The organism is Pseudomonas sp. BN417 (assembly GCF_029871205.1).
In the GTDB taxonomy this organism is placed as follows: Bacteria; Pseudomonadota; Gammaproteobacteria; order Pseudomonadales; family Pseudomonadaceae; genus Metapseudomonas.
This window is the reverse complement of record NZ_SSOJ01000069.1, coordinates 1-57,671: the sequence shown is the minus strand read 5'-3', so window position 1 is coordinate 57,671 and position 57,671 is coordinate 1. Positions and strand designations below refer to the sequence as shown.

41 protein-coding genes (1 of these 41 running past the window's edge) are annotated in these 57,671 nt (G+C 65.2%); 23 read left to right on the top strand and 18 right to left on the bottom strand.

Going from position 1 to position 57,671, the window contains the following annotated elements:
• The 4 genes from aceE to msrA form a co-directional block, all read left to right on the top strand.
• Nucleotides 1-1,757, top strand: partial view of a pyruvate dehydrogenase (acetyl-transferring), homodimeric type gene (gene aceE, locus E8F11_RS07635; RefSeq protein ID WP_280288233.1) — the 3' portion only. Its footprint begins 889 nt before the window's first position; the window shows 1,757 of its 2,646 coding nt (coding positions 890-2,646); its start codon lies beyond the left edge, outside the window; the stop codon is at nt 1,755-1,757.
• An 11-nt stretch (nt 1,758-1,768) separates the two neighbouring features.
• Nucleotides 1,769-3,421: a dihydrolipoyllysine-residue acetyltransferase gene (aceF, locus tag E8F11_RS07630; RefSeq protein ID WP_280288232.1), complete on the top strand. Its 1,653-nt coding sequence runs from the start codon at nt 1,769-1,771 to the stop codon at nt 3,419-3,421.
• A 298-nt stretch (nt 3,422-3,719) separates the two neighbouring features.
• Entirely contained in the window at nt 3,720-6,416 is a 2,697-nt protein-coding gene (locus E8F11_RS07625) for an EAL domain-containing protein (RefSeq protein ID WP_280288231.1), read from the top strand.
• A gap of 95 nt (nt 6,417-6,511) precedes the next feature.
• Nucleotides 6,512-7,159, top strand: coding sequence for a peptide-methionine (S)-S-oxide reductase MsrA (msrA, locus tag E8F11_RS07620; protein ID WP_280288230.1), 648 nt, complete (start codon nt 6,512-6,514; stop codon nt 7,157-7,159).
• A gap of 128 nt (nt 7,160-7,287) precedes the next feature.
• On the opposite strand, the gene E8F11_RS07615 is transcribed toward msrA, so the two are convergent.
• The gene (locus E8F11_RS07615; RefSeq protein ID WP_280288229.1) at nt 7,288-8,130 is read right to left on the bottom strand and encodes a 23S rRNA (adenine(2030)-N(6))-methyltransferase RlmJ; all 843 of its coding nucleotides are present in this window, start codon (nt 8,128-8,130) and stop codon (nt 7,288-7,290) included.
• Nucleotides 8,131-8,266: 136 nt separating this feature from the next.
• Here E8F11_RS07615 and E8F11_RS07610 point away from each other — a divergent pair, with 136 nt between their 5' ends.
• The 4 genes from E8F11_RS07610 to selO all read left to right on the top strand — a co-directional run bounded on the left by E8F11_RS07610 (nt 8,267) and on the right by selO (nt 17,091).
• A complete protein-coding gene (locus tag E8F11_RS07610) occupies nt 8,267-10,069 on the top strand; it encodes an acyl-CoA dehydrogenase (RefSeq protein ID WP_280288228.1) in 1,803 nt (600 codons plus the stop codon).
• A 255-nt stretch (nt 10,070-10,324) separates the two neighbouring features.
• Nucleotides 10,325-12,067: a potassium/proton antiporter gene (locus E8F11_RS07605; RefSeq protein ID WP_280288227.1), complete on the top strand. Its 1,743-nt coding sequence runs from the start codon at nt 10,325-10,327 to the stop codon at nt 12,065-12,067.
• Between the two features lie 180 nt (nt 12,068-12,247).
• The gene (mscK, locus tag E8F11_RS07600; RefSeq protein ID WP_280288279.1) at nt 12,248-15,577 is read left to right on the top strand and encodes a mechanosensitive channel MscK; all 3,330 of its coding nucleotides are present in this window, start codon (nt 12,248-12,250) and stop codon (nt 15,575-15,577) included.
• Nucleotides 15,578-15,630: 53 nt separating this feature from the next.
• Nucleotides 15,631-17,091, top strand: a complete 1,461-nt coding sequence (gene selO / locus E8F11_RS07595; protein ID WP_280288226.1) for a protein adenylyltransferase SelO — start codon at nt 15,631-15,633, stop codon at nt 17,089-17,091.
• 110 nt (nt 17,092-17,201) lie between these two features.
• On the opposite strand, the gene E8F11_RS07590 is transcribed toward selO, so the two are convergent.
• Nucleotides 17,202-17,897 carry an amino acid racemase gene (locus tag E8F11_RS07590; RefSeq protein WP_280288278.1) on the bottom strand — a complete coding sequence of 232 codons (696 nt, stop codon included), beginning with the start codon at nt 17,895-17,897 and terminating at the stop codon, nt 17,202-17,204.
• A 249-nt stretch (nt 17,898-18,146) separates the two neighbouring features.
• On the opposite strand from E8F11_RS07590, the gene E8F11_RS07585 reads away from it, so the two are divergent.
• From E8F11_RS07585 to E8F11_RS07570, 4 genes are all read left to right on the top strand, one after another.
• Nucleotides 18,147-19,121, top strand: coding sequence for a sulfite exporter TauE/SafE family protein (locus E8F11_RS07585; protein ID WP_280288225.1), 975 nt, complete (start codon nt 18,147-18,149; stop codon nt 19,119-19,121).
• A 69-nt stretch (nt 19,122-19,190) separates the two neighbouring features.
• Nucleotides 19,191-19,625, top strand: a complete 435-nt coding sequence (gene trxC / locus E8F11_RS07580; protein WP_280288224.1) for a thioredoxin TrxC — start codon at nt 19,191-19,193, stop codon at nt 19,623-19,625.
• A gap of 175 nt (nt 19,626-19,800) precedes the next feature.
• Nucleotides 19,801-20,244: a YiiD C-terminal domain-containing protein gene (locus E8F11_RS07575; RefSeq protein WP_280288223.1), complete on the top strand. Its 444-nt coding sequence runs from the start codon at nt 19,801-19,803 to the stop codon at nt 20,242-20,244.
• 73 nt (nt 20,245-20,317) lie between these two features.
• Nucleotides 20,318-21,142: a universal stress protein gene (locus E8F11_RS07570; protein ID WP_280288222.1), complete on the top strand. Its 825-nt coding sequence runs from the start codon at nt 20,318-20,320 to the stop codon at nt 21,140-21,142.
• Between the two features lie 75 nt (nt 21,143-21,217).
• On the opposite strand, the gene E8F11_RS07565 is transcribed toward E8F11_RS07570, so the two are convergent.
• The 12 genes from E8F11_RS07565 to E8F11_RS07510 all read right to left on the bottom strand — a co-directional run bounded on the left by E8F11_RS07565 (nt 21,218) and on the right by E8F11_RS07510 (nt 37,818).
• Complete coding sequence (locus tag E8F11_RS07565) at nt 21,218-21,982, bottom strand: ParA family protein (protein ID WP_280288221.1); 765 nt, start codon at nt 21,980-21,982, stop codon at nt 21,218-21,220.
• Nucleotides 21,983-22,099: 117 nt separating this feature from the next.
• Nucleotides 22,100-23,167: a uroporphyrinogen decarboxylase gene (gene hemE, locus E8F11_RS07560; RefSeq protein ID WP_280288220.1), complete on the bottom strand. Its 1,068-nt coding sequence runs from the start codon at nt 23,165-23,167 to the stop codon at nt 22,100-22,102.
• 118 nt (nt 23,168-23,285) lie between these two features.
• Nucleotides 23,286-24,704: an FAD-dependent oxidoreductase gene (locus E8F11_RS07555; RefSeq protein WP_280288219.1), complete on the bottom strand. Its 1,419-nt coding sequence runs from the start codon at nt 24,702-24,704 to the stop codon at nt 23,286-23,288.
• 36 nt (nt 24,705-24,740) lie between these two features.
• Entirely contained in the window at nt 24,741-29,186 is a 4,446-nt protein-coding gene (gene gltB, locus E8F11_RS07550; protein ID WP_280288218.1) for a glutamate synthase large subunit, read from the bottom strand.
• A 252-nt stretch (nt 29,187-29,438) separates the two neighbouring features.
• Nucleotides 29,439-31,103, bottom strand: a complete 1,665-nt coding sequence (locus E8F11_RS07545) for an AAA family ATPase (protein WP_280288217.1) — start codon at nt 31,101-31,103, stop codon at nt 29,439-29,441.
• 9 nt (nt 31,104-31,112) lie between these two features.
• Nucleotides 31,113-32,216 (bottom strand): 3-dehydroquinate synthase, encoded by a 1,104-nt coding sequence (gene aroB, locus E8F11_RS07540; RefSeq protein ID WP_280288216.1) that lies wholly within the window; start codon nt 32,214-32,216, stop codon nt 31,113-31,115.
• A gap of 51 nt (nt 32,217-32,267) precedes the next feature.
• On the bottom strand, nt 32,268-32,786 hold the full coding sequence (aroK, locus tag E8F11_RS07535) for a shikimate kinase AroK (RefSeq protein WP_280288277.1): 519 nt from the start codon (nt 32,784-32,786) through the stop codon (nt 32,268-32,270).
• 5 nt (nt 32,787-32,791) lie between these two features.
• Nucleotides 32,792-34,933 (bottom strand): type IV pilus secretin PilQ, encoded by a 2,142-nt coding sequence (pilQ, locus tag E8F11_RS07530; protein ID WP_280288215.1) that lies wholly within the window; start codon nt 34,931-34,933, stop codon nt 32,792-32,794.
• Between the two features lie 54 nt (nt 34,934-34,987).
• The gene (pilP, locus tag E8F11_RS07525; protein ID WP_280288214.1) at nt 34,988-35,521 is read right to left on the bottom strand and encodes a type 4a pilus biogenesis lipoprotein PilP; all 534 of its coding nucleotides are present in this window, start codon (nt 35,519-35,521) and stop codon (nt 34,988-34,990) included.
• Nucleotides 35,518-36,141, bottom strand: a complete 624-nt coding sequence (gene pilO, locus E8F11_RS07520) for a type 4a pilus biogenesis protein PilO (protein WP_280288213.1) — start codon at nt 36,139-36,141, stop codon at nt 35,518-35,520. Before pilO ends, pilP begins: the two co-directional genes overlap by 4 nt.
• A complete protein-coding gene (gene pilN / locus E8F11_RS07515) occupies nt 36,138-36,752 on the bottom strand; it encodes a type 4a pilus biogenesis protein PilN (RefSeq protein WP_280288212.1) in 615 nt (204 codons plus the stop codon). The genes pilO and pilN overlap by 4 nt, the downstream gene beginning before the upstream one ends.
• 1 nt (nt 36,753) lies before the next feature.
• Nucleotides 36,754-37,818 (bottom strand): pilus assembly protein PilM, encoded by a 1,065-nt coding sequence (locus E8F11_RS07510; RefSeq protein WP_280288211.1) that lies wholly within the window; start codon nt 37,816-37,818, stop codon nt 36,754-36,756.
• Between the two features lie 184 nt (nt 37,819-38,002).
• On the opposite strand from E8F11_RS07510, the gene E8F11_RS07505 reads away from it, so the two are divergent.
• Nucleotides 38,003-40,438, top strand: a complete 2,436-nt coding sequence (locus E8F11_RS07505; protein WP_280288210.1) for a penicillin-binding protein 1A — start codon at nt 38,003-38,005, stop codon at nt 40,436-40,438.
• Between the two features lie 58 nt (nt 40,439-40,496).
• Here the strand turns inward: E8F11_RS07505 and E8F11_RS07500 are convergent, their stop codons facing one another.
• The 4 genes from E8F11_RS07500 to rpmE all read right to left on the bottom strand — a co-directional run bounded on the left by E8F11_RS07500 (nt 40,497) and on the right by rpmE (nt 44,355).
• Complete coding sequence (locus E8F11_RS07500; RefSeq protein WP_280288209.1) at nt 40,497-41,765, bottom strand: malic enzyme-like NAD(P)-binding protein; 1,269 nt, start codon at nt 41,763-41,765, stop codon at nt 40,497-40,499.
• A 99-nt stretch (nt 41,766-41,864) separates the two neighbouring features.
• On the bottom strand, nt 41,865-43,319 hold the full coding sequence (locus tag E8F11_RS07495; RefSeq protein ID WP_280288208.1) for a M48 family metalloprotease: 1,455 nt from the start codon (nt 43,317-43,319) through the stop codon (nt 41,865-41,867).
• A complete protein-coding gene (locus E8F11_RS07490; protein ID WP_280288207.1) occupies nt 43,316-44,116 on the bottom strand; it encodes a thermonuclease family protein in 801 nt (266 codons plus the stop codon). Before E8F11_RS07490 ends, E8F11_RS07495 begins: the two co-directional genes overlap by 4 nt.
• 26 nt (nt 44,117-44,142) lie before the next feature.
• Nucleotides 44,143-44,355: a 50S ribosomal protein L31 gene (rpmE, locus tag E8F11_RS07485; RefSeq protein ID WP_003453200.1), complete on the bottom strand. Its 213-nt coding sequence runs from the start codon at nt 44,353-44,355 to the stop codon at nt 44,143-44,145.
• 194 nt (nt 44,356-44,549) lie between these two features.
• On the opposite strand from rpmE, the gene E8F11_RS07480 reads away from it, so the two are divergent.
• The 10 genes from E8F11_RS07480 (at nt 44,550) to E8F11_RS07435 (ending at nt 57,554) form a co-directional block, all read left to right on the top strand.
• Nucleotides 44,550-46,757 carry a primosomal protein N' gene (locus E8F11_RS07480; RefSeq protein WP_280288276.1) on the top strand — a complete coding sequence of 736 codons (2,208 nt, stop codon included), beginning with the start codon at nt 44,550-44,552 and terminating at the stop codon, nt 46,755-46,757.
• 151 nt (nt 46,758-46,908) lie between these two features.
• Nucleotides 46,909-48,648 carry an arginine--tRNA ligase gene (gene argS, locus E8F11_RS07475; RefSeq protein ID WP_280288206.1) on the top strand — a complete coding sequence of 580 codons (1,740 nt, stop codon included), beginning with the start codon at nt 46,909-46,911 and terminating at the stop codon, nt 48,646-48,648.
• A 6-nt stretch (nt 48,649-48,654) separates the two neighbouring features.
• Nucleotides 48,655-49,389, top strand: coding sequence for an SPOR domain-containing protein (locus tag E8F11_RS07470; protein WP_280288205.1), 735 nt, complete (start codon nt 48,655-48,657; stop codon nt 49,387-49,389).
• 297 nt (nt 49,390-49,686) lie between these two features.
• Nucleotides 49,687-50,217 carry an ATP-dependent protease subunit HslV gene (hslV, locus tag E8F11_RS07465; protein WP_280288204.1) on the top strand — a complete coding sequence of 177 codons (531 nt, stop codon included), beginning with the start codon at nt 49,687-49,689 and terminating at the stop codon, nt 50,215-50,217.
• 30 nt (nt 50,218-50,247) lie between these two features.
• Nucleotides 50,248-51,585: an HslU--HslV peptidase ATPase subunit gene (hslU, locus tag E8F11_RS07460; protein WP_280288203.1), complete on the top strand. Its 1,338-nt coding sequence runs from the start codon at nt 50,248-50,250 to the stop codon at nt 51,583-51,585.
• An 82-nt stretch (nt 51,586-51,667) separates the two neighbouring features.
• Complete coding sequence (locus tag E8F11_RS07455; RefSeq protein WP_280288202.1) at nt 51,668-52,042, top strand: DUF971 domain-containing protein; 375 nt, start codon at nt 51,668-51,670, stop codon at nt 52,040-52,042.
• 276 nt (nt 52,043-52,318) lie between these two features.
• Nucleotides 52,319-53,998, top strand: coding sequence for a class II poly(R)-hydroxyalkanoic acid synthase (gene phaC / locus E8F11_RS07450; RefSeq protein WP_280288201.1), 1,680 nt, complete (start codon nt 52,319-52,321; stop codon nt 53,996-53,998).
• Between the two features lie 153 nt (nt 53,999-54,151).
• Nucleotides 54,152-55,009, top strand: coding sequence for a poly(3-hydroxyalkanoate) depolymerase (gene phaZ, locus E8F11_RS07445; RefSeq protein ID WP_280288200.1), 858 nt, complete (start codon nt 54,152-54,154; stop codon nt 55,007-55,009).
• A gap of 172 nt (nt 55,010-55,181) precedes the next feature.
• On the top strand, nt 55,182-56,864 hold the full coding sequence (gene phaC / locus E8F11_RS07440; RefSeq protein WP_280288198.1) for a class II poly(R)-hydroxyalkanoic acid synthase: 1,683 nt from the start codon (nt 55,182-55,184) through the stop codon (nt 56,862-56,864).
• Nucleotides 56,865-56,939: 75 nt separating this feature from the next.
• Entirely contained in the window at nt 56,940-57,554 is a 615-nt protein-coding gene (locus E8F11_RS07435; RefSeq protein ID WP_280288197.1) for a TetR/AcrR family transcriptional regulator, read from the top strand.
• Nucleotides 57,555-57,671: the final 117 nt, after the last annotated feature.

Below are 57,671 nucleotides of genomic sequence, written 5' to 3'. Positions count from 1 at the left end.
TCGCCAAGGACGCCGATGGTGCCCTGCAGCGCCGCATGGACGAAGCGGTCGACGGCGAGTACCAGAACTACAAGGCCAAGGACGGTGCCTACGTCCGCGAGAACTTCTTCAACACCCCGGAACTCAAGGAAATGGTCAAGGACCTTTCCGACGACGAGATCTGGAAGCTCAACCGTGGCGGCCACGACCCCTACAAGGTCTATGCGGCCTACCACCAGGCGGTCAACCACAAGGGCCAGCCCACCGTCGTCCTGGCCAAGACCATCAAGGGCTATGGCACCGGCGCCGGCGAAGCGAAGAACATCGCCCACAACGTCAAGAAGGTCGACGTCGAGAGCCTGAAGCAGTTCCGCGACCGCTTCGACATCCCGGTCAGGGACGAAGACCTGGAAAAACTGCCGTTCTACCGTCCCGAGCAAGGCAGCGCCGAGCACAAGTACCTGCACGAGCGCCGCGCCGCCCTGGGCGGTTACGTGCCGCAGCGCCGCGCCAACAGCTTCAGCATCCCGACCCCGCCGCTGGAAACCCTGAAAGCCATCCTCGACGGCTCCGGCGACCGTGAAATCTCCACCACCATGGCCTTCGTGCGCATCCTCTCGCAGCTGGTCAAGGACAAGGAGCTCGGCCAGCGCATCGTCCCGATCATTCCGGACGAGGCCCGTACCTTCGGTATGGAAGGCATGTTCCGCCAGTTGGGCATCTACTCCTCGGTCGGCCAGCTCTACGAGCCGGTGGACAAGGACCAGGTGATGTTCTACAGGGAGGACAAGAAGGGCCAGATCCTCGAGGAAGGCATCAACGAAGCGGGCGCCATGTCCTCCTTCATCGCCGCCGGCACCTCGTACAGCAACCACAACCAGCCGATGCTGCCGTTCTACATCTTCTACTCGATGTTCGGCTTCCAGCGTATCGGCGACCTGGCCTGGGCTGCCGGCGATAGCCGCACCCGTGGCTTCCTGATCGGCGGCACCTCGGGTCGTACCACCCTGAACGGCGAAGGCCTGCAGCACGAGGACGGCCACAGCCACATCATGGCGGCCACCATCCCCAACTGCCGCACCTACGACCCCACCTACGGCTATGAGCTGGCGGTGATCGTGCGTGAAGGCATCCGCCAGATGACCGAAGAGCAGCAGAACATCTTCTACTACATCACCGTGATGAACGAGGCCTACCAGCAGCCCGCGCTGCCGGAAGGCGTCGAGGAAGGCATCATCAAGGGCATGTACCTTCTGGAAGAAGACAAGAAGGATGCCGCGCACCACGTGCAACTGCTGGGCTCGGGCACCATCCTGCGCGAAGTCCGCGAAGCGGCGAAGATCCTCCGCGAGCAGTTCAACGTCGGCGCCGACGTCTGGAGCGTCACCAGCTTCAACGAACTGCGCCGCGAAGGCCTGGCCGTCGAGCGTCACAACCGCCTGCACCCGGAACAGAAGCCGCAGCAGACGTATGTCGAGCAGTGCCTGGCCGGCCGCAAGGGTCCGGTCGTGGCCTCCACCGACTACATGAAGCTGTTCGCCGACCAGATCCGCCAGTGGATTCCGGGCAAGGAGTACAAGGTCCTCGGCACCGACGGCTTCGGCCGCAGCGACACCCGCAGGAAACTGCGCCACTTCTTCGAGGTTGACCGTTACTGGGTGGTCCTGGCGACCCTGGAAGCCCTGGCGGACCGCGGCGAGATCGAGCCCAAGGTCGTGGCCGAGGCCATCGCCAAGTTCGGCATCGACCCCGAAAAACGCAACCCGCTGGACTGCTGAGGAGACGCATTGTGAGTAAATTGATTCGCGTACCCGACATCGGCAGCGGCGAAGGTGAAGTGATCGAGCTGTTCGTCAAGGTTGGCGACCGCATCGAGGCCGACCAGAGCCTGCTGACCCTGGAATCGGACAAGGCCAGCATGGAGATCCCCGCGCCCATGTCCGGTGTGATCAAGAGCCTGAAGGTCAAGCTCGGCGATCACCTGAAGGAAGGTGACGAACTGCTGGAACTGGAAGTCGAGGGTGCCGCCGCCGCGGCGCCCGCGCAGGCAGCCGCTCCCGCGCCCAAGGCTGAAGAGAAGCCCGCCGCTGCCCCGGCTCCGGCTGCCGCCCCCGCAGCCGCCGGCCAGACCGTGCAGGACATTTTCGTTCCGGACATCGGCTCGGACGGCACGGCCAAGGTCATCGAAGTACTGGTCAAGGCCGGCGACACCGTCGAAGCCGACCAGTCGCTGATCACCCTGGAGTCCGACAAGGCCAGCATGGAGATCCCCTCCCCCGCCGCTGGCGTGGTGGAGAGCGTCGAGGTCAAGCTGGATGCCGAAGTCGGCACCGGCGACCTGATCCTCAAGCTGCGAGTGGCGGGCGCCGCTCCGGCTGCCACGGCTCCGGCCCAGGCGAGCCAACCGGTGCACCGCGTACCGGAAGGCGCCCACCCGGTCGCGGCCGCCGAGGTCAGCGCCATCGCCGCGCTGGCGGCTGCGGCTGCGAGCACGACTGGTGTACCGGCACGTTCCAGCGGCGCCAAGGTCCATGCCGGCCCGGCAGTGCGCCAGCTGGCTCGCGAGTTCGGCGTCGAGCTGAGCGTGGTACCGGCCACTGGCCCGCACGGCCGCGTGCTCAAGGAAGACGTGCAGGCCTACGTCAAGGCCATGATGCAGAAGGCCAAGGAAGCCCCGGCTGCCGCTGCCGCCGCGACTGGCGGTGCCGGCATCCCGCCGATCCCGGTGGTGGACTTCAGCAAGTTCGGCGAGATCGAAGAAGTGGCCATGACCCGCCTGATGCAGGTCGGCGCCGCCAACCTGCATCGCAGCTGGCTCAACGTCCCGCACGTGACCCAGTTCGATTCGGCCGACATCACCGAGCTGGAAGCCTTCCGCGTGGCCCAGAAGGCCGTGGCGGAGAAGGCTGGCGTCAAGCTGACCGTCCTGCCGCTGCTGCTCAAGGCCTGCGCCTACCTGCTCAAGGAACTTCCGGACTTCAACAGCTCCCTGGCCCCCAGCGGCAAGGCGCTGATCCGCAAGAAGTACGTGCACATCGGCTTCGCCGTGGACACCCCGGACGGCCTGCTGGTGCCGGTCATCCGCGACGTCGACCAGAAGAGCCTGCTGCAACTGGCCGCCGAGGCCGCCGAACTGGCGGAGAAGGCACGCACCAAGAAGCTGTCCGCCGACGCCATGCAAGGCGCCTGCTTCACCATCTCCAGCCTCGGCCATATTGGCGGCACCGGCTTCACGCCGATCGTCAACGCGCCTGAGGTGGCGATACTCGGTGTGTCCAAGGCCGCGATGCAGCCGGTTTGGGACGGCAAGGCCTTCCAGCCGCGCCTGATGCTGCCGCTGTCGCTCTCCTACGACCACCGCGTGATCAACGGTGCCGCCGCCGCGCGCTTCACCAAGCGCCTCAGCGACGTGCTGGCGGATATCCGTACCATGCTGCTGTAACCCTTGCTATTCACGAGCACGCCACGCTCGTACCTCAACCCCGCCCCCTGAGGCGGGGTTTTTTTTGCCTGCAACTGGCCACCGGCCGTCCTTCCAGACGCCTGCGTACGGTCCTGCGCCCAGCCCAGGTCGACTCACCCGGCGCCCGCCCCTCCCCCTGCGCGGGCTGAGAACCGCCTCGCGAAACGGCCCATGCGGCGTGCTTGCCAGTGCCATCATCATGATGCACCCTTGCCCGGTGCTTTGAAGAAGTTGGCCGGGCCCTCTCCCGGTCAGAGAAGTGGAAGCCCAGCGCCCGATGAAGAGCCATCCCGATGCCGCCAGCCGTACGGTGGCCGAGATAGTGACGCAGTTGCCTGTCCCCTCGCGGCTGGGTCTGATGCGTTTCGAGCGGCTCAACGAAGCCAGCTGGGCGCTGCTCTTCCTCGATCCGGCCTGCGAGCGCCGGTTCGGCGTGCCTGCCAGCGAGCTCTGCGCCCTCATCGACTCCCCCTACGCCAGCCTGATGGAGCCGGAAAGCCGTTACCGGCTGCATGACGAGGTGCAGCTGCAGCTGGGCGAAAAGCCCCACTACGCCATCCATTACACCCTGCATACCCCCAATGGGCCATTGCGCCTGCTGGAGGTCGGCGAGCCTTTCCAGCAGCACGGGCGCCAGTTGCTGCGCGGCTACCTGATGGTGGCCGGCGAGGCGCAGGAGCCCAAGGAAAAGCAGAAGAACCTCGACCTGGAAGCCCAGAACAGTCGCCTGCGCACCTCCCTCGAGCTCTACCAGCGCTCCCAGGAAGACCACCTGCAGCACCTGATCCGCTCCCGCGCCCAGCAGAGCCTGATCGTGCGCCTGGCGCGTCATCGCTACACCTCCAGCAACCCCGCCGAGGAAGCCGCACAACTCATCACCCAGGCCGCCTGCGAAGCCTACGACGTGGCGCGCACCGGCATCTGGATGCTCGAGGGCAGCCAACTGGTGGCGGTCAGCCTGTTCCGCCGTGACCAGGACCATCACGAGCACCCGCGGGCCATGGACATGAGTCAGTTCCCGCACTACCTCGAAGCCCTGCACAGTGGCCGCGCCATCGACGCCCACAATGCCCAGCGCGACCCCCGCACCAGCGAACTGGCCAAGGGTTACCTCAAGCCCCAGGGCATCACCGCCATGCTCGACGCCAGCATCCGCATCGGTGGCGAGGTGGTGGGCGTGCTCTGCCTGGAGCACACCGGCGCGCCGCGGGTCTGGCAGACCGATGAGATCGCCTTCGCCGGCGAACTGGCCGACCAGTTCGCCCAGGTCCTGGTGAACCAGCAGCGCCGCCACGCCACCAGCGCGCTGCACCTGTTCCAGCGCGCCGTGGAGCAGAGCGCCAGCGCCTTCCTGCTGGTGGACTGCGACGGCCTGGTGGAATACGTCAACCCGAGCTTCACCGCCATCACCCAGTACAGCGCCGACGAAGTACATGGCCGCCGCCTGTCGGACCTGCCGGCGTTGGAGAACCTCAGCGAGCTGCTCTTCGACACAGGCTCGGGCCTGGCCACCTGCAACAGCTGGCAGGGCGAGTTCCGCAGCCGGCGCAAGAACCTGGAGCCGTACTGGGGCCAGCTATCGATCTCCAAGGTCTTCGGCGAGGACGGCGGGCTCACCCATTACATCGGCATCTACGAGGATGTCACCCAGAGCAAGCTGGCCCAGCAACGCATCGAGAAGCTGGCCTATACCGACAACCTCACCGGCCTCGGCAACCGTCCCTACTTCATCCGAACCTTGGAAGAACGCTTCCACAGCGACCGTGACACACCGCTCTGCCTGCTGCTGGTGGATATCGACAACTTCAAGCGGATCAACGACAGCCTCGGCCACCAGACCGGCGACAAACTGCTGGTCAGCCTCGCCCGGCGCCTGCGCAACAGCCTGAGCCCCAATGGCGTCCTGGCGCGCTTCGCCAGCAACGAGTTCGCCGTGCTGCTCGACGGAGCCGACCTGGAGAGCGGCCGGCGCATCGCCGCCCAGGTGCTGCAGACCCTGGACAAGCCGCTGTTCGTCGACAACCAGCTGATCAGCGTCACCGGCTCCCTCGGCCTGGCCTGCGCGCCCCAGCATGGGCGCGACCCGCAGACCCTGATGAAGCACGCGGGTCTCGCGCTGCACAAGGCCAAGGCCAACGGCAAGCACCAGCTGCAGCTGTTCACCGAGGCGCTGAACGCCGAAGCCAGCTACAAGCTGTTCGTCGAGAACAACCTGCGCCGCGCCCTGGCGCAGAATGAACTGGAAGTCTTCTACCAGCCCAAGCTCTGCCTGAAGAGCGGCCAGTTGCTGGGCATGGAGGCGCTGCTGCGCTGGCACCACCCGGAAAAGGGCATGATCAGCCCGGACCAGTTCATCAGCGTGGCGGAGGAGACGGGGATGATCATCCCCATCGGCAAGTGGGTGATCCGCGAAGCCTGCCGCATGAGCAAACGTCTCGGTGCAGCCGGGCTCGGCGACCTGCAGGTGGCGATCAACCTGTCGCCCAAGCAATTCAGCGACCCCGATCTGGTGGGCTCCATCGCCGCCATCCTGCAGGAGGAGCAACTGCCGCCGGCGCAGCTGGAACTGGAACTCACCGAAGGCCTGCTGCTGGAGGCCACCGAAGACACCCGGCACCAGCTCAACAATCTGAAAAGCCTGGGCCTGACCCTGGCCATGGATGACTTCGGCACCGGCTACTCGTCGCTCAGCTACCTGAAGAAATTCCCCATCGACGTGATCAAGATCGATCGCAGCTTCATCAAGGACATCCCCGACAGCCAGGACGACAAGGAAATCACCTCCGCGGTGATCGCCATGGCCCACAAGCTCAAGCTCAAGGTGGTTGCCGAGGGGATAGAGACCGCCGCCCAGCTGGGCTTCCTGCGCCGCCAGCACTGCGATGTGGGCCAGGGCTACCTGTTCGACAAGCCGATCTCCGGCAAGCACCTGTTCGAGAATCTCGGCCGCTACCCCTGCCGCAAAGGGACCTGAGGCCGGCGCCCCGGGGACAGGGGCAGTGGATTTATCAACAGGCCGCCAAGTCGAGGTAACATCGGGGCTTCCCGCCACCAACCAGGAGAAGGCTGATGGTCCTGCGTTCGCAAATACTCGCCCACAAGCTCGAACTACCCGGCGCTGGCCAGGCCCTGCCCGGCCGCGAAACCCCGATGCCGGTGCCCGACAGCCACTACGTCAACGGCCGCCCGCTTCACGGCCCCTTCCCAGCCGGTCTGCAGATGGCACAGTTCGGCCTGGGCTGCTTCTGGGGCGCCGAACGGCGTTTCTGGCAGCAACCCGGTGTCTGGACCACGGCCGTGGGCTATGCCGGCGGCTTCACGCCGAACCCCACCTATGACGAAGTCTGTTCAGGCCTGACCGGGCACACCGAAGCGGTGCTGGTGGTGTTCGACCCGCAACAGACCAGTTTCGAAGAGTTGCTGCGGGTGTTCTGGGAAGCGCACAACCCGACCCAGGGCATGCGCCAGGGCAATGACGTCGGCACCCAGTACCGCTCGGCCATCTACTGCTACGACCCGGCCCAACTGGCCGCTGCCCGCGCCAGCCAGGCGCGCTTTCAGGACGAATTGCAGAAGGCCGGTTACGGCGCCATCACCACCGAGATCGGGGAAGCGCCTGCCTTCTATTACGCCGAGGCCTACCACCAGCAGTACCTGGCGAAGAACCCCGGCGGCTACTGCGGCCTGGGCGGCACCGGGGTCTGCCTGCCGGCCTGACATCGAGCTCTGAGTAGGATGGGTGGAGCGGAGCGATACCCATCAGGACCTGGCGATGGGTATCGTTCCGCTCACGGAACGCCGCCCGCCCCATCCTACGGCCGGCCCCTGCATTCAGATTCAGGCGCTCAGCTGCCCTCGGCAATCAACCAATCCAGCTGCCAGCCGCCCTGGCTCTGCGCCAGGCGCTCGGCCAACCAGGGCAGGACCTGGCGCAGCTCTTCCTCTATGCCCCACGGCGGGTTGGCGATGGCCAGCCCGGAGCCGTTCAGGCCGAGTGCATTGTCCGCCGCATGCACCCGCAGCTCCACCCGCAGCAGCTTGGGCGCGCCACTGGCCTGCAGGCCCTGATAGAAACGCTTGAGCTGGCGCTGGTCCTTGATCGGGTACCAGATGGCCACGACCGTCTGGCGCATCCGGCCTATGGCCTCCTGCAGCGCGGTGACGCAGCGCTCCAGTTCGTCGGCCTTCTCGAAGGGCGGGTCGATCAGCATCAGCGCGCGCTTCTCCGCCACCGGCAGCAGCGCCCGCGGCAGGTGCCAGCCCTCGCCCAGATGCACGGCGACGCGGCGGTCGCCGGCCATGTTGTCCCGCAGCAGTTGGCCGTCTTCCGGGTGTTTCTCGTTCAGCTGCAGGCGGTCCTGGGGCCGCGTCAGGCGCCGCGCCAGCTCCGGCGAACCGGGGTAGTAGCGCAGGCGGCCATCCGGATTCAGCTCGCGGATCACCTGCAGGTAGTCGGCCATTGGCGCCGGCAACTCGGCCAGATCCCAGAGCCGGCCGATGCCCTCGCGCCATTCGTCGGTGCGGCCGGCCTGCTCGCCCAGCAGGTCATAGAGACCGACGCCGGCGTGGCTGTCGAGGTAGGCGAAGGGCGCCTCCTTGCGTGACAGCAGGGCGATCAGACGGGCCAGGGTGAAATGTTTGAGCACATCGGCATGGTTGCCGGCGTGGAAGGCATGGCGGTAATTCATAGTGGGTCCTCGCGAGGTGCGCAGTTTACCAGTCGACGCCCCACCGCGGCTGCACCCCCTTTATCACGCACATCGATGTTGCTAGGCGCCCTACATTCACCGATCTAGACTCGGACAATCCCACCGGAGAGCCACCATGTCCGAGACCCTGCTCAGTTCCCGCAACCTGGCCTTCGAACTCTACGAAGTCCTGGACGCCGAAGCCCTGACCCAGCGCGAGCGTTTCGCCGAGCACAACCGCGAAACCTTCGACGCCGCCCTGGGCACCGCCCGCAGCATCGCCGAGAAGTTCTTCGCCCCGCACAACCGCAAGGGCGACGAGCAGGAGCCAGAGTACGTGGATGGCGCCGCCACTCTGATCCCGGAGGTGAAGCCCGCCGTCGACGCCTTCCTCGAGGCCGGCTTCCTCAACGCTACCCGCAGCTTCGAGCAAGGCGGCATGCAGCTGCCAACCTTGCTGTCGCAGGCCTGCTTCGCGCATTTCCAGTCGGCCAACGTCGGCAGCTCCGCCTATCCTTTCCTGACCATGGGCGCGGCCAACCTGATCGAGAGCTTCGGTAGCATCGATCAGAAGCAGCGCTTCCTCCAGCCGATGATCGAAGGCCGCTTCTTCGGCACCATGGCGCTGACCGAACCCCATGCCGGCTCGTCCCTCTCGGACATCCGCACCCGCGCCGAACCGGCCGGCGACGGCACCTACCGGATCAAAGGCAACAAGATCTTCATTTCCGGCGGCGACCACCCGCTGTCGGAGAACATCGTGCACATGGTCCTGGCCAAGCTGCCGGACGCGCCGCCCGGGGTGAAGGGCATCTCCCTGTTCATCGTGCCCAAGTTCCTGGTCAACGAAGACGGCTCCCCGGGCCAGCGCAACGACGTGATCCTGGCCGGCCTGTTCCACAAGATGGGCTACCGCGGCACCACTTCCACTGCGCTGAACTTCGGCGATAACGGCAACTGCGTCGGCTATCTGGTGGGCAAGCCTCACGCCGGCCTGTCCTACATGTTCCAGATGATGAACGAGGCACGCATCGGCGTCGGCATGGGTGCGGTGATGCTCGGCTACGCCGGCTACCTCTATTCCCTGGAGTACGCCCGCGAGCGTCCCCAGGGCCGCCTGCCCGATGGCAAGGACCCGACCTCGCCCCAGGTGTCGATCATCCAGCACGCCGACGTGCGGCGCATGCTGCTGACCCAGAAGGCCTATGTGGAAGGCGCCTTCGACCTCGGCCTGTACGCGGCGCGCCTGTTCGACGACACCCAGACCCTGGCAACGGAGGAGGAGCGGCAACAGGCCCATGAACTGCTCGACCTGCTCACCCCCATCGTCAAATCCTGGCCGTCGGAGTTCTGCCTCAAGGCCAACGAGCTGGCGATCCAGATCCTCGGCGGCCACGGCTATACCCGCGAATACCCGGTGGAGCAGTACTACCGCGATAACCGCCTGAACCCTATCCACGAGGGCACCCACGGCATCCAGTCCCTCGACCTGCTGGGCCGCAAGCTGGCGCAGAACAAGGGCGCCGGCCTCAAGCAACTGACCCGGCTGATCAACGAATGCTGCCAGCGCGCTGCCGAATACGAGTCGCTGGCCGCCCTGCGCCAGCCTCTGGAACAGCTGATGACCCGCCTCTCCAGCGTCACCCTGGGCCTGCTGGGCGACCTGATGCAGGGCAAGGTCAGCCAGGCACTGGCCAACTCGGCGCTTTACCTCAAGGTGTTCGGCCACGCCGTGATCGGCTGGCGCTGGCTGGAGCAGGCGATCCGCGCCGAGGAAGGCCTGGCCCGCGGCAATCCGGCCGATGCCGACTTCTACAAGGGCAAGCTGCAGGCGGCGCGCTACTTCCTCACCTGGGAAGTGCCGGGCTGCCACCACGAACTGGCCCTGCTCGAAACCCGCGACGACACCTGCCTGGCGATGCAAGACAACTGGTTCTGACCCTTTTTCAGGGTTCTTCACGCCCCGCGCACATGCGGGGCTTTTTTATGGGCGCGCCCCCAGGCTCCAACGCACACCAGCCCTCCATGGAAGGCCCGGGGAACCCATAGCCAATACACCCTTCCAATGGCCTTCCCACCCCTGGCAGGAACCCTGCATGAAATCTTGCAGAGCCTCGCCATTGGCAGGTTAGAATTCCTCGGCATGCGCCCCTGCATGCCGTTGTCCCTCCCCCCGACATGCAAGGAGCCACCAGTGGATGCCACCACCGTCAATAGCCTGTTCCTGATCGGCGCGGTGCTGGTAGGCATGAGTATCCTGGTCAGCGCCTTCGGGTCGCGCTTCGGCGTCCCCATCCTCGTCGTGTTCCTGGTGGTCGGCATGCTGGCCGGCAGCGACGGCCCCGGCGGCATCGTCTTCAACAACTATTCCCAGGCCTACCTGGTAGGCAACCTGGCGCTGGCCATCATCCTTCTCGATGGCGGCATGCGAACCCGCGCGGCCACCTTCCGCGTGGCGCTCTGGCCCTCGCTATCCATGGCCACCATCGGCGTACTGGTCACTGCCGGGCTGACCGGTGTCGCCGCTACCTGGCTGTTCAATCTCAGTACCCTGGAAGGCCTGCTGATCGGCGCGATAGTCGGCTCCACCGATGCCGCGGCGGTGTTCAGCCTGCTCGGCGGGCGCGGCCTCAACGAGCGGGTCAGCGCCACCCTGGAGATCGAATCGGGCAGCAACGATCCGATGGCAGTGTTTCTCACCGTAACCCTGATCGAGATGCTCGCCACCGGCCAGACCGGATTCAGCTGGACCTTCGTCGTCCACATCATTCAGCAGTTCGGCATCGGCACCCTGCTGGGCTTTGCCGGCGGCTGGCTGATGCTTCAGCTGATCAACCGCCTGACTCTGGCCAACGGTCTCTATCCCCTGCTGGTGGTGGCCGGCGGCATCCTGGTGTTCGCCGTGACCAACGCCGTGCACGGCAGCGGCATCCTGGCCGTCTACCTATTCGGCCTGTTTCTCGGCAACCGGCCGATCCGCTCGCGCCACGGAATCCTGCACATGCTCGACGGGCTCACCTGGCTGGCGCAGATCGGCATGTTCCTCGTGCTCGGGCTGCTGGTGACGCCCCACGAGCTGTTTCCGATCATCCTGCCGGCCTTGGGCCTGGCCCTGTGGATGATCGTCTTTGCCCGGCCGCTGTCGGTCTTCCTCGGGCTGCTGCCCTTCCGCGCCTTCCACGACCGCGAAAAAGCCTTCATCGCCTGGGTCGGCCTGCGCGGCGCGGTACCCATCATTCTCGCGGTGTTCCCGCTGATGGCCGGACTGCCCAATGCCCAGCTGTTCTTCAACGTGGCCTTCTTCATCGTGCTGGTCTCTCTGCTGCTGCAGGGAACCAGCCTGCCCTGGGCGGCCAAGCTGCTGCGGGTGACGGTACCGCCGGAGCCGGCGCCCATCTCTCGCGCGGGGCTGGAGGTCCACGCCACCAGCGAGTGGGAGCTGTTCGTCTACCGCCTGGGCGCCGAGAAATGGTGCATAGGCGCCGCCCTGCGCGAGCTGAAGATGCCCGACGGCACCCGCATCGCCGCGCTGTTCCGCGGCAAGGAGCTGCTGCACCCATCGGGCAGCACCACCCTGGAAGCCGGCGACATCCTCTGCGTGGTCGGCCACGAGCATGACCTGCCGGCCCTCGGCAAGCTGTTCAGCCAGGCACCGCAACGCGGGCTGGACCTGCGCTTCTTCGGCGACTTCGTGCTGGAAGGCGATGCCCAGCTCTCGGCCGTCGCCTCGCTCTACGGCCTCAAGCTCGGCGACCAGGACGGCCACCAGGCCCTGGGCCGCTTCATCGCCCACGAAATCGGCGGCGAGCCGGTGGTGGGCGACCAGGTGGAGTGGAACGGCCTGACCTGGACCGTTGCTCTGATGGAAGGGAACAAGGTGCGCAAAGTGGGCGTCAAATTCCCCGAAGGTCAGGGTCGCCCAGGGCTGTTCCTCTAAGGAAATGCGCCTGGGACGGCCTTTTCCGGGCCATCCCGGAACCTGCAGGCCCCCGCCATGGAACCCATGGGTTCGCCCCAGTGCGAACCGAGATCACAACCGCTCGTGCCGGGCAGCCCCCTAACGGCCGCCCTGGCATATCATTAGCCGCATTTGAACCCGAGCTGCCCGATCGCGATGATTGCTTCCTTGCGCACCTTTCTCGTTGCCACCCTGCTGGGCCTCTGCCTGACGCCCGCCTACCTGCATGCCGCGCCTCCGGTGGGCGTCCCCAAGCCGGCCGCCGCGCCAGCCGAGGGCAAGGCCGCCGAGGGCGAGACCCAGGCCAAACCCTCCATCGAGGAGCAGACCAAGTCCTTCCTCGCCAGCCAGGCGGAAAGCCAGCAGAGCCTCACCAACCTCAAGCGCCAGCTGAACGACGCACCGAAGCTGATCACTGAAGCCCAGCGCGAGTTGACGCGGCTCAAGGGCAACCAGCCAGTGCCGGTCAAGGAGCGCAATGGCAAGTCCGAGCTGCCTCAACTGGAGCAGTTGCTGGAACAGCGCAGCAACGAGCTGGCCAACCTGCAGAAGGCCCTGGCCGATGCCAATAGCCTGATCGTCACCTCACAGACCCGCCCGGAGCGGGCCCAGGCCGAGATCAGCAGCAACCAGACGCGTATCCCGCAGATCAACAATATCCTCAAGACCGGCAAGGACGCCGGCAAGTCCATCAGCGAAGAGCAGCGCACCCTGCTTAACGCCGAACAGGCCTCTCTGGTCGCCCTGACCGAACTGCGCCGCGAGGAGCTGGCCGGCAACAGCCTGCTGCAGGACCTCGGCAACGCCCGCCGCGACCTGCTGGTGGAGCGCATCCGGCGCCTGGAGCAGGAAACCCTGGACCTGCAGTCGCTGATCAACGAGATGCGCCGGGAAAGCTCGGAGCAGACCGTGGCGGAGCTCTCCCGCGAAGCCGGCAAGGCCACGCCGGACAGCCTGTTGGCAAAGGAAAGCGCCATCAATCTGAAGATGTCCGACTACCTGCTGCGTGCCACGGACCGCCTCAATGAGCTGACCCGGCAGAACCTGCAGACCCGGCAGCAGCTGGACAACCTCAGCCAGGCCGACCAGGCCCTGGAAGAGCAGATCAGCGTGCTCAAGGGCAGCCTGCTGCTGGCCAAGATCCTCTACCAGCAGAAGCAGGCGCTGCCCCAGCTCGACCTGGACAACAACCTCGCCGACGAGATCGCTGACATCCGCCTCTATCAGTTCGAGCTGAACCAGCAGCGCGACCAGCTGAGCAATCCCCAGGGCTATGTCGACGGCCTGCTGGCCGAGCAGCCCCCGGAGCAGGTAGCGCCGGAACTGCGCGCCACCCTGACGGACCTCGTCACCACCCGGGGCGAACTGCTCGACCGCCTCAGCCGTGAGCTGAACACCCTGCTGAACGAATCCATCACCCTGCAGCTCAACCAGAAGCAGCTGCAGGAAACCTCAAAGGCCATGCGCAACACCCTCGACGAGCAGATGTTCTGGATTCCCAGCAACAAGCCGCTGGACCTGAACTGGCTGAAATCCGCCCCGCACCTCCTGGAACGCCAGTTGGCCGAAATGCCTTGGGGCGCGGGCGTGCGCGAGCTGGGCGAAGGCCTGTTGGACCGCCCCTGGCTGTTCCTCCCGCTGCTGCTGGTGATCGGCGCCTTGCTGTGGAAGCGGCGTTACCTCCACGACCGTCTCAAGGAGCTCAACCAGGACGTCGGCCACTTCAAGCGCGACAGCCAGCTGCACACCCCGCTGGCACTCTTCCTCACGGTGCTGCTGGCGCTGCCGGTGAGCCTGTTCCTCGCCCTCGGCGGCTTCGCCCTGCAGATCGACGCCCGCGGCCAGAATGCCACCCTGGGCGCCGCCCTGATGGAAATGGCCCAGGCCTGGATGGTGTTCTACACCCTCTACCGCATACTCGCCCCCGGCGGCATCGCCGAGCTGCACTTCCGCTGGGACCGCCCGCAGGTGGCCTTCCTGCGCAGCCAGATCCGCCGCCTCGGCGGCGTGGTCATGGCCCTGGTGGCCATAGTCACAGTGGCCGAGCACCAGCCCGCGGCGCTTGCCGACGACATCATCGGCATCATCGTCGTGCTCAGCTGCTACGCCCTGATGACCCTGGTGCTGAGCAATCTGCTGCTGGCCGAGCCGATGCGCGAACAGACCTCGCCCTTCCGCCTGCTCATCGGTGTCGGTTTCACCCTGCTGCCGCTGGCCTTCATAGTCGCGGTAGGCTTCGGCTACTACTACACCTCGCTCAAGCTCACCGACCGCCTGATCAACACCCTCTACCTGGTGATGCTGATGTTGCTGATCGAGGCCGCCTTCGTCCGCGGCCTGGGTGTAGCCGCGCGGCGCCTGGCCTACCAGCGCGTGCTCGCCAAACGCCAGGCGCAGACCAAGGAGAACGCCGAAGGTGAAGAAGTAGTGGTGGAAGAGCCGACCCTCGATATCGAGAAGGTCAACGACCAATCGCTGCGCCTGATCCGCCTGGCCCTGCTCGGCATTTTCCTCGCCGCCATGTACCTGGTCTGGGCCGACCTGATCAGCGTCTTCGCCTACCTCGACCAGGTCACCCTCTACCAGTACTCCAGCGGTACCGGCGATGCCTCCACCCTGGTGCCCATCAGCTTGCTCGACGTGCTCGGCGCGCTGATCATCGCCGGCATCACCACGGCCCTGGCGCGCAACCTGCCGGGCCTTCTGGAAGTACTGGTGCTGTCGCGACTGACCCTGGCCCAGGGCAGCTCCTACGCCACCACCACGCTGCTGTCCTATGCCATCGCCGGCATCGGTTTCGTCACCGCCCTGTCCACCCTCGGGGTCAGCTGGGACAAGCTGCAATGGCTGGTGGCGGCCCTGTCCGTGGGTATCGGCTTCGGCATGCAGGCGATCTTCGCCAACTTCATTTCCGGCCTGATCCTGCTGTTCGAGCGCCCGGTGCGTATCGGCGACCTGGTGACCATCGGCACGGTGACCGGTACGGTGAACCGCATCCGCATCCGCGCCACGCACATCACCGACAGCGACCGCAAGGAAGTGATAGTGCCGAACCAGACCTTCCTCACCAGCCAGTTGATCAACTGGACCCTGACCGACACCGTCACCCGCATCGTGCTGGTGTACAACGTCAACCGCGGCGCCGACCTGGAGCTGGTACGCAAGCTGCTGCTGCAGGCCACCCAGGAGAACACGCGCGTACTGCGCGACCCGCCGCCCACCGTGCAGTTGAAGACCTACGGCGCCAGCACCCTGGAGCACGAACTGAAGATCTACGTGCGCGAGCTGGGCGACCGCGGCCTGGCCACCGACGAGCTGAACCGGCGCATCGACCAGCTGTTCCAGGACCACGACATCAACATCTCCACGACACCGTCGATGAACGTCACCCTCAGCCGCAAGATCGAGAAGCACGCCGAAGCTGAGGCCGAGGTCGAAGTCGAAGCGGTGCCGGCCAAGGAAAAGGCGCCGGAGCCGGAGGTCAGGTGAGCCATATGTCCCCTGCCCTTCCAGCCACGATGGCGGCATGACAAGCTGAGCCCATGAAGAAACTCGACGAGTTGCAGTTCGACAACCGCTTCGCCCGCCTGGGCGACGCCTTTTCCACCGAGGTGCTGCCCGAGCCCATCGCCGAGCCGCGCCTGGTGGTGGCGAGCCCGGCAGCCATGGCGCTGCTCGACCTGGACCCGGCCGAGGCCGACAGCCAGGTCTTCGCCGAGCTGTTCGCCGGGCACAAGCTCTGGTCCGAGGCCGAACCTCGGGCGATGGTCTATTCCGGGCACCAGTTCGGCGTCTACAACCCGCGACTGGGCGATGGCCGCGGCCTGCTGCTGGGCGAGGTGGTCAATGACGCCGGCGAGCACTGGGACCTGCACCTCAAGGGCGCGGGGCAGACACCCTACTCGCGCATGGGTGATGGCCGCGCAGTGCTGCGCAGCTCGATTCGCGAATTCCTCGCCAGCGAGCACCTGCACGCCCTCGGCATCCCCACCAGCCGCGCCCTATGCGTGACCGGCTCCAGCTCCCCGGTGTACCGGGAAACCCGCGAGACCGGGGCCATGCTCCTGCGCCTGGCGCGCAGCCATGTGCGCTTCGGCCACTTCGAATACTTCTACTACACGCGCCAGCACGAACAGCTGGAGGCCCTCGGCCGCCACGTCCTCGAATGCCATTTCCCCGAATGCCTGGAGCAGGAACAGCCCTGGGCGTCCTTCTTCCGTGAAGTGCTGGAGCGCAACGCCGAGCTGATCGCCCTCTGGCAGGCCTACGGCTTCTGCCACGGGGTGATGAACACCGATAACATGTCCATCCTCGGCATCACCTTCGACTACGGGCCCTACGCCTTCCTCGACGACTTCGACGCCAACCACATCTGCAACCATTCCGACGACGGCGGCCGCTACAGCTTCAGCAACCAGGTGCCGATCGCCCACTGGAACCTGGCGGCACTGGCCCAGGCACTGACGCCTTTCGTCGAGGTGGAAGCCCTGCGGGAAACCCTCAACCTCTTCCTGCCGCTCTACCAGGCCCACTACCTGGACCTGATGCGCCGGCGCCTGGGCTTCACCTCGGCCCTCGATCAGGACGAAGCCCTGGTGCAGCGCCTGCTGCAACTGATGCAGGGCAGCGCGGTGGACTACAACCAGTTCTTTCGCCGCCTGGGCACCGATGCAGCGGAGGCGGCGCTGCGCAAGTTGCGGGAAGATTTCGTCGACCTGGCCGGCTTCGACGCCTGGGCCGCCGACTACCAGGCCCGCGCGGCGCTGGACGGCGATGACCAGGATTCACGCCGCGCACGCATGCACGCGGTGAATCCCAAGTACGTCCTGCGCAACTACCTGGCCCAACGCGCTATCGAGGCGGCCCAGCAGGGCGACTACGCCGAGGTGCGCCAGCTGCACGCCGTGCTTTCTCGTCCCTTTGACGAACAACCGGGCATGGAACGCTATGCCGAACGCCCGCCGGAATGGGGCAAGCACCTGGAAATCAGCTGCTCGTCCTGACCGGGAACGGTATTACCTGTAGGGGCGAATTCATTCGCCAAGGGTCGCGCAGCGGCCCCGCGGAAGCCCACAGGGCAGGCCTACGGCCTGCTTGGCGAATGAATTCGCCCCTACACGCCCAGCATCCACTCCAGCCCCATCGCCACATGCCGCTCGGCACTGTCCACCAGCGGCAGCGGCGAGTCGCAGCCGTCCAGCAGCAGGCCGATCTCGGTGCAGCCGAGGATCGCCGCCTGGGCGCCCTGGGCCTTCAGCAGCGTCAACTGGTCGAGATAGAAAGCCTGGGCGGCCGGCAGGAACCGACCTACGCAAAGCTCCTGGAAGATGACTCGGTCGATTTCCGCCATCGCGGCGGTGTCGGGCACCCGTACCTGGATGCCGAAGCGGCGGTCCAGGCGCTCACGGTAGAAATCTTCCTGCATGGTGAAGCGCGTGCCGAGCAGGGCCGCACGTTCGATGCCCCGTTCCTGCAGCGCCAGGCCGACGGCATCGCCTATATGGAGCAGCGGGATATCCACAGCGCCCTCGATGGCCGCAGCCACCTTGTGCATGGTGTTGGTGGCCAGCAGCAGCGCCGTCGCGCCGGCGCCCTGCAGGCCCCGCGCGGCTTCGGCCAGCACCTGGCCGGCGGCGTGCCACTCGCCGGCCTTCTGCTGCGCGGCGATCTGTGCGAAGTCCACTGAGTGCAGCAGCAGGGGCGCTGAATGCAGCCCGCCAAGGCGTTCGCGCACGCCGCGATTGAGCAGTTGGTAGTAGGTGACGGTGGATTCCCAGCTCATTCCGCCTAGCACGCCCAAGGTCCGCATCAACGCCCTCTCCTCCGATTGCAAAGCCCCAGCCTAGCCCAGGCCGGCCGCAGGTCGGGAATACAGTTGCAGGTCAACCCGGGGATACAGCTGAGCCAGCCTTTTCCCACGGCAGGGAGGCCAATTTCACTTACTAAATGGAATATAAACCTGCAGAAATCTTCTTAGACTCTCTAAGCAAAGCGGATTATCTTCGCGGCCTGCTTATTCCAGCCTGTTCTACCACCCACTGTCAGGCGCCGTGCCCGCATGAAGATTCGCAATCTCGACCTCAGCCAGAGTTCGATCAACACCGAACACGAAGCACTGCGGATCCCGCCAGTCGAAGATTTCGTCTCGCATCCCGACGACCACCCCGTCCTGCGAGCCGCGATGTGGGTTGCCGTGCTGATCCTGGTCGGTCTGCTGAGCTTCCTCGCCTGGCGCCTGTTCTTCGACAACGGCGGCGGCAACGGCTTCGAGATCATCGAGAACGCACTGACCAGCAAGGGCTTCTGGAGCGCGGTGGCGGTGGGCTTCTTCGCCCAGGTCATCGATGGCGCGCTGGGCATGGCCTACGGCATCACGGCCACCACCTTCCTGCTCAGCGCCGGGGCCACTCCGGCTGCTGCGAGCGCCAGTGTGCACATCGCCGAAGTGTTCACCACCGGCCTGTCGGGCATTTCCCACGTCAAGCTGGGCAACGTCAACAAGTCCCTGTTCCTGCGTCTACTGCTGCCCGGCATCATTGGTGCCATCCTCGGCGCCGTGCTGATCACCCAGTTCGACGGCGCCGCGCTCAAGCCTTTCATCTCCGCCTACCTGCTGCTGATGGGCCTGTACATCCTGAGCAAGGCCTACCGCCACGTGGCCAAGCGCCGCGCGCCCAACCACGTCGCCAAGCTGGCGCTGTTCGGCGGCTTCGTCGATGCAGCCGGCGGCGGTGGCTGGGGTCCGGTGGTTACCAGCAGCCTGATCGGCTCGGGCAGCGATCCGCGTACCACCATCGGTTCGGTCAACTTCGCCGAGTTCTTCCTGACCATCTCCAGCGCCACCTCCTTCATCCTCCTGGCCGGTGAGCCGGACACCTGGAAGATGGTCGCCGGCCTGGTCTTCGGTGGCCTGTTCGCCGCGCCCTTCGCCGCCCTGCTGTGCAAGAAGCTGTCATCGCGCACCCTGCTGATCATCGTCGGCTGCCTGATCACCCTGATCAGTTCCTACAACATCTTCATGGCCCTGCGCTAAGGGCCATTGCGGGTTGATATCCGCCCGGCGCGACTCCAGATCTGTGGAGTCCGCCACTGGAGCCCCGAGATGACCGACCCGCTGATGATCCCCTGCGCGCAGTGCGCGGGCCTCAATCGCATTCCCGCCGCCCGCCTGGGTGATTCGCCGCGTTGCGGCCACTGCAAGGCCGCGGTACTGCCCGCCGCGCCCTTCGACCTGAACGAGGCCAGCTTCGCCAAACAGCTGCGCGGCGACCTGCCGCTGCTGGTGGACGTCTGGGCAGACTGGTGCGGCCCCTGCAAGGCCTTCGCACCTACTTACCAACAAGCCGCAAGCCAACTCCAGGGCCGCTGCCGCCTGGGCAAGCTGGACAGCGAGGCCAACCGCCAGTTGGCCGGACAGCTGAACATCCGCTCCATCCCCACCCTGATCCTGTTCAAGGGCGGCGTCGAAGTCGCCCGCCAGAGCGGCGCCCTGCCGCTGCCGCAGCTGCTGGCCTGGCTGGGCTCCCAAGGCATCTGATTGTCCCTGTAGGAGCGAGCTTGCTCGCGAAGCCTCACTGCGGGGCCCCATTCGCGAGCAGAGCACGCCACTAAGCGAGACGATGAGCGCTTCGGTCAGCCCCGCTGGCCGTCCCGGTCATTGCCGGCAGCGCCCAGGGCGCTAGGCTCTAGCCATCCGCCGACTGGAGCCCGCCATGTCCATGCCCATCGAACTGGTCCGCCAACTGACCGAGGAACAGATCGCCTTCGTCAGACGCAGCGGCCTCAAGGCCGAAATCCTGGAACAGGGCCATGTGCGCCTGCGCATGCCCCTGGAAAGCAACCAGAACCACATAGGCACCCTCTACGCCGGCGCGCTCTTCACCCTGGCCGAGATGCCCGGGGGTGCGCTCTTTCTCACCAGTTTCGACAGCCGCCGCTTCTATCCCATCGTCAAGGAAATGAACCTGCGCTTCCGTCGACCGGCCAAAAGCGACATCACCGTAGAGGCACGCCTGGGCGAGGAAGAAATTGCCCGCATCCAGCAGGAGGCCGAAGCCAATGGCAAGGCCGACTACGTGCTCGAGCTGCAACTGCTGGACGCCACGGGCGAAGTGGTGGCCGAAAGCCGCGGGCTCTACCAGATGCGGACGCACTGACCGGCATTGCCCTGGATCAAACTGCCGCTCGACGAAAGGCCGCAAAGTGGGAGCCCCAGAGGAGCTCCCCACCATGTACAAGCACATCCTGGTCGCCCATGACCTCAGCCGCGAGGCGGACATCGCCCTGCGCCGCGCCGTCCAGCTCGCCCGCCAGCACGACGCGCGCCTCTCCCTGCTGCACGTGCTCGAAGACCACCTACCCAATGCCGTCCAGGGTAGCCTGCGCGACGCCGCCCAGCAGCACTTCGGCGAGCGCCTGGCGCAATTGGGCGCCGAGGACTGCCAGCTGCTCCTGCGCAAGGGCCGCCCAGCGCAGCAAATCCTCGAAGAGATGATCGACAGTCGCGCTGACCTGCTGGCAATAGGCCGACACCACCACAACGCACCGGAGCTGTTCATCGGCACCACCCTTGAGCGCGTCGCCCGCCATCTGGGCGCACCGCTGCTGCTGGTGGTCGGCGAACAGCCGGACGAGCCCTACCGAGAGGCCGCCGTGGCACTGGACTTCTCCCTCTGCGCCTGCGACGCCCTGCGCAAGGGCAGCACACTGCTGCCCGGCGAGGCCCGCCTGACCGCCTTGAACGTACTGGAGCTGGGCGGCCGCCTGCTGTCGAAGGGCGGCAGCCCGGCCGACTTCCTGGCGACCCAGAAGGAGCTGCTCGGCAAGCTGCTGGAGGACGAACTGGCGGGCCTGGCCGGCCGGATACCGGAGGTGGGGCTGGAAGTGGTGCGCGGTGCCCTGCCCAAGGCCCTGGACGACGCCATCGCCGACCAGCGTCCACAACTGCTGGCCCTGGGCAGCCACGGCCGCAGCCTGATCTCCCAGGCTCTACTGGGCAGCCTGGCCCTGCGCTACCTGCAGAACCCGCCCTGCGACCTGTTGCTGGTCAAATAGGCTGAAGGCTGAAGGCTGAACGAACTACACCCGATCGAGCCTTTTCGTCCAGCCTCCAGCGCTCTTAATCGGCTTTCAGCTTTCCAGCAGATCGTGCAGTTCGACGAACTGCTGGGTCAGCTTGTGGCGGGGCTCCAGGAAGATCAGCGGCTTGCAGGCCTGGTGCGACTCGCGCATCTTCACCGACATCATCAGGTTCACCGGCAGCACCGGCAGCCCCTCCTCCAGCAACTCGTCCAGCAGTTGCTGGGGCAACGAGGCCCGCGGCTGGAACTGGTTGACCACGATACCCTCCACTTCCAGGCCTTCGTTGTGGTCCTCTTTCAGCTCCTCGATCTCGGCCAGCAGGCCGTAGAGGGCATTTCGGGAAAAGCTGTCGCAGTCGAAGGGAATCAGGCAACGATCAGCCGCGATCAGCGCGGAAACCGTATAGAAATTGAGCGCCGGCGGCGTATCCAGGTAGATCCGCTCGTAGTCCTCGCCCAGATCGTCCAGCAGTTTGCGCAGCTTGTTGATCTTGTGCTTGGCCTCGAGTTTTGGCTGCAGATCGGCCAGCTCTGCCGTGGCGGTCACCACGTGCAGGTTGTCGTAAGGGGTTTCGTAGATATCCACCTTGCCCTTGCGGAAGGCGGTGGCCGACAGCGTCTGTTTGAAGAAGTCGGCGATCCCCATGGGGATGTCTTCACCGGTCAGGCCGGTGAGGTAGTGAGTGGAGTTGGCCTGGGCGTCGAGGTCGATCAGCAGGGTGCGATAGCCCTGCGAAGCACTCACTGCCGCCAGGTTGCAGGCGATGCTGGACTTGCCCACGCCACCTTTCTGATTGAACACCACTCGCCGCATCGCACACCTCCCCGATCCTGATAAGTACCGGATTCTATGCAATGCCCGTGATAAGGGCGAGGTGGAATGCATGTCCCCGGCACAAAGAGAAAGGGCCGCTTGCGCGGCCCCTCTTGCTTACCCGTGATACTGCGCCGACAGCTCGTGCACCGCCTCGAAGAACGCGCCGGCGTGGGCCGGGTCGACTTCCGGGGTGATGCCGTGGCCGAGGTTGAACACATGGCCGGAGCCCTTGCCGTAGGCGGCGAGGATGCGCCCCACCTCGGCGCGGATGGCGGCCGGGTTGGCATAGAGGACCGAGGGGTCCATGTTGCCCTGCAGGGCGACCTTGTCGCCGACACGGGCGCGGGCGCTGCCGATGTCGCAGGTCCAGTCCAGACCCAGGGCCTCGGCGCCGGTGTCGGCCATGGACTCCAGCCAGAGGCCGCCGCCCTTGGTGAAGAGGATCACCGGCACGCGGCGACCGTCGTGCTCGCGGATCAGGCCGTCGACGATCTGCTTCATGTAGGCCAGGGAGAATTCCTGGTAGGCCGCCGCCGACAGGCTGCCGCCCCAGGAGTCGAAGATCTGCACCGCCTGGGCACCGGCCTTGATCTGGCCGTTGAGATAGGCGGTGACCGCCTGGGCCAGCTTGTCCAGCAGGGCATGCATGGCCTGGGGATTGTCGTAGAGCATCGCCTTGGACTTGCGGAAGTCGCGGCTGGAGCCGCCTTCGACCATGTAGGTGGCCAGGGTCCAGGGGCTGCCGGAGAATCCGATCAGTGGCACACGGCCGTTCAGCTCACGGCGGATCGTGCGCACGGCGTCCATCACGTAGCCCAGGTCCTTCTCCGCGTCGGGGATCGGCAGGGCGTCGATATCGGCCAGGCTGCTTACCACTTTCTTGAAGCGCGGACCTTCGCCGGTCTCGAAGTACAGGCCCTGGCCCATGGCATCGGGGATAGTAAGGATGTCGGAGAACAGGATGGCCGCATCCAGCTGCGGGTAGCGGTCCAGCGGCTGCACCGTGACTTCGCAGGCCAGCTCGGGGTTCTTCATCAGGCTGACGAAGTCGCCCGCCTTGGCGCGAGTGGCGCGGTACTCCGGCAGGTAACGACCGGCCTGGCGCATCATCCAGACGGGAGTGACATCGACTGGCTGCTTCAGCAGCGCGCGGAGGAAACGGTCGTTCTTCAGGGCGGTCATGGCAGGATTCCAGCAAAAAAGTGCGGGCATTTTCGCAAAGCCCAACGCAAAAGGCACGGCGAGTGCCGTGCCTTTTGTCCATCGCGACGAATTGACGCGTCGCGTCGGCGGGGGCGCCTCAGACCTGAAGGTAGTCGAGGATGCCTTCGGCGGCCGTGCGGCCCTCGAAGATCGCCGTCACCACCAGATCGGAACCACGGACCATGTCGCCACCGGCGAAGATCTTCGGGTTGCTGGTCTGGTGCTTGAACTCGGCAGCGGCAGGCGCCACGACGCGGCCCTGGCTGTCGGTCTGCACCTGGTGCTGGTCGAACCAGGGCGCCGGACTCGGGCGGAAACCGAAGGCGATCAGCACGGCTTCCGCCGGGATGATCTCCTCGGAGCCCGGAATCGGCTCGGGGCTGCGACGACCACGGGCATCCGGCTCGCCGAGACGGGTCTCGACCACCTTCACGCCTTCCACCTTGTCCTCGCCGACGATGGCGATGGGCTGGCGGTTGAAGAGGAACTTCACGCCCTCTTCCTTGGCGTTCTTCACCTCTTTGCGCGAGCCGGGCATGTTCTCTTCGTCACGGCGGTAGGCACAGGTAACGGCCTTGGCGCCCTGGCGGATCGACGTGCGGTTGCAGTCCATCGCGGTGTCGCCACCACCCAGGATCACGACCTTCTTGCCCTTCATGTCGACGAAGTCCTCGGCGGATTTCTCGAATCCGAGGTTGCGGTTGACGTTGGCGATCAGGAAGTCCAGCGCATCGTGCACACCCGGCAGGTCCTCGCCCGGGAAGCCGCCCTTCATGTAGGTGTAGGTACCCATGCCCATGAACACGGCATCGTACTCATCGAGCAGTTGCTCCATGGTCACGTCCTTGCCGATCTCGGTGTTCAGGCGGAACTCGATGCCCATGCCGGCGAAGACTTCGCGACGACGGCTCATCACGGTCTTTTCCAGCTTGAACTCGGGGATGCCGAAGGTCAGCAGGCCGCCGATCTCCGGGTTCCTGTCGAACACCACCGGGGTCACGCCGTTGCGCACCAGGACGTCGGCGCAGCCCAGGCCCGCCGGGCCGGCACCGATCACCGCGACACGCTTGCCGGTCGGCTTGACCTTGGACATGTCCGGACGCCAGCCCATGGCGAAGGCGGTATCGGTGATGTACTTCTCCACCGAGCCGATGGTCACCGCGCCGAAGCCGTCGTTGAGGGTGCAGGCACCTTCGCAGAGTCGGTCCTGCGGGCACACCCGGCCGCAGACTTCCGGCAGGGTGTTGGTCTGGTGTGACAGCTCGGCAGCGGCCAGGATGTTGCCTTCCGAAACCAGCTTCAGCCAGTTCGGAATGAAGTTGTGCACCGGGCACTTCCACTCGCAATACGGGTTGCCGCAGCCGAGGCAGCGGTGAGCCTGGTCAGCCGCTTGCTGCGGCTTGAACAGGTCATGGATCTCGACGAATTCCTTCTTGCGCTGGCGCAACAGTTTCTTCTTCGGATCCTTGCGCCCGACCTCGATGAACTGGAAGTCGTTGTTCAGACGTTCAGTCATTAAAAAAACCTCATCAAACCACTTCAGGCGCTGTTGTCATTGCGGGTTGGCACGGGTGCTGGAGAGCAGCGAAGCGAGGCTCGCGGCCTTCGGCTTGACCAGCCAGAACTTGCGCAGGTAATCGTCCAGGTTTTCCAGCAGGTGGGCACCCCAGTCGCTGGAGGTCTCCTTGACGTACTCCACCAGCACGCCGTGCAGGTGGCTGCGGTAGGCCTCCATGGCCTCGTTGCTGATGCGCTGGATTTCCACCAGTTCGTGGTTGACCCGGTCGACGAAGCTGTTGTCCATGTCGAGCACGTAGGCGAAGCCGCCGGTCATGCCCGAGCCGAAGTTGTAGCCCGTCTTGCCGAGAACGCAGACGAAACCGCCGGTCATGTACTCGCAGCAGTGGTCACCAGTGCCTTCCACAACGGTGTGGGCACCGGAGTTGCGCACCGCGAAGCGCTCGCCTGCGGTACCCGCGGCGAACAGCTTGCCGCCGGTGGCGCCGTAGAGGCAGGTGTTGCCGATGATGGCCGACTCCTGGCTCTTGAACGGGCTGCCTTTCGGCGGGGTGATGACCACTTTGCCGCCGGTCATGCCCTTGCCCACGTAGTCGTTGGCGTCGCCTTCGAGGTAGAGGTTCAGGCCGCCGGCGTTCCACACGCCGAAGCTCTGGCCGGCGGTGCCGCGGAAGCGGAAGGTCACCGGGGTGTCCTTCATGCCCTGGTTGCCATGGCGGCGGGCGATCTCGCCGGATACCCGCGCGCCGATGGAACGGTCGCAGTTGCAGATTTCCAGGTCGTAGACGCCGCCGGTCTTGCCTTCGACGGCGCCCTTGGCCAGGTCCCACATCTTCTCGGCCAGCAGGCCCGGGTCGAAGGGCGGGTTCTTTTCCACTTCACAGAACTGCGGCTTGTCGGCCGGGACGTGCGCGCTGCCGAGCAGCGGGCTGAGATCCAGGTGGCCCTGCTTCTCGGTGTCGCCGGGGAGCAGTTCCAGCAGGTCGGTGCGGCCGATCAGCTCGCCGAGGCTGCGTACGCCCAGCTTGGCCAGCCATTCGCGGGTTTCTTCGGCGATGTAGGTGAAGAAGTTCACCACCATGTCGACGGTGCCGATGAAGTGGTCCTTGCGCAGCTTGTCGTTCTGGGTGGCAACGCCGGTGGCGCAGTTGTTCAGGTGGCAGATGCGCAGGTACTTGCAGCCCAGGGCGATCATCGGCGCGGTGCCGAAGCCGAAGCTCTCGGCCCCGAGGATGGCTGCCTTGATCACATCGAGGCCGGTCTTCAGGCCGCCGTCGGTCTGCACCCGCACCTTGCCGCGCAGGTCGTTGCCGCGCAGGGTCTGGTGGGTTTCGGCCAGGCCGAGTTCCCAGGGGCTGCCGGCGTACTTGATGGAGGTCAGCGGGGAAGCGCCGGTACCACCGTCGTAGCCGGAGATGGTGATCAGGTCGGCGTAGGCCTTGGCCACGCCGGCGGCGATGGTGCCGACGCCCGCTTCAGCCACCAGCTTCACCGATACCAGGGCCTGCGGGTTGACCTGCTTGAGGTCATAGATCAGCTGGGCCAGGTCTTCGATGGAGTAGATGTCGTGGTGCGGCGGCGGCGAGATCAGGGTCACGCCGGGCACGGCATAGCGCAGGCGGGCGATCAGGCCGTTGACCTTGCCGCCGGGCAGCTGGCCGCCTTCGCCGGGCTTGGCGCCCTGGGCCACCTTGATCTGCAGCACTTCGGCGTTGACCAGGTACTCCGGGGTGACGCCGAAGCGGCCGGTGGCCACCTGCTTGATCTTGGAACTCTTCACGGTGCCGTAGCGTGCCGGGTCTTCACCGCCCTCACCGGAGTTGGAGCGGCCGCCCAGGCGGTTCATGGCCTCGGCCAGGGCCTCGTGGGCCTCGGGGGAGAGCGCGCCCAGGGAAATACCCGCGGCGTCGAAGCGCTTGAAGATGGACTCCAGCGGCTCGATTTCCTCCAGCGGCAGCGCCTGCGCGGCGGTCTTCACCTTGAGCAGGTCGCGCAGCATCGACACCGGACGGTTGTCCACCAGGGCGGTGTATTCCTTGAACTTCTCGTAGTTGCCCTGCTGCACGGCGGCCTGCAGGGTGTTCACCACGTCCGGGTTGTACGCGTGGTACTCGCCGCCGTAGACGAACTTCAGCAGGCCACCCTGCTGGATGGCCTTGCGGTTGTTCCAGGCTTCATTGGCCAGCAGCTTCTGCTCGGACTCGATGTCGACGAAGCGCGCGCCCTTGATGCGGCTGGCGACGCCACGGAAGCTGAGCTCGACCACTTCCTCGGACAGGCCCACAGCTTCGAACAGCTGCGCGCCACGGTAGGAAGCGATGGTGGAGATGCCCATCTTCGAGAGAATCTTCAACAGGCCTTTGGAGATGCCCTTGCGGTAGTGCTTGAAGACTTCGTACAGGTCGCCCAGCACTTCGCCGGTGCGGATCAGGTCGGCCAGTACTTCATAGGCGAGGAAGGGGTAGACGGCGGAGGCGCCGAAGCCCACCAGCACGGCGAAGTGGTGCGGGTCGCGGGCGGTGGCGGTCTCGACCAGGATGTTGCAGTCGCAACGCAGGCCCTTCTCCACCAGGCGGTGGTGCACGGCGCCGACAGCCAGGGAGGCGTGGGCCGGCAGCTTGCCCGGGGCGATGTGACGATCGGTCAGCACCAGCAGGGACTTGCCGGAACGCACGGCCTCTTCGGCCTGGTCGGCGAAGTTGCGCACGGCCGCTTCGAGGCCGAGGCTCTCGTCGTAGTTGAGGTCGATGATGTGCCGCTCGAAGCCCGGGCGGTCCAGGCTCATCAGGGCACTCCATTTGGCCGGGGAGATCACCGGGCTGCTGAGGATCACGCGGGTGGCGTGGTCCGGCGACTCGCTGAAGATGTTGCGCTCGGCGCCGAGGCAGATCTCCAGGGACATGACGATGGCTTCGCGCAGCGGGTCGATCGGCGGGTTGGTGACCTGCGCGAACTGCTGGCGGAAATAGTCGTAGGTCGAACGCACGCGCTGGGAGAGCACGGCCATGGGGGTGTCGTCGCCCATGGAGCCGACCGCTTCCTGGCCCTGCTCGGCCAGCGGGCGCAGTACCTGGTCACGCTCCTCGAAGGTGACCTGGAACATCTTCATGTACTGCTTGAGCTGGTCGCTGTCGTAGCTGGCCACGCCGTGGTCGTCGTCCAGCTTGGCCTGGATGCGCACGGCGCTCTGGCGCAGCCACTGCTTGTAGGGATGGCGCGACTTCAGGCGGTTGTCGATGTCCTCGGTGTTGAGGATCTGGCCGGTCTCGGTGTCCACCGCGAGGATCTGGCCCGGGCCGACACGGCCCTTCGCGAGCACGTCTTCGGGCTTGTAGTCCCACACGCCGATTTCCGAGGCGAGGGTGATGTAGCCGTTCTTGGTGGTGACCCAGCGGGCCGGGCGCAGGCCATTGCGGTCGAGCAGGCACACGGCATAGCGGCCGTCGGTGAGCACGACGCCGGCGGGGCCGTCCCAGGGCTCCATGTGCATGGAGTTGTATTCGTAGAAGGCACGCAGGTCGGCATCCATGGTTTCCATGTTCTGCCAGGCCGGCGGGATGATCATGCGCACGCCACGGAACAGGTCGATGCCACCGGTGACCATCAGCTCCAGCATGTTGTCCATGCTCGAGGAGTCGGAGCCCACGCGGTTGACCAGCGGGCCCAGTTCGTCGATGTCGGGCAGCTGCTCATTGGCGAACTTGGTGCGACGGGCCACCGCCCAGTTGCGGTTGCCGGTGATGGTGTTGATCTCGCCGTTATGGGCGAGGAAGCGGAAGGGCTGCGCCAGCGGCCACTTCGGCAGGGTGTTGGTGGAGAAGCGCTGGTGGAAGACGCAGATGGCGGTCTGCAGGCGCTCGTCACCCAGGTCCGGGTAGAACTGCTGCAGGTCAGCCGGCATCATCAGGCCTTTGTAGATGATGGTCTTGTGCGACAGGCTGCAGATGTAGTGCTCGACGTCCCCGGCGTTGGCCACGGAGGAGCGGCGACGGGCGCTGAACAGCTTGACCGCCATTTCCTGGTCGCTGAGGCCTTCGCCACCGACGAACACCTGCTCGATCTGCGGCAGGCGCTCCAGGGCCAGGCGGCCGAGGACGCTGGTGTCCACCGGGACCTTGCGCCAGCCGACCAACTGCAGGCCGGCGGCCAGGATCTCGCGATTCATGTTTTCGCGGGCCACTTCGGCGCGGGCCGGATCCTGGTTGAAGAAGACCATGCCGACGGCATACTGGGCCGGCAGTTCAACCGCGAAGGTCTCTTTGGCGACCGCACGCAGGAACAGGTCAGGCTTCTGGATCAACAGACCGCAACCGTCGCCGGTCTTGCCGTCGGCGTTGATGCCGCCGCGGTGGGTCATGCAGGTCAGGGCTTCGATGGCGGTTTGCAAAAGATGGTGGCTTGCCTCGCCCTGCATATGGGCGATCAAGCCGAAACCGCAGTTATCCTTGAATTCATCAGGATGGTACAGACCTGCTTTCATAGGGGAACTCTCACCAGGGTTGCCTTCAGAAAAGGCAGAATTGCTTTGTAATTCAACTCCTTACCATACGCGCTGGACGAGCCGCCAGCTTTTGCGTAGGGCAAAGGGAGGTCATTGTACATAGCCCCTTGGTCGACCACAAATCTTAGTGGCCAACCAGTGAAAGTCGATGTCGCAAAAATGAATGAATGAACCAGGCGGTCGTGCTAGCGACTGCCTGGTCAGAAGGCGAGGAAGCAGGCTCGCGTGGGACTAGCGAGCCATCTCCTGCTGGATGCTGGCGAAGGTTTTCGGCCAGGGTTTACCAGCCTGGACCTTGGCCGGCAAGGCCTTGATCGCAGCCAGGGCGGCATCGCGGCTGGCAAAATTGCCATAGGTGACCACATAGAGCGCCTTGCCCTGGTGCTGCTTCTTGAAGTAGCGGTACTGGCCGCCATTCTGCTGCACGAATGCCTTGGCGCTGCTCTCCGAGCTGGTGCCCAGGACCTGCAGGGCGAAATGACCACCCGACTGACTGCGGTACCAGCCACCGCCGGCACCGCCACCGGCTCCAGTGGCCGCCGGCGCAGGGGCAGACTTGGCTGCAGGAACAGGCTTGGCCGCAGCCTGGGTCGGCGCGGGCGCTGGTTTGACAGCGGGCGTCGGAGCGGAAGCAGCAGGCTTGGGCGCGGCGACCGGAGCGGCCGGCGCGACAGGTGCCGAGGCAATGGGCTGCACCGGCTTGGGCAGCGGCTGCGCCGATGCGATCGGCTCGACAGGCGTGGTCGCCGGACCAGCCGGGACGCCCTGGGGCGGCGCGATGCTGGTGACCGTGGGCGGCACGCTCGCAGCTGCCCCTTCGGGCGCGGGCGCATCTTCCGGTTCGCCCTGGCCAGCGGCCTGGGCCAGCGGCTCGCGGATCACCGGCTGCGCCTCGCCCACCAGCGGCAGGGGTAGCGGCTGCGAGGAACCGGCGAATTCGACAGCAGGCGAGCCCGAGTCGCCCTCGGCGGCCTGACCGGCAGGAGCCTGGGCCTGCCCCATGGGCAGCTGGGCAGTGGCCGGCGCAGTCTCCGCACCGCCCTCGTTACGCCCCTGCATCATCCAGGCAGCGATCACGCCGACACCCACCACCGCCAGGGCCAGCAGGTGCTTCTTCGGCAGGCTGAAGCCGGCACCAGTCTTTCGGGCGGAGCCACGCTGGGCGAGCATGGCTTCGATCAGCAGGTCGCGGGCGATCTGGTTGATCGAGCCCGGCCAGCCACCGGACTGCAGGTGGATCTCAGCCACCTGGTCATTGCTCAGCAGCTCCACGTCGCGCCCGGCGCCCTCGAGGCGCTGGGCGAGGTATTCGCGGGTTTCTTCCTGCGTATATGGCTGCAACTCGATGACGTGGAAACGCTCCTCGCCCTCGACCAGCGCATCCAGGCGCGCCAGCAGGGCGTCCTCGCCGAACAGGAAGACGTGGGGACGCGCCTCGACGCTGCCCTCGGCCAGGGCCAGCAGGCTGTCGAGAGAGGCGTCATCCAGTTCCTCGGCATCGTCGACCAGCAGGTAGACCTCCTGGCCGGTAAGGGCCAGCTGGGCGATCTGGGCAAGGATCGACTGCAGGTCGGCCTGGGTCACGTTCAGGCCCTGGGCGATCTGCCGCAGCAGGCCACCGGCCTCGACGGAACTGCGCGCCGACACCACCAGGCTTTGCACCGCCTGCTTGTTGGTGCTGGCAACCAGCGCCTGGCGCAGCAGGGTCTTGCCGCTGCCGTGAGGACCACTCACCACCAGCATCAGCTGGCTGTAGCGCGCCAGGTGGTGCAACTGGCCAAGTACCGGCTTGCGCTGGGCCGGGAAGAACTTGAAACCGGGCACCCGCGCGGCGAACGGATCATGGGTGAACTGGTAATGACCGAGGTAGGCCTCGTCGGCGTGCAGGCTGCTCATGGGAATCCTTTACTCTCCAAGCTGGTCGGCCAGGGCGCGATAGTCTGTGGCCAAGGTGGCCTCCAGCACTTCGCGCGGAAATTCGGCGGTCACGGCAGCCTCCCCTATCCGGCGCAGAAGCACCAGACGCAATTGGCCATCGAGCACCTTCTTGTCTACGGCCATGTGCTGGAGGAAATGTTCCGGCGTCATGTCCGTTGGCGGTACGACCGGCAAGCCGGCACTGCGCAGCAGACGGATCGCTGCGTCTCGCTCGTCGATGGAAATCCAGCCCAGCCGGGCGGACATCTCCAGGGCCATGACGGTGCCCGCCGACACCGCCTCGCCATGCAGCCACACACCGTACCCCATCTGAGTCTCGATGGCGTGGCCGAAGGTGTGACCCAGGTTGAGAATGGCGCGCAGCCCCGACTCGCGCTCGTCCACCCCAACCACCCGCGCCTTGGCGGCGCAGGAGCGCTCGATGGCCTCGGTCAGGGCGTTGCCGTCGAGGGCTCGCAGGGCCGGCATCCGCTCGGCCAGCCAGGGCAGGAAGGGCTCGTCGCAGATCAAACCGTACTTGATCACCTCGGCCAGCCCGGCGGACAGCTCGCGCTCGGGCAAGGTCTTCAGGCTATCGGTATCGATGATCACCGCCTTGGGCTGGTAGAAAGCACCGACCATGTTCTTGCCCAGCGGATGGTTGATCCCGGTCTTGCCGCCGACCGAGGAGTCCACCTGGGACAGCAGGGTGGTGGGCACCTGGATGAAGTCCACGCCGCGCTGGTAGCAGGCCGCGGCGAAGCCGGCCATGTCGCCGATCACGCCGCCGCCGAGGGCGATGACGGTGGTACGCCGGTCGTGGCGCGCACCCAGCAACGCGTCGAAGATCAGCTGCAGGGTTTCCCAGTTCTTGTGGGCTTCACCGTCCGGCAGCACCACCGGCAGCACCGAGTAACCCTGGAGGGTCTGAGTCAGCTTCTGCAGGTAGAGGGGCGCCACGGTCTCGTTGGTGACAATGGCCACCTGACGGCCAGCGATGTGCGGGGTGAAAAGCTCGGGCTGCGACAGCAGGCCCGCACCTATATGGATGGGATAGCTACGCTCGCCAAGATCGACCTGAAGTGTCCGCATGGGGCCCCCGACATAAAAAGGGCTAAAGGATAGCGCAGATCGGCCTGCGCTTTAACGGGGAGGCAGTTCCTGCAAGCGCGCGAGTATCTCATGCACCACGAGACGCGGCGGCCGCTCGTCAGTTTCGATGATGATGTCGGCAATCTCGCGGTAGAGCGGATCGCGAATCGCCATCAGGTCGCGCAGCACCTTGCCGGGGTCGGCGGCACGCAACAGCGGCCGGTTCCGGTCCCGGGCAGTCCGTTCGATCTGCTGGTCCACCGAGGTATGCAGGTAGACGACCCGGCCGCCGGAGCGCAAGGCCTGGCGGTTGGCCGGGCGCAACACCGCGCCGCCACCGGTCGCCAGGACCACACCGCCCTGCTCGCAGAGCTCCTCGATCATCGCTTGTTCGCGATCACGAAAGCCCTGCTCACCCTCGACGTCGAAGATCCACGGAATATCTGCCCCGGTGCGCTGTTCGATTTCCTTATCGGAGTCCTTGAAGGGAAGACGCAGTTCTTTGGCAAGCAAACGCCCGATGGTGCTTTTCCCTGCTCCCATCGGGCCGATCAAAATCAAGTTTTGCACTTCACTCAACGACTCACAGCAATAGCCTGGCTGTTCATGATACGCGGAGTGAGGAAGACCAGCAGCTCGGATTTCTTGTCCTGAACCACATCGCGACGGAATATCCGACCAAGGAATGGCAGATCCCCCAGGAACGGCACCTTGTCCACGGCCTTGATCTGGGTGTTGGAGAACACGCCACCGATAACGATGGTCTCGCCATCATTGACCAACACCTTGGCGTTCACCTCGTTCTTGTTGATCGGCGGGACGCCATTGAGGGCGTTGGCAAAGTCCGGCGCATCCTTGGTCACCTTGACCTCCATGATGATGCGGTTATCCGGAGTGATCTGCGGCGTTACCTCAAGCGACAGCGCAGCCTCTTTGAACGAGGTACTGGTGGCACCGCTGGAGCTCGCTTCCTGGTACGGGATCTCGGAACCCTTGAGGATCTTCGCGGTTTCCTTGTCGGCAGTAACCACCTTGGGTTGCGAGACGATCTCGCCATTGCCGGTCTTTTCCATGGCGGAGAGCTGCAGGTCGAGAATGGCGTGACTGGAGACGAAGCCGATCCCCAGGCCGGAGGTGCTGTTGACGGCCCCAAGGTCGACGAAGGGGGTGGGCGAGTCGTTGTCGGTGACCGGCAGCGTACAGTTGCCAGCGAAGGGACCACAGCTGACACCCTCGTCGTCGCCGATGCCGATATTGCCGTCCTTGCCGAACAGGGCAAAGTTGCCGTTGGTGACAGCCCCGCCCCAGCGGACGCCAAGGGCCTTGTCATAGTCCACGTTGGCTTCGACGATGCGCGCTTCGATCATCACCTGGCGAACCGGGATGTCCAGCTGGGTGACGATGCGGCGCAGCTCGTCCAGCTTGTCCTGGGTCTGGTAGGCAATGATGCTGTTGGTGCGGTCGTCCACCGTGATGGAGCCGCGCTCGTCAGTGCCAGCCGCGCTCGGGTCACCGCTGGTGACGGACTGGAACAGCTTGGCGATATCCGACGCCTTGGCGTAGTTCACCTGGATCAATTCGCGGCGCAAGGGCGCCAGTTCGGCGAGCTGCTTCTGCGACTCCAGCTCCTGGCGCTCACGGGCGGCGATTTCATCGGCCGGGGCGACCAGCAGCACGTTGCCTACCTTGCGCTTGTCCAGACCCTTGGTCTTCAGCACCAGATCCAGCGCCTGGTCCCAGGGTACGTTCTGCAGGCGCAGGGTGATGTTGCCCTGCACGGTGTCGGATGCCACCAGGTTGAGGTCGGTGAAGTCGGCGATCAACTGCAGCACCGAGCGCACATCGATATCCTGGAAGTTCAGCGAGAGCTTCTCGCCGGAATAGGCGAAGCGATCGGCCTTGCGCTTCTCGACGTCATCCTGGCTCAGCGGTTTGATGCTGACGGTCAGCTTGTTGTCGGTCTGGTAGGCCAGGTAGTCGTAGAAGCCGGTCGGCTCGATGCTGATGCTCGCGTTGCTGCCGGAACCCGAAGCGCTGACGAACTGCACCGGAGTAGCGAAGTCCTTCACGTCCAGGCGTACACGCAGCGGCTCGGGAAGCTGGGTCTTCGAGAAGTCCAGGCGGATCTTGCCGCCTTGCTCCTGGATATCCGGGCTGACGCTGGGGTCTGACAGGGTGATGACCACATTACCCTCGCCCTGTTCGCCGCGCTGGAAGTCGATGTTCTCGATGGCGCGGCCGGCGCGGGCGTAGCTCTTGACCGGCTGAGTAGCGGCCAGGGGCGCGGCAACGGGCGCCGGCGCAGCGGCAGCGACTGGCCGGGCGGCAGGTGCGGAAGCGGAGTCGCCTACCAGCACATAGAGGTTGTTGCCATCCACGCGCGTGCTGTACGGCACCAGGGTCGACAGGTTGATGATCAGGCGGGTGCGGTCCTTGGCCTCAACCACGGTCACGCTACGGGCGTTACCCACGCCCAGCTCACGATTCTTCGCGCCGAGCTTGTTGACCACGCCCGGCAGGTCCAGGGCGATACGCGCGGGTTGCTCGATGGTGTAGCCACGCGGCGCGACCACCGGCTCGTCAAAGCCCAGCTTGAGTTCAACCCTGTCGCCCGGAAGGGCCGCAACATCCAAGGCCTGCAGGTTCGCAGCCAGCAGCGCTGGCGACAGCAGGGCGGCCAATAGCGTGATACCAAGGCGCGATAGCGAGCTTTTCATCATCTGGTTCCGTTGTGCAGACCGGTAGTTATTTTTCATCGGGTGACCTCGCCCTCAAGAGCGCTCCTTGAGCGCGAGACTTCGCGGACGCTCCAGCCATCCGCCTTCCCCATCCGGGACTATCTCGACCACATCGACCTTGGCTTCGTCGATCCCGACTATGCGGCCGTGGTTGCGCCCCAGGTAATCCCCCACCTTGACCCTGTGCACCCCCCCAGCGCCACTGATCAAGGCAAAGGTTCCCGAACCGTTGGCCAGGGTGCCCACCATCTCGAAGGATTCGATATTGAAGCCCTCGAGGAACTGCTTGACCCGCGTTTCGTCCGGACGGATGTCCTTGGAACCCTTCTGCTGCTTGGCCAGATCGATCTTGACCGGCGGCTGGAAAGGGCTGCGCAATGCCGCAGCACTGTAGGTGAAGGCCTCATAGGGCTGGAATTTCGGCAAGGGCTCGATGGAACCCTTCGGACGGGCTCGAACCTCGTCCATATAGCTCTGCAAGTCGCTGAAATCGCCACCGACGCCGCAGCCGGAGAGGCCGGCCAGCACCAGGGCACAGAACGCAAGGCGGGCGCGGGCACTACTCATTTCTGCAGCCCCTTGTCGTTGTAGCGATAGGTCTTGGCAAGGATCGACATGCGCAGCTTGGATCCACTGTCCTCGGCAAGCGGCTTGATCTCGAAATCATGCAGGGTCACGATGCGCGGCAGGCTGGCGACACCACTGACGAAGGTGGCCAGGTCGTGATACCCGCCCACCACCGAAATCTGGATCGGCAGCTCGATATAGAACTGTTGGGCGACCTCCGGCAGCAGCTTGATCTCTTCGAACTCGAGACCACTGCCCAGGCCTGTGCGGGTGATGTCTTCCAGCAGGCCCGGCACCTCGGTGTCGCTGGGGAGCTGGCGCAGCAAGGCGCCGAAGGAAGTTTCCATCTCCTTCATCTGCTCCTTGTAGGCTTCCAGGTTGGCGGCCTGGAAGGCCTTGCTAGCGAACTGCTCCTTGAGGGTGACCTCTTCCGCGCGCTTGGAATCCAGCTGCGCCTGAAGGTCCTTCAGATGGAAGTTGTAGCCGAGCACCAGGACCAGAATCAGCAAAAGAATGCAGGTGATGACCTTGACCGCGATAGGCCAGGAGCCCAGGTTGTTGACGTCGAGATCAGCCAGGTCGATCTTGCGCAGACTGTCGAGGGAGTCGGACAGGCTCATTTCACCGCTCCTTTGTTGGCAACCCCTTGATTTGCAGCACCCTGCTTGCCTGTCTCTTCTTCGGAACCGGGCTGGGTCTGCTGGACCGTCAACCTGAAGACGTTGGCCTGATCGACCGCTCCCGCCGTGACGGCCTTGACCTCGGTAAGGTTGGGCGAAGCCAACCACTCCGAAGCGTCGAGGTTGCGCATCAGGTTGGAAACCCGGTTGTTCGACTCGGCCGCCCCGACAATGGCAATCTCCTTACCGGCCATCTTCAGGCCAGTGAAGAACACGCCGTCCGGCAGCGTCCGCACGAGTTGGTCGAATACGCGACCGATGATCGGACGATTGCCCTGCAGGTCCTGGATGATCTTCATCCGCTCCAGCAGCTGCTGGCGACGGGTCTTCAGCTCGCTGATCTCCTTGATCCTGGCATCCAGGACGGCGATCTCCTTGCGCACGAAGTCGTTGCGCGCCTGCTGGTTCTCGATGGCATTGTTCAGGTACTGGTCGCCCAGGAAAACCGCAGCGGCACCCAGCGCCAGCACAGCTCCCATGGCCACCAGGAAGCGCTGCTTGCGCTCCTCGCGCAACTGCTCGCGCCAAGGTAATAGGTTGATGCGTGCCATATCAGTCGAAACTCCTCATCGCCAAGCCGCAGGCAATCATCAACGCAGGCGCATCGCTGGCCAGCGCGCCAGCATTGACCTTGCTGCTCAGCGCCATGTCGGCGAAGGGGTTGGCGACCAGGGTCGGGGTACCGATCTTCTGCTGGATCAGGCGATCCAGATCGGGAATGGAAGCCGTGCCGCCGGCGAGGAGGATGTAATCCACATCGTTGAACTGGCCCGCGGCGAAGAAGAACTGCAGCGAACGGGAAACCTGCTGGACGACGGCATCTTTGAACGGTTGCAAAACCTCGCTGTCGTAGTCATCCGGAAGACCGCCCTGTTTCTTGGCAAGACCAGCTTCCTCGACCGAAAGACCGTAACGACGCTGGATCTCCTCGGTCAGCTGGCGGCCACCGAACAGCTGTTCGCGGGTATAGATGGTGCGACCGTTGTGCAACACGCTGAGGGTGGTCATGGTGGCGCCGATGTCGACGACCGCCACGGTCAGCTCATCATGGCCTTCGCCAAGCTGGCCCGAAAGCAGGGTGTAGGCGCGCTCCAGCGCATAAGCCTCGACATCGACCACCTTGGCGTTGAGCCCTGCCAGCGCCAGCGCGGCCTCGCGCACTTCGACGTTTTCCTTGCGACAGGCGGCCAGCAGCACGTCGACCCGTTCCGGGTTGCGCGCAGACGCTCCCTGCACTTCGAAATCGATGGCCACTTCTTCCAGCGGGTAGGGGATGTACTGGTCGGCCTCGATCTTCAGCTGGTTCTCCAGGTCGTCGTCGGAGAGCCCGGATTCCATTTCGATGGTTTTGGTGATCACGGCCGAACCGGCCACCGCTACCGCTGCGACCTTGACACCGGTACGCGCCTTGGTGACCACTCGGGAAAGGGCCTGCCCCACGCCCTCCAACTCAGCAATGTTCTTCTCGACCACTGCGTTTGGCGGGAGCGGCTCGACGGCATAGGATTCCACTTTGAAGCGGCTTCCCGAGCGACTCAATTCAAGGAGCTTGACTGAGGTCGAGCTGATGTCGATCCCCAACAGCGAATTCGCTTTCTTATTGAAGAGCCCTAGCACGACCGATTTCCTATCAGCGTCCGAGACTTACGGACGATTTATGTTTTTCCACATTAAATAGCAGTCTTGACAGAAGCGCAAATGGCTCCCCCGGAAAAAAAACGCTTATAATGTGAACGGCTTTTGCCTTTCATCAACGCCTTCCGCTTAACTCATTCTTTTACTTGGAAATCCACAAGCCTTGATGCGCCTGCTGAAGTTCTTCTGGTGGTCCTTCGTCGCCGTTTTCTGTGGCCTGTTGCTCAGTTTCAGCGGCGCCTTCCTCTATCTTAGCCCCAGCCTTCCGTCCGTGGACTCGCTGCGGAGAATCCAGCTGCAGATCCCCCTCAGGGTCTTCAGCAACGACGGCAAACTCATTGCTGAATTCGGCGAAATGCGTCGATCCCCCGTGCGCTTCGCCGATATCCCGCCGGATTTCATCCAGGCCCTGCTGGCCGCCGAGGACGACAATTTCGCGAACCATTATGGCGTCGACCTCACCAGCCTGATGCGCGCTGCCACTCAATTATTGAAGACCGGCCACATCCAGACGGGCGGCAGCACCATCACCATGCAGGTGGCGAAGAACTACTTCCTCACCAGCGAAAGAAGTTTCTCGCGCAAGATCAATGAAATATTGCTGGCCTTGCAAATTGAACGAGAACTCAGCAAAGACGAGATTCTTGAACTTTATGTGAACAAGATCTACCTGGGTAACCGCGCTTACGGTATAGAGGCCGCCGCCCAGGTCTATTACGGCAAGTCCATCCGCGAACTCAGCCTGGCGCAAATGGCCATGATCGCCGGCCTGCCCAAGGCCCCGTCGCGCTTCAATCCGCTGGTCAATCCGACCCGCAGCAAGGAACGTCGCGACTGGATCCTCGGCCGCATGTACAAGCTCGGCCGCATCGATGAGGCACGCTTCCAGCAGGCCATCAACGAGCCGATCGACGCCAGCTACCACGTCCCCACCCCAGAACTGGCAGCCCCCTACATCGCCGAGATGGCGCGCGCCGAAATGGTCGGCCGCTATGGCAGCGACGCCTACACCGAAGGCTTCCGCGTGACCACCACCGTACCCAGCAATCTGCAGGAAGTCGCCAACAGCGCACTGCGCGAAGGCCTGCTGGAGTACGACCAGCGCCACGGCTACCGCGGCCCGGAAACCCGTCTCCCCGGCATGACCCGGGAGACCTGGTTGCAGGAACTGGCCAAGCAGAAAGCCCTTGGCGGCCTGGAGCCGGCCATCGTCACCCAGGTGGAGAAAAGCGGTATCCTCGTCCTCACCCGCAGCGGCCAGGAAGAAGCGGTGGGCTGGGACAGCATGAAATGGGCCCGCCCCTTCCTCAACACCAACAGCCTGGGACCGCGCCCGCAGCAGCCAGCCGACGTCGCCCAGATCGGCGATATGGTTCGCGTGCAGCGCCAGGCCGATGGCAGCTTGCGCTTCGTCCAGCTGCCGGCAGCGCAGAGCGCCCTGGTTTCACTGGACCCGAACGACGGCGCCATCCGCTCCCTGGTCGGCGGCTTCTCCTTCGAGCAAAGCAACTACAACCGCGCCGCCCAGGCCAAGCGCCAGCCGGGCTCCAGCTTCAAACCCTTCCTCTATAGCGCGGCGCTGGACAACGGCTTCACCGCCGCCAGCCTGGTCAACGACGCCCCCATCGTCTTCCATGAAGCCGGCATGGAGGAAGCCTGGAGGCCGAAGAACGACAACAACACCTTCCTCGGTCCGATCCGCCTGCGCGAAGCCCTGTACAAGTCGCGCAACCTGGTATCGATCCGCGTGCTTCAGGCCATCGGCATCGACTACGCGCTGAACTACGTCAGTCGCTTCGGCTTCAGCAAGGACGACCTACCGCGGAACCTGTCCCTGGCCCTAGGCACCGCCAACCTCACCCCGCTGGAGATCGCCGGTGGCTGGAGCACCTTCGCCAATGGTGGTTACAAGGTGCAACCGTACCTGATCGAACGCATCGAGAGCCGCGACGGCAAGACCCTGTTCGTCGCCAACCCGCCGCGAGTCCCCCAGGACGAGGCCCAGCCCAACGACGTGGCGCAGACCGCCGCCGCGCCGGACACCCTGCTCGCTTCGGCGGCCACCTCAGCGCCGCATGCCCAGGCACCCGCCGTCGCCGAGCGCATCGTCGACCCGCGCACCACCTACATCCTCAACAGCATGCTGCAGGACGTGATCAAGCGCGGCACCGGCCGCCGCGCCCTGTCCATGGGCCGCGCCGACATCGCCGGCAAGACCGGGACCACCAACGAATCCAAGGACAGCTGGTTCTCCGGCTACAACGCCGACTACGTCACCACCGTCTGGGTCGGCTTCGACCAGCCGGAAAGCCTGGGCCGCCACGAGTACGGCGGCACCGTGGCCCTGCCGATCTGGATGAGCTACATGAGCGCCGCCCTGAAGGACAAGCCGGCCCATGCCCAGCCGGAGCCCGCCGGCCTGCTGACCCTGCGCATCGACCCGCTCAGCGGCCGCGCCGCCAGTCCAGGCACGCCGGATGGGTTCTTCGAGCTGTTCAAGAGTGAAGACACGCCACCGCCCATGAGCGAACTGGAGCCCGGCCTGGCCATTCCCGGCAGCCCACTACCAGCGGACGAAGCCGCGCCCATCGACCTGTTCTGACGAAACAGGCGCCCAATAAAAAGCCCCGCGATTGCGGGGCTTTTTATTGGGACTCGACTTAGCCGTTGAACACGTCATCCACCGAGGTCAGCGGGTAGTGCTTCGGATAGGGCAGGGTCGCCACGCCGGACTCGATGGCGGCCTTGGCCACGGCATCGGACACGACGGTGATCAGGCGCTTGTCCATGGGCTTCGGAATGATGTACTCACGACCGAATTCCAGGGAAGCCACACCGTAGGCATCGCAAACATCCTTCGGCACCGGCAGCTTGGCCAGTTCGCGCAGGGCGTTGGCGGCGGCGATCTTCATCTCTTCGTTGATACGGGTGGCGCGCACGTCCAGCGCACCACGGAAGATGAAGGGGAAGCCCAGCACGTTGTTGACCTGGTTCGGGTAGTCGGAGCGACCGGTGGCCATGATCACGTCGTTGCGGGTCTCGTGGGCCAGTTCCGGCTTGATTTCCGGGTCCGGATTGGAGCACGCGAAGACGATGGGGTTGGGCGCCATGCGCTTCAGGTCTTCCGGGCTCAGCAGGTTGGCGCCGGACAGGCCGACGAATACGTCAGCGTCGTCCAGGGCTTCGGACAGGGTGCGCTTGTCGGTCTCGTGAGCGAATACCGCCTTGTACTGGTTCAGGTCGTCACGGCCGGCATGGATCACGCCCTTGCGGTCGATCATGAAGATGTTCTCGACCTTGGCACCCATGCTCACCAGCAGCTTCATGCAGGAGATGGCGGCGGCGCCGGCGCCCAGGCAGACGATCCTGGCTTCGCCCAGGCTCTTGCCGGCGATTTCCAGGGCGTTGAGCATGCCGGCAGCGGTCACGATGGCGGTACCGTGCTGGTCATCGTGGAACACCGGGATGTCGCACTGCTCGATCAGGGTGCGCTCGATCTCGAAGCACTCGGGGGCCTTGATGTCTTCGAGGTTGATGCCGCCGAAGGTGATGGAGATGCGCTTGACGGTGTCGATGAAGGCCTGCGGGCTCTCAGCGTCCACCTCGATGTCGAACACGTCGATACCAGCGAACCGCTTGAAGAGAACACCCTTGCCTTCCATTACCGGCTTGGAGGCCAGCGGGCCGAGGTTGCCCAGACCGAGGATTGCCGTGCCGTCGGAAATTACCGCTACCAGATTACCCTTGCCGGTGTACTTGAAGGCCAGCTCGGGATCACGCGCGATTTCGCGTACCGGCTCGGCGACGCCCGGGCTGTAGGCCAGCGACAGGTCGCGGGCGGTGGCGGTCGGCTTGGTCAGCTCGACGCTGAGTTTCCCGGGACGGGGTTGGGCATGGTATTCGAGAGCGGCCGTTTTCAGATCAGACATTTTGGCATTTCCGCTTTTGCTTGTGACAGACGTGACGGGCGAGCATACGCAAGATGTCGGGGGCTAACAAGACCGTTCAGTCACCCCGCGTCAACCCCTCTAGCGTACGACTTTAAGCCAATCCCCTGGCTTCGGTTCGTCGATTGGATACAAATTATTCAGTAATCGAATACGATTTTCCACATCAGCTTTCGACCCCGGCAACTTGCTGTCCCGGGCCAGGCTGGCGATGCTCTGCCCGGCCTTCACCTGGATCAGGTGCAGGCGCAGTGGCTGGGCCAGGGCCAGCTCTTCCTTCTTCAGCGGACGGAAGCTCCTGATCACCGCGAGGAAGTTCCCGTCCTCGCTTTCCAGGGACGCCCGGCTACGGATAGCGCCGACGAAGAGGTAAGCCTTGTCGTCCTTGTAGATCACCGCCACGCGCCGCGCCGGGTTACCCGGCAGCACGGCCGTTGCGCCTTGCAGGCCGGCCTGCTGCAGCGGCTCCTCCATGGCCAGGCGCTGGGCGCCGGCCTTCTGCCGCAAGTAGTCCGCAGGAGCCGCGCTCGGCTTGCGCCCATCCATGGACATGGCGATGAAGGCCATCTGGTCGGCGCTGTGGGCGATCACCGCATCGGGGCGGTTGACCAAGCCCCAGCCCTCCGGGAAGTGCAGGGTGAAATCGAGCCCCGTGTGATAGAAATCCTGACCACGGCGCACGCCGGTTTCCGCCGAGTCGCCGAAGGGCAGGCCCTCCAGATGCTCGAGGAAGACCTCGCGGTTGACCACCTGGCTGCCGCCGGCAAGGGCCTTGGCCGGTCCGACCACCTGCTGCAGACGGGTGTCGCTGTCCGGGTGGGTATCGAATACGCCGTGATAGCCGGAAGGCGGCGCTGGCTGTCCCTTGCTCCGCGCCTGGTCGCGAGCGAAATCGTCCTGGTTCTTCAGTACCTTGACTACCTCGATCATCGCCTGCGGGTCATAGCCGCTGCGCGCCAGATACTGGGCGCCCAGGCCATCGGCCTCCAGCTCCATATCGCGGCCATAGCCGCGCACGAAGGCGGTACCCACCACATTGGTCAGGTCGCCGGCGGCGCCGACGCCGGTGCCGATGGCGACCGCCTGACCGAGGATGTTCCACGCAGTGGACTGGCTCTGCTGCTGCACGCTGTGGCGCGCAGTGACATGTCCCACCTCATGCCCCAGCACCGCCGCCAGCTCGGCTTCGGAGTTGAGATAGGCGAGCAGGCCGCGATGGATATAGATGTAGCCGCCCGGCAGGGCGAAGGCATTGATGTCCGGCGAGTCGACCACCGTGAAGTGGTAGGTGAGGTTAGTGCGATGGCTATGCACGGCGACCCGTTGCCCCACCTGCTGGACATAGGCCTGGAGCTTTTCGTCGGCGTAGCGCGGATTCTCCTTGGCGATTTCCTGGTTATAGCGGCGGCCCAGGTCGAGCTCCTGCTGCTCGCTCATCATCACGAAGTTGGTGCGCCCCGTGGCCGGATTGACCGCGCAACCGACCAACAGGGATGAAGCCAGCAGCAGCGCCAGACTGAGCGCGGGCCATTTCATTGAAGCACCTCGAGCATTGCGTGATGAGTGAGCGGAAGCATCCAGCGGGATTTCCCAGTTTTTACGCCGCCCGCGCGCGCGCGGTCAATTACCCAGCCCCGCGCCTCCACCCGACGCCCCACCAGTCCCTGCATGGACTTGCTATCGAACTGGCGCAGCCGCTTCGGTTCGATGCGCAGTACCACGGGCCCATCCAACTGCAGCCAGAGCCCGCCGCGGTTGCGTTCGACCCGGGTCACCCGTCCCTGCAGCAAGGCGAAGCCGGACTGCCGCAACTGCCAGGGCGATTGCGCTGGCGCGCCCCGCCACAGGCCGCGACCGGCCCGCCTGGCTTCGTGCTCGGCGACGGCGTGGCATTCGCTGAGCGCGGCATTCGGCGCGATGATGACGCGCAGGCCCAGCCCCTCGGCGAGCAGGCGCTCCTCCAGATTGCGGCCACGGTCGTCATAGAGATGCGCGAGGGTACGGCCATAGCGGTCCTGCGACTCGCGCCCGAGGCGCAGCCCCACCTGCCCTTGACTGGCCTGCACCAACTCCTGCAGACGCTTGCGGGCTGCCTCGGCATAGGGTTCTGCCCGCCGCCCCTTGCGAGCGATCTCTGGCGCGTTCAGACCGATCAGGCGAACGCTTCGGCCATCGACCAGCCGCAGCGTGTCGCCATCGACGACCTGTCTGACTTTATAGGTAGGAAGCTTGCCCGGGATCGGGCAGGCGGCCTGGAGAGGAAAACCCAGGACCAGAAAAAAGAAAAAGGCGCCTGCTAGAGGCGCCTTTTTCGTCAGCGGGGACTTGGCCATTCGGCCTTCCCGGGCTGCTCGAGCCCTTACTTGGCGCCGAACACGCCGAAACGCTGCTTGAAGCGATCGATACGGCCGCCGGTGTCCAGCACTTTCTGCTTGCCGGTGTAGAACGGGTGGCACTCGGAGCACACGTCGAGGCTGATGTTCTTGCCGAGGGTGGAGCGAGTCTTGATGACGTTGCCGCAGCTGCAGGTAGCTTCGATCGCGACGTATTCGGGATGGATTTCCGGTTTCATTGCATGATCCTCAGGTCTGGCGTGCCGCCACCCGACCCTATGTCGAGCACCGCACGGAAACAGGCGGCGGATGATACCAGAGTGAAGGGGCGTTGCAAGCCGCCAGCCGCGCCGGCTGTCGTGCCGCGCCGTGCTAAGATCGCGCCTCTTCGAAAAGGACCGCCCGCTTGCCCGACGCCACTTCGAACGCCCCCATCCTGCGCCTCGCCCTGCCCTCGCCCCTGCGCCGCCTGTTCGACTATCGGGCGCCCGCCGGGGTGCCACGTGCCGCCCTGCAGCCGGGCGTGCGCCTGCGCGTGCCCTTCGGCCGTCGCGAGATCATCGGCGTGCTGGTGGAGCTGGCCGAACGAAGCGACGTGCCGGCGGACAAGCTCAAGTCTGCCCTGGAACTGCTGGACAGCCGCCCGCCCCTGCCGCCCGCCCTGTTCAAGCTGTGCCTGTGGACCGCGCAGTACTACCAGCACAGTCTGGGCGACACCCTGAGCTGGGCGCTACCGGTGCTGCTGCGCCAGGGCGAACCGGCGGAGTCGCGGCAGGAGCGTTTCTGGCATGCCGTTCCCGGCGCCAGCCTCGACGACCCGCGCCTGGCCCGCGCGCCGCGCCAGCGCCAGGCCCTGGCCACCCTCGCCCAGCATCCCCACGGCGTCGCGCACCAGCTGCTCGGCCAACTGCAGCTGAACAAGGACAGCCTCGACCTGCTGCTGAAGAAAGGCCTGGTGCGGGTCGAAGTGCGCCGTCACGCTTCCAGCGAACGCCACGGACCCTTGCTGGCCCAGCCGGAACTGCCGCTCAACCCGGAACAGCGCGCCGCCTTCGATGCGGTGCACGCCTCCTTCGGCAGCTTCAACGCCCTGCTGTTGGCGGGGGTCACCGGCAGCGGCAAGACCGAGGTCTACCTGCAGCTCATCCGCCAGACCCTGGAGGCCGGCAAACAGGCCCTGGTGCTGATTCCCGAGATCAACCTCGGCCCGCAGACCCTGGAGCGCTTCTCGCGGCGCTTCAACGCGCGGATCGCCCTGCTGCACTCGGCGGTGAACGATCGCGAGCGCCTGGACGCCTGGCTGGCCGCCCGCGATGGCGAGGCCGACATCGTCATCGGCACCCGTTCGGCACTGTTCACCCCGCTGAAGAACCCCGGGCTGATCATCATCGACGAGGAACACGATGCCTCCTATAAGCAGCAGGAAGGCCTGCGCTATCACGCCCGCGACCTGGCCCTGGTGCGCGCCCGCCAGGAGAACATCCCGATCCTGCTGGGCTCGGCCACGCCGTCCCTGGAAAGCCTGCAGAATGCCCACGCCGGCCGCTATGGCCTGCTGCGCCTGACCCAGCGTGCCGGTGGCGCCAAGCAACCACGTTTCCTGCGCCTGGACGTCAAGAGCCTGCCGCTGGACTCCGGCATCTCCATGCCGCTGCAACAGGCCATCGCCCAGACCCTGGCCGCCGGCCAGCAGGTGCTGGTGTTCCTCAATCGCCGCGGCTTCGCGCCCACCCTGCTGTGCCACGACTGCGGCTGGATCAGCCAGTGCCCGCGCTGCGACGCGCGCATGACCCTGCACCAGCGCTTCAACGAGCTGCGTTGCCACCACTGCGGCCATACCCAGCGCCAGCCGGCCTGCTGCCCCGATTGCGGGCGGGTCGACCTGCGCCCCGTCGGCGCCGGCACCGAGCGCGCCGAGGAACGCCTGGCGATCCTCTTCCCCAAAACGCAGGTCTTGCGCATCGACCGCGACAGCACCGCGCGCAAGGACGCCATGGACAAGTTGTTCGCCACCATCCAGCGCGGCGAACCCTGCATCCTGGTCGGCACCCAGATGCTCGCCAAGGGGCACCATTTCCCAAGGGTGACCCTGGTGGCCATCCTCGACGCCGACGGCGGCCTGTTCTCCGCCGACTTCCGCGCCAGCGAGCGCATGGCCCAGCTCATCGTCCAGGTCGCCGGTCGCGCCGGCCGCGCCGAAGAACCGGGCCGGGTGATCATCCAGACCCACCTGGCCGAACACCCGCTGCTGGTGCAACTCACCGAACAGGGTTACTTCGCCTTTGCCGAGCAGGCGCTCAGCGAGCGCCGCGCCGCCGGTCTCCCCCCCTTCGCCCACCTCGCGCTGCTGCGTGCCGAAGCGCACAAGCCCGGCCAGGCGGAGGATTTCCTCGACAGCGCCTGCGTCGAGGCCGAACAGCAACTGGCGGATCTGGGTCTGAACAACGTCGAGTTGCTGGGCCCGGTGCCGGCCCCCATGGAGCGCCGCGCCGGCCGCTTCCGCGCGCAGTTGTTGTTGCAGGCCAACGCCCGCGCGCCACTGCACCGCCTGCTGACGCCCTGGAGTCAGGCCCTGGAGCAACTGCCCGGCGGCCGCACGGTGCGCTGGTCGCTGGATATCGACCCCATCGACCTGTTCTGAACGAACACCGATCCGCAGCCAACCCGACCGATAGCGCGACACGGCGCTTGCAGCTTGCCGCTTAAAACTTGAAGCTGCGGCCGCAGGACGCCGATAATGCACAGTTTTCAACCAGCGCCAGCCCTCCCGAGGGCGGCCGGAAGAGCAGAAGATGAAAGACACGATTCGCCAGCTGATCCAGCAAGCCCTGACCCGTCTCGCCAGTGAAGGCGTGCTGCCCGAGGGCCTCAGCCCGGCCATCCAGGTGGAGAACACCAAGGACAAGAGCCACGGCGACTTCGCCAGCAACATCGCCATGATGTTGGCCAAGCCGGCCGGCATGAAGCCGCGCGACCTGGCCGAAAAACTCATCCAGGCCCTGCCCCAGGACGATCAGGTGTCCAAGGTCGAGATCGCCGGCCCCGGCTTCCTCAACTTCTTCCAGAACAGCCAGGCCCTGGCCCAGCGCCTGGAGGCCGCCCTGGCCGATGACCACCTCGGCGTGCGCAAGAACGGCCCGCAGCAGCGAGTGGTCATCGATCTGTCGGCACCGAACCTGGCCAAGGAAATGCACGTCGGCCACTTGCGTTCGACCATCATCGGCGATGGCGTGGCGCGCGTTCTGGAATTCCTCGGCGACACCGTGATCCGCCAGAACCACGTAGGCGACTGGGGCACCCAGTTCGGCATGCTGCTGGCCTACATGCAGGAGCAGCCGGTAGGCAGCGATGCCGAGCTGGCCGACCTGGAAGGCTTCTACCGCGCGGCGAAGAAGCGCTTCGACGAATCCGCCGAGTTCGCCGACCGCGCCCGTGAGCTGGTGGTCAAGCTGCAGGCCGGCGATGCCGAGTGCCTGCGTCTGTGGCACCGCTTCAACGACATTTCCCTGAGCCACTGCCAGGCCGTCTACGACCGCCTGGGGGTGAAGCTCACCATGGCCGACGTCAAGGGCGAGAGTGCCTACAACGACGACCTGGCGAACGTGGTCGCCGACCTCAAGGCCAAGGGCCTGCTCACCGAAAGCGACGGCGCCCTGTGCGTGTTCATGGACGAGTTCAAGAACGCCGAGGGCAATCCGCTGCCGCTGATCGTGCAGAAGGCCGGCGGCGGCTACCTCTATGCCACCACCGACCTGGCCGCCACGCGCTACCGGGCGAATGTGCTCAAGGCCGACCGCGCCCTCTACTTCGTCGACCAGCGCCAGGCCCTGCACTTCCAGATGGTCTTCGCCGCCGCCCGCCTGGCCGGCTTCGTGCCCGCCTCCTTCGAGATGGAGCACATGGGCTTCGGCACCATGAACGGTGCCGACGGCCGCCCCTTCAAGACCCGCGACGGCGGCACCGTGAAGCTGATCGACCTGCTGGACGAGGCCGAGCAACGCGCCTTTGAGCTGGTCAAGGCGAAGAACCCCGAGCTGGATGAGGCAGAGCTGCGCCGCATCGCCCAGGCCGTGGGCATCGGTGCGGTGAAATACGCCGACCTGTCCAAGCACCGCACCAGCGACTACAGCTTCAACTTCGAGCTGATGCTGAGCTTCGAGGGCAACACTGCGCCCTACCTGCTCTACGCCTACACTCGCGTGGCCAGCGTGTTCCGCAAGCTGGGCAAGGATTTCTCCGAGGTGGACGGCCAGATCATCCTCGCCGCCGACCAGGAGCAGGCCCTGGCGGCCAAGCTGGCGCAGTTCGCCGACACCCTCGGCAACGTCGCCGAGAAAGGTGTGCCGCATATCCTCTGCGCCTACCTCTATGACCTGGCCGGGCTGTTCTCCAGCTTCTACGAGAACTGCCCGATCCTCACGGCCGAGGACCAGGCTACCCAGCAGAGCCGCCTGCGCCTCGCCGCGCTGACCGGCCGCACCCTCAAGCAAGGCCTGGAACTGCTCGGCCTGCAAACCCTGGAACGCATGTAACGGACTATGGCGAAGAAGAAACCGGCACCCAAGCGCGGCGCCAGCCGCTACCAGGCCCCCGCACGCAAACCCGTCCCCGGCTGGGTCTGGCTGGCCATGGGCCTGGTCATAGGCGCCTTCGTGATGTTCCTGAACACATTGGAGCCCGGCCGCGACGAAGTACGCCGGACCAAGCCCGAGCAGGCCTCTGCCGGCAATGCCAGCGGCAACGCCAGCAGTGGCGCCGGCAGCAGCGGCAAGGCCCAGGCCAGGCCCACGCCCACGCCCACACTGCCGCCCCAGGAGCCGGTGAAGCCGAAGTACGACTTCTATACCCTGCTGCCGGAGTCGGAGGTCATAGTGCCGCCCGAAGCCGTGCCCAAGCAGGCCCCGGCCCAGCCGCCGGCGCAGAAGCCGGTCAGCCCCGAGGAAGCTGCCAAGATCGACGCCGCACGTGCGCAGGCCGCGCTCAATGGCGAGACCCCGCCCCCGCCGCCGGTGGTGGCCAAGGCGCCGATCACCAACCAGTTCTTCCTCCAGGCCGGCTCCTTCCGCAAGCGCGATGACGCCGACAAGGTGCGTGCGCAGATCATCCTGCTCGGGCAGAACGTCCAGGTGGAATCCGGCACCGTCCGCGAAGAAACCTGGTACCGCGTGCTGGTGGGTCCCTTCGCCAATCGCGAGCAGCTCTCCTCGGCGCAGAAGCAACTGGCCGGCAGCGGCTTCAGCAACCTGCTGTTACAGCAGCGCCAGAGCCGTTGAGCCGCCGGCAGCTGGTTGAAAAACGTTGGCGAGGCAGTCGCTGCCAGGCACAACGACCAACGGGAGTAACAGCCGAAGGCTGGCCCGAAGGGCGAGCGTCAGCGAGTCAAACAGACGAAAAAGCGGAGTTTACGAGTAGTAAATGAGCATTTTGAGTCTGTTTTTAACGACGCAGCGGCAACGCAGATAGTTTTTCACCAGCCTGCCGATCGTCCTTGCCCGGTTGAAAAGTAGGTCAAGGCCCCCCATCTGAGTTTCCATTCGGGCATTTCGCCCCGCTGCGTGGAGACTCCCCCCTTGACCACCATCGTTTCAGTTCGCCGCAACGGCAAAGTCGTCATGGGCGGCGACGGCCAGGTTTCCCTCGGCAACACCGTGATGAAGAGCAACGCCCGCAAGGTCCGCCGCCTCTACCACGGCCAGGTGCTGGCAGGTTTTGCCGGCGCCACCGCCGACGCCTTCACCCTGTTCGAGCGTTTCGAAGGCCAACTGGAGAAACACCAGGGCCACCTGGTCCGGGCCGCCGTCGAACTGGCCAAGGACTGGCGTACCGACCGTTCCCTGAGCCGCCTGGAGGCCATGCTCGCCGTGGCCAACAAGGACGCCTCGCTGATCATCACCGGCAACGGCGACGTGGTCGAACCCGAGCAGGGTCTGATCGCCATGGGCTCCGGCGGCGGTTTCGCCCAGGCCGCTGCCATGGCGCTGCTGCAGCACACCGAACTGTCCGCCCGCGAAGTCACCGAGACCGCATTGAACATTGCCGGCTCCATTTGTGTCTTCACCAACCAGAACCTGACCATCGAGGAGCTGGACAGCGCCGAGTAAGGTCGCCGTCCCGCAATGGAGCCCCCTTTCATGTCCATGACGCCCCGCGAAATCGTCCACGAACTCAACCGCCACATCGTTGGCCAGGACGACGCCAAGCGCGCCGTCGCCATCGCCCTGCGCAATCGCTGGCGGCGCATGCAGCTGCCGCTTGAGCTGCGCGCCGAGGTGACGCCGAAGAACATTCTGATGATCGGCCCGACCGGCGTCGGCAAGACCGAGATCGCCCGTCGCCTGGCCAAGCTGGCCAACGCGCCCTTCATCAAGGTCGAAGCCACCAAGTTCACCGAGGTCGGCTATGTCGGCCGCGACGTCGAGTCGATCATCCGCGACCTGGCCGATGCCGCGGTGAAGATGATGCGCGAGCAGGAAATGCACAAGGTGCGCTACCGCGCCGAGGACGCCGCCGAGGAACGCATCCTCGACGCCCTGCTGCCCGCGGCCCGCACCGGCTTTGGCGACGAGCAGCCGCGCGAGGACTCCAACACCCGCCAGCTGTTCCGCAAGCGCCTGCGCGAAGGCCAGCTGGACGACAAGGAAATCGACATCGAGGTAGCCGAATCCCCGGCCGGCGTGGAGATCATGGCGCCGCCCGGCATGGAGGAAATGACCAACCAGCTGCAGAACCTCTTCTCCAACCTCGGCAAGGGCAAGCGCAAGAGCCGCAAGCTGAAGGTCAAGGAAGCCATGAAGCTGGTGCGCGACGAGGAAGCCGCGCGCCTGGTCAACGAGGACGAGCTCAAGGCCGCCGCCCTGGAGGCGGTGGAGCAGAATGGCATCGTCTTCATCGACGAGATCGACAAGGTGGCCAAGCGCGGCAACGTCGGCGGCGCCGATGTGTCCCGCGAGGGCGTGCAGCGCGACCTGCTGCCGCTGATCGAAGGCTGCACCGTGAACACCAAGCTGGGCATGATCAAGACCGACCACATCCTGTTCATTGCCTCCGGCGCCTTCCACCTGTCCAAGCCCAGCGACCTGGTCCCCGAGCTGCAGGGCCGCCTGCCGATCCGCGTCGAGCTCAAGGCGCTCTCTCCGGAAGACTTCGAGCGCATCCTCACCGAGCCGCACGCCTCGCTCACCGAGCAGTACACGGCGCTGCTGAAGGTCGAAGGCCTGAACATCGAGTTCGCCCCGGACGGCATCAAGCGCCTGGCCGAGATCGCCTGGCAGGTCAACGAGAAGACCGAAAACATCGGTGCCCGCCGTCTGCACACCCTGCTGGAACGCCTGCTGGAAGAAGTCTCCTTCAGCGCTGGCGACCTGGCCGCGCAGCATGACGAGACGCCGATCCGCATCGATGCGGCCTATGTCAATGGCCACCTCGGCGAGCTGGCCCAGGACGAAGACCTGTCGCGGTATATCCTTTAAGAACGGCCCCAAGCGACAAGCTACAAGCTGCAAGCACTCCTGCTTCGACTTGTAGCTTGAGGCTTGTGGCTTGGAGCTACCCATGCGCATTCCCACCGCCATCAAACTGCACAAGGCCTCCAGGACCCTGGAGCTGGAATACGGCCCGGACGAGCGCTATAGCCTGTCGGCCGAGTTCCTGCGCGTGCACTCCCCTTCGGCCGAAGTCCAGGGCCACGGCAAGCCGATCCTCCAGTACGGCAAGCTGAACGTCGGCCTGAGCAAGCTCGAACCCGCCGGAAACTATGCGCTGAAATTGACCTTCGACGATGGCCATGACAGCGGCCTGTTCACCTGGGACTACCTCTACCAGCTCGCCACCCGCCAGCAAGAGCTGTGGAACGACTACCTGCAGGAACTCGCCGCCGCCGGCCGCTCCCGCGACCCCGACGAATCGGTGGTCAAGCTCATGCTCTGATGGGGTGCAGGCCGCGCCCCATTCCAGCCCTTGCCGCCCAAGGTTAGGGCGCATTTTCTAATAGCTCCCGACATACTCCCGCCGCGGCGACCTCTCTGCGGTCCGCTTGCGCAAATTGAAAAACTCGGGTAACCAAACTCTGGCAGGGTCCATGCATTTGGCATCGCCAGATACAGTGAAATACGCGAAGTTCGCTTCGCCTTCCCGGTAACCCGAGCGAATTAGCGCCCGCCTCCGTCAGGGCGCTGTTCAACTCAGGACAATGGAGCGTCGTAGATGAGCAACAAGAACAACGAAGACCTGCAGCGCCAGGCCTCGGACAACACCCTGAACCTCAACCCGGTGATAGGGATTCGTGGCAAGGATCTGCTGTCTTCTGCGCGGATGGTGCTGTTGCAAGCCATCAAGCAACCTTTTCACAGTGCCAAGCACGTCGCTCATTTCGGCCTGGAACTGAAGAACGTGCTGCTCGGCCAGTCCGGCCTGCAACCGGAATCGGACGACCGCCGCTTCAATGACCCGGCCTGGAGCCAGAACCCGCTGTACAAGCGTTACATGCAAACCTACCTGGCCTGGCGCAAGGAGCTGCACAGCTGGATAGAGCAGAGCAATCTCAGCGAGCAGGACTCAAGCCGCGGGCACTTCGTCATCAACCTGATGACCGAAGCCATGGCGCCCACCAACAGCATGGCCAACCCGGCTGCCGTAAAGCGCTTCTTCGAGACCGGCGGCAAGAGCCTGCTGGATGGCCTTTCCCACCTGGCCAAGGATCTGGTGAACAACGGCGGCATGCCCAGCCAGGTGAACATGGACGCCTTCGAGGTCGGCAAGAACCTCGCCACCACCGAAGGCGCCGTGGTGTTCCGCAATGACGTCCTGGAACTGATCCAGTACAAGCCCATCACCGAGAGCGTGCACGAGCGCCCTCTGCTGGTGGTGCCGCCACAGATCAACAAGTTCTACGTCTTCGACCTGTCGCCGGAGAAGAGCCTGGCGCGCTTCTGCCTGCGCAGCGGCCTGCAGACTTTCATCGTCAGCTGGCGCAACCCGACCAAGGCACAACGCGAGTGGGGCCTGTCCACCTACATCGATGCGCTGAAGGAAGCCATCGACGTGATCCTCAAGATCACCGGCAGCAAGGACCTCAACATCCTCGGCGCCTGCTCCGGCGGCATCACCACGGTCGCCCTGCTCGGCCACTACCAGGCCATTGGCGAGCACAAGGTCAACGCCTTCACCCAGATGGTCAGCGTGCTCGACTTCAACCTCGACACCCAGGTCGCCCTGTTCGCCGACGAGCAGACGCTGGAAGCCGCCAAGCGCCGCTCCTACCAGGCCGGTGTGCTGGAAGGCAAGGACATGGCCAAAGTCTTCGCCTGGATGCGCCCCAACGACCTGATCTGGAACTACTGGGTCAACAACTACCTGCTCGGCAACGAACCGCCGGCCTTCGACATCCTCTACTGGAACAACGACACCACGCGTTTGCCCGCCGCTCTCCACGGCGAGCTGGTGGAGATGTTCAAGACCAACCCGTTGACCCGCTCCAACGCCTTGGAAGTCTGCGGCACGCCCATCGATCTCAAGCAGGTCACCGTCGACTTCTACTGCCTCGCCGGCACAAACGACCACATCACCCCCTGGGAAGCCTGCTACCGTTCGGCGCGGCTGCTGGGTGGCAAGTGCGAGTTCGTGCTGTCCAACAGCGGGCACATCCAGAGCATCCTCAACCCGCCGGGCAACCCGAAGGCACGCTTCTCCACCAGCAGCGAGATGGTGGCCGATCCCAAGGCCTGGCTGGAAAACGCCACCAAGCATGCCGACTCCTGGTGGCTGCACTGGCAGAAATGGATAGGCGAACGCTCGGGCGAGACCAAGAAAGCCAGATTCACCCTGGGCAACAGGGCCCATCCGGCCGGTGAAGCCTCGCCCGGTACCTATGTGCACGAGCGATGAGACCCTGCGCCCTGCGCACCGCTGCCCATGGCACCAGGATGTGCCCTGCGCGCCGCCGGCACCTGCCGGCGGCGACGCCCAGTCACAGCCTGGCGGACACGGGGGAGGCCGGCGAAGGCCTCTTCCGGCCTTTTAATCACTAGGGCCCTGCGCATGTCGCTACCTTTCGTATTCCGAACCATCGACCTCGACGGCCAGACCATCCGCACGGCCGTCCGCCCCGGTCAGTCGCACATGACGCCGTTGCTGATCTTCAACGGCATCGGCGCCAACCTGGAACTGGTGTTCCCCTTCGTCCAGGCGCTCGACCCGGACCTGGAAGTGATCGCCTTCGACGTGCCCGGTGTCGGCGGCTCCTCGACCCCGAGCATGCCCTACCGCTTCTGCGGCCTGGCCAAGCTGGCCGCACGCATGCTGGACTACCTGGACTACGGCCAGGTCAACGCCATCGGCGTGTCCTGGGGTGGCGCCCTGGCCCAGCAGTTCGCCCACGATTATCCCGAGCGCTGCAAGAAGCTGATCCTCGCCGCCACTTCGGCCGGCGCGGTCATGGTGCCGGGCAAGCCCAAGGTGCTCTGGCGCATGGCGAGCCCGCGGCGCTACATCCAGCCCTCCTACGGCGTGCACATCGCCCCGGACATCTACGGCGGAGCCTTCCGCCGCGACCCCAGCCTGGCGATGGCCCACGCCAGCAAGGTGCGCTCCTCCGGCAAGATGGGCTACTACTGGCAGCTGTTCGCCGGCCTCGGCTGGACCAGCATCCACTGGCTGCACCGCATCCACCAGCCGACCCTGGTACTGGCCGGCGACGATGACCCGATCATCCCGCTGGTAAACATGCGCCTGCTGGCCTGGCGCATCCCCAATGCGGAACTTCATGTGATCGACGATGGTCACCTGTTCCTCGTGACCCGCGCCGAAACGGTGGCGCCGATCATCATGAGGTTCCTCGCCGAGGAGCGCCAACGCGCGATTATCCACCCCCAGGCGTTGCCGCTGCGAAGCAACTGAACAGCCACCGCTCCCTTGTGGGGCGGGGGCCGGGCGCCCGACCCAGACCGGTGCGCACTGTCATCAACTTGAATTCTGCCCACGATAGTCTGGAATGCACTTCGGGCTCCTGATGGTACAAGCCTTGCTGTAGACCTCCTGAACCACGGACCGAATACGGAGCGTTGCCCCCATGCGAGAAAAACAAATACCGGGCACCTTGCCGGCACCTGCCAACTTCATGAACGCACAGAACGCCATCGTCGGACTGCGCGGCAAGGATCTGTTCTCCACAGTACGCAACCTGGCGCTGCACGGACTGCGGCATCCGGTGCACAGTGCACGACATGTGCTCGCCTTCGGTGGCCAGGTCGGCCGCGTGCTGCTCGGCGACACCCTGCACCAGCCCAACCCGCAGGACAGCCGCTTCGCCGACCCCTCCTGGCAGCACAACCCCTTCTACCGCCGTGGCCTGCAGGTCTACCTCGCCTGGCAGCGGCAGCTCAGTGCCTGGATCGAGGAAAGCGACCTCAGCGACGACGACCGCGCCCGCGCCCGTTTCGTCCTGGCCCAGCTGAGCGACGCACTGGCGCCCACCAACAGCCTGCTCAACCCACTGGCGGTGAAGGAACTGTTCAACACCGGCGGGCTCAGCCTGGTCAAGGGTCTCGGCCACCTGCTGGACGACCTGCTGCACAACGACGGCATGCCCAGCCAGGTCAGCAAGCACGCCTTCGAGATCGGCCGCACCCTCGCCAACACCTCCGGTGCCGTGGTATTCCGCAACGAGCTCCTGGAACTGATCCAGTACAAGCCCATGAGCGAGAAGCAGTACCTGCGGCCGCTGCTGGTGGTGCCGCCGCAGATCAACAAGTACTACATCTTCGATCTCGCGCCGGAAAGGAGCTTCGTCCAGTACGCCCTGAAGAACGGCCTGCAGGTGTTCGTGGTGAGCTGGCGCAATCCCGATGCACGCCATCGCGAATGGGGCCTGTCTACTTACGTTCAGGCACTGGAAGAAGCCCTGGATGCCTGCCGCGCCATCACCGGCAGCAAGGAAGTCAACCTGATGGGCGCCTGCGCCGGCGGGCTGACCATAGCCGCCCTGCAAGGCCACCTGCAGGCGCGCCGGCAACTGCGCAAAGTCAGTAGCGCCACCTACCTGGTCAGCCTGCTGGACAGCCAGGTGGACAGCCCCGCCGCACTCTTCGCCGACGAGCAGACCCTGGAAGCCGCCAAGCGCCGCTCCTACCAGGCCGGTGTGCTCGAAGGCAAGGACATGGCCAAGGTCTTCGCCTGGATGCGCCCCAACGACCTGGTGTGGAACTATTTCGTCAACAACTACTTGATGGGACGCCAGCCGCCGGCCTTCGACATCCTCTACTGGAACAACGACAACACCCGCCTGCCCGCCGCGCTGCATGGCGACATGCTGGACTTCTTCAAGCACAACCCGCTGACCCGCAGCGGCGGCCTGGAGATCTGCGGCACGCCGATCGACCTGCAGAAGGTCACCGTGGACAGCTTCAGCGTCGCCGGCATCAACGACCACATCACCCCCTGGGATGCCGTCTACCGCTCGGCCATGCTGCTGGGCGGCGACAGCCGCTTCGTGCTGTCCAACAGCGGACACATCCAGAGCATCCTCAACCCACCGGGCAACCCCAAGGCCAACTACTACGAGAACCCCAAGCTCAGTTCCGACCCGCGCGCCTGGTACTACGACGCCAAGCACGTGCAAGGCAGCTGGTGGGCGAAGTGGCTGGGCTGGGTCCAGGAACGCTCCGGCGAGCAGCGGGAAACCATCATGGCCCTGGGCAACCAGGACCATCCGCCGATGGAAGCAGCGCCCGGCACCTATGTGCATATTCGCTGACCACTTCACGGGCTGACCGGGCAAGCGCCCGGCCAGTCTTTACCCCGATCAGAAAATCCTGGCAAAGAAGACTGGATGAAGACCCGCGACCGCATCCTCGAATGCGCCCTCGACCTGTTCAACCGCAATGGCGAGCCCAATGTCACCACCCTGGAGATCGCCACCGAGCTGGGCATCAGTCCCGGCAACCTCTACTACCACTTCCACGGCAAGGAGCCGCTGGTGATGGCGCTGTTCGAGCGCTTCCAGGAGGAGCTGGCACCCCTGCTCGACCCGCCGGCCGAGGCGCAGCTGGACGAGGAGGATTACTGGCTGTTCCTGCACCTGATTGTCGAGCGCTTGGCGCAGTACCGCTTCCTTTTCCAGGACCTGTCCAACCTCGCCGGGCGCCTGCCGAAACTCGGTCGCGGCATGCGCAACTGGCTGAACCACCTCAAACGTACCCTGGCCGCCCTGCTCGCCCGCCTCAAGGCCGAACACCAGCTCGTCAGCGATACCGAGGCCCTTGGTCAACTGGTGGAGCAGATCACCCTGACCCTGCTGTTCTCCCTCGACTACCAGCGGGTGATCGGCAGTGGCGGCGAGATCCGCCTGGTGGTCTATCAGGTGATGATGCTGGTCGCCCCGCACTTGCGTCCCGGCTCCCGCCACGCTGCCGAGAGCCTGGCCAGGCGCTACCTGGACGCCTGAAACGCAAACGCCCGGCCTAGGCCGGGCGTTTGCGTCATACCGATGCAGCTCAGGACTGGCTGGCTGGCGGCACTGCCGGAGTAGCAGGTGCCGATGCCGGTGCAGCCGGAGCGGCGC

Bases quoted from the DNA above. Each gene is read 5' to 3' on its own strand.
- E8F11_RS07625 (WP_280288231.1), top strand. From the start codon at position 3,720: ATGAAGAGCCATCCCGATGCCGCCAGCCGTACGGTGGCCGAGATAGTG.
- msrA (WP_280288230.1), top strand. From the start codon at position 6,512: ATGGTCCTGCGTTCGCAAATACTCGCCCACAAGCTCGAACTACCCGGC.
- E8F11_RS07615 (WP_280288229.1), bottom strand. From the start codon at position 8,130: ATGAATTACCGCCATGCCTTCCACGCCGGCAACCATGCCGATGTGCTC.
- E8F11_RS07610 (WP_280288228.1), top strand. From the start codon at position 8,267: ATGTCCGAGACCCTGCTCAGTTCCCGCAACCTGGCCTTCGAACTCTAC.
- selO (WP_280288226.1), top strand. From the start codon at position 15,631: ATGAAGAAACTCGACGAGTTGCAGTTCGACAACCGCTTCGCCCGCCTG.
- E8F11_RS07590 (WP_280288278.1), bottom strand. From the start codon at position 17,897: ATGCGGACCTTGGGCGTGCTAGGCGGAATGAGCTGGGAATCCACCGTC.
- E8F11_RS07585 (WP_280288225.1), top strand. From the start codon at position 18,147: ATGAAGATTCGCAATCTCGACCTCAGCCAGAGTTCGATCAACACCGAA.
- trxC (WP_280288224.1), top strand. From the start codon at position 19,191: ATGACCGACCCGCTGATGATCCCCTGCGCGCAGTGCGCGGGCCTCAAT.
- E8F11_RS07575 (WP_280288223.1), top strand. From the start codon at position 19,801: ATGTCCATGCCCATCGAACTGGTCCGCCAACTGACCGAGGAACAGATC.
- E8F11_RS07570 (WP_280288222.1), top strand. From the start codon at position 20,318: ATGTACAAGCACATCCTGGTCGCCCATGACCTCAGCCGCGAGGCGGAC.
- E8F11_RS07565 (WP_280288221.1), bottom strand. From the start codon at position 21,982: ATGCGGCGAGTGGTGTTCAATCAGAAAGGTGGCGTGGGCAAGTCCAGC.
- hemE (WP_280288220.1), bottom strand. From the start codon at position 23,167: ATGACCGCCCTGAAGAACGACCGTTTCCTCCGCGCGCTGCTGAAGCAG.
- E8F11_RS07555 (WP_280288219.1), bottom strand. From the start codon at position 24,704: ATGACTGAACGTCTGAACAACGACTTCCAGTTCATCGAGGTCGGGCGC.
- gltB (WP_280288218.1), bottom strand. From the start codon at position 29,186: ATGAAAGCAGGTCTGTACCATCCTGATGAATTCAAGGATAACTGCGGT.
- E8F11_RS07545 (WP_280288217.1), bottom strand. From the start codon at position 31,103: ATGAGCAGCCTGCACGCCGACGAGGCCTACCTCGGTCATTACCAGTTC.
- aroB (WP_280288216.1), bottom strand. From the start codon at position 32,216: ATGCGGACACTTCAGGTCGATCTTGGCGAGCGTAGCTATCCCATCCAT.
- pilQ (WP_280288215.1), bottom strand. From the start codon at position 34,933: ATGAAAAGCTCGCTATCGCGCCTTGGTATCACGCTATTGGCCGCCCTG.
- pilP (WP_280288214.1), bottom strand. From the start codon at position 35,521: ATGAGTAGTGCCCGCGCCCGCCTTGCGTTCTGTGCCCTGGTGCTGGCC.
- pilO (WP_280288213.1), bottom strand. From the start codon at position 36,141: ATGAGCCTGTCCGACTCCCTCGACAGTCTGCGCAAGATCGACCTGGCT.
- pilN (WP_280288212.1), bottom strand. From the start codon at position 36,752: ATGGCACGCATCAACCTATTACCTTGGCGCGAGCAGTTGCGCGAGGAG.
- E8F11_RS07505 (WP_280288210.1), top strand. From the start codon at position 38,003: ATGCGCCTGCTGAAGTTCTTCTGGTGGTCCTTCGTCGCCGTTTTCTGT.
- E8F11_RS07500 (WP_280288209.1), bottom strand. From the start codon at position 41,765: ATGTCTGATCTGAAAACGGCCGCTCTCGAATACCATGCCCAACCCCGT.
- E8F11_RS07495 (WP_280288208.1), bottom strand. From the start codon at position 43,319: ATGAAATGGCCCGCGCTCAGTCTGGCGCTGCTGCTGGCTTCATCCCTG.
- E8F11_RS07490 (WP_280288207.1), bottom strand. From the start codon at position 44,116: ATGGCCAAGTCCCCGCTGACGAAAAAGGCGCCTCTAGCAGGCGCCTTT.
- rpmE (WP_003453200.1), bottom strand. From the start codon at position 44,355: ATGAAACCGGAAATCCATCCCGAATACGTCGCGATCGAAGCTACCTGC.
- argS (WP_280288206.1), top strand. From the start codon at position 46,909: ATGAAAGACACGATTCGCCAGCTGATCCAGCAAGCCCTGACCCGTCTC.
- E8F11_RS07470 (WP_280288205.1), top strand. From the start codon at position 48,655: ATGGCGAAGAAGAAACCGGCACCCAAGCGCGGCGCCAGCCGCTACCAG.
- hslU (WP_280288203.1), top strand. From the start codon at position 50,248: ATGTCCATGACGCCCCGCGAAATCGTCCACGAACTCAACCGCCACATC.
- E8F11_RS07455 (WP_280288202.1), top strand. From the start codon at position 51,668: ATGCGCATTCCCACCGCCATCAAACTGCACAAGGCCTCCAGGACCCTG.
- phaC (WP_280288201.1), top strand. From the start codon at position 52,319: ATGAGCAACAAGAACAACGAAGACCTGCAGCGCCAGGCCTCGGACAAC.
- phaZ (WP_280288200.1), top strand. From the start codon at position 54,152: ATGTCGCTACCTTTCGTATTCCGAACCATCGACCTCGACGGCCAGACC.
- phaC (WP_280288198.1), top strand. From the start codon at position 55,182: ATGCGAGAAAAACAAATACCGGGCACCTTGCCGGCACCTGCCAACTTC.
- E8F11_RS07435 (WP_280288197.1), top strand. From the start codon at position 56,940: ATGAAGACCCGCGACCGCATCCTCGAATGCGCCCTCGACCTGTTCAAC.